Raw genomic sequence first — 57,671 nt, forward strand, 5'->3', positions numbered from 1 at the left:
TGCACCTGGTTTGGGACCAGGGGGTCGTAGGTTCGAATCCTACTGCTCCGACCATTTAAAATAATGTTGTAAAACATTAGTTTAAGATCGGCGAAGTATCGCTTGATATTATTATCATCGTTATGCGCCTGTAGCTCAGTTGGATAGAGCATCCGCCTTCTAAGCGGATGGTCACAGGTTCGAATCCTGTCAGGCGCGCCATTTGGTCGCTTGGTACATAGGACCAATATTGTGGTGGATGTAGCTCAGTTGGTAGAGCCCCGGATTGTGATTCCGGTTGTCGTGGGTTCGAGCCCCATCATTCACCCCACACTCGGAGCATAGCACAGCCTGGTAGTGCACCTGGTTTGGGACCAGGGGGTCGTAGGTTCGAATCCTACTGCTCCGACCATCATCTTAAAGATGAGATAAAATGCCGCTAATTTAGCGGTTTTTTTACGTCTATTTTTTTATTTCCACTCCAACTTCCTTTGCTTTAAAGTGAGGAGTGTGGTCTTAGTCATATTCAGAGCGAAAGCTATTTTTAAATAATCTTATCTATAATTAACAATTTGAATTGGGTTGTGTTTCCATATATTCCTCAATTATTTCAAATGCTCCATTTTCATTCGGTTCAATCGTCATATAGTAACCTGTATCGGTATAGCACTTTTTTGTTGAATAACGATCTGCCTTAATTTTATATTTTTTAGCTAGAGGTATGATTTCTATATTTGAAAACTTGCTATGATCATCGCCAGCTTTGGCAATTGGCATGAGTTTATTAATCAACATTTTCCACTGTAAACCGGTAAGCTCTATGCTTCTTTCTAGACCATGCGGATATTTCCGGTAGGTATATATTTTTGCAGAATCAGCATATAAGTCCCCAAGCGCAGGATCAAAATGTTCTCCTAATGCGATATAGTGATTAAAGAATTCTTTGGGGGCTGGGTTGGCGAATACAATCTGGGTTATAAGTATACAAGGGATAAGGTATATTAATTGATTGATTTTCATAAAGTATCAACTCGAATTCGTTTTATTATTAACATATTCTAGAATGTTTAATAATAAAGCTAAATCATTCTTGAGAAAAATAGATAAATTCTTTTAAGGTTTTTTTAAATAAATTATTGTGATTCTAGGCATATCCAGTTAACGTGCATTTTATGTATTAACTTGTTTATACAACGATAACAGTATTGAAATGCCGGATTTGGCATACTATTGCCGCTTTTTAAAAAGAAAAAACAGAGTATTGAGATGACACAAATAGCTTTTGATTTTGTAATTATAGGTGGTGGTTCAGCAGGTTCGGTGCTGGCTGGACGATTAACAGAGAACCCGAATATTTCGGTATGTTTATTAGAGGCGGGTGGAGAGGGGAATAGCTGGCTGGTGAATACACCTGCTGCTGCTGTCATCAGTATTCCCACTAAAATTAATAACTGGGCATTTGAAACCATTCCTCAAAAGGGCCTGAATGGTCGTCGAGGTTATCAACCGCGTGGTAAATGTTTGGGTGGAAGTTCTGCGGTCAATGCCATGGTGTATATCCGTGGACATCGTAGTGACTATGATCACTGGGCTGCATTAGGCAATACGGGTTGGTCATATGAAGACGTACTGCCATATTTCAAGAAATCAGAGCATAACGAGCGTATCCATAATGAATATCATGGTCAGCATGGCCCCTTAAATGTCAGTGAGTTATATTCAGATAACCCTTATCAGAAAACTTTTATTGAGGCGGCAAAGCAGGTCGGCTATCCGCTGAATGATGATTTCAATGGTGCGGAACAAGAAGGTTTAGGTGTTTATCAGGTCACCCAGAAAAAAGGCGAGCGCTGGAGTGCAGCACGTGGCTATTTATTCCCGTATATTGGAAAACGACCGAATCTGCATGTGATCACCCAAGCTAAAGTTTCACGCATTGTGATTGAAAATGGTCGAGCAGTGGGCGTTGAGTATAAGCATAAAGGTCAGAGTACAGTCATTAAAGCCAACAAGGAAGTGTTGTTATCTGCGGGAGCCTTCCAGTCACCGCATATCTTGATGCTTTCTGGTATTGGTCCACGTCAGGAGCTGGAAAAGCACGGCATTCCAGTGGTGAAAGAGCTTGCGGGAGTGGGTGAAAACCTACATGACCATCCTGATTTTATCTTTGCCTATAAAACCAAGCTGATGGATGGCACCTTTGGGGTTTCAATGGGGGGCAGCCTGGATCTGTTTAAGCAGATTGGACTGTACCGTAAAGAGCGTCGTGGTCTGCTCACCACCAACTATGCCGAGTGTGGTGGTTTCTTAAAAAGCCGTCCTGAGTTGGATAAACCGAACCTGCAATTACACTTTGTGATCGCCGTGGTGGATAACCATGCCCGAACCATGCATATGGGGCACGGGATTTCCTGTCACGTCTGTTTGTTAAATCCACGGGCGCGCGGTTCAGTCAAACTCAGCGGTAAGCATGTCGATGATCCATTGCTGATCGACTTTAAATTCCTTGAGGATGAACAGGATCTTCAGGATTTGGTCGATGGTTATAAAGTCACGCAAAAGTTGATGCAGGCGCCTGCTTTACAAGACAAAATCAAAGAAGATATGTTCACGGCCAATGTAAAAACCGATGACGAAATCCGCGAGGTTTTACGCCAGCGTGTCGATACGGTTTATCATCCGGTCGGCAGTTGTAAAATGGGTGTGGATGAGATGGCTGTAGTTGATCCAGAGCTTAAAGTGTATGGCGTTGAAGGACTACGTGTAATTGATGCCTCCATTATGCCAACTGTGGTCAATGGCAATACCAATGCGCCTACGATCATGATTGCAGAGAAAGCGGTAGACATGATCCGCCAGAGCTGGAAATAAGTGTTTAGAGCTAAGGTTTTGCCTTAGCTCTTTTCATGTTCAGTTGGGTTGCGTGGTGTTTCCAGCATCCGTGGAAACGTAAAGTGATAATGCTCGAGTGCATAGCGAAACAGTTGTGCAGGTCGCTTGCCGACAATTTTTTGCTGGCCCGTCTCTTCAACTGCACCAGCCTCTTGCATGCGCCGTCTAAAGGATTTTTTTTCTAAGCTATGCCCTAAAATAATTTCATAAATGTTCTGTAATTCGGTCAAGGTAAATACTTCTGGCATCAAGCTGACCGGCAACGTGGTATATCGGGTTTTATTGCAAAGACGCTCAAATGCCAGCTGCAGTAACTGTTTGTGATCAAAGGCCAAATCCAGCTGTAATGCCTGATCGATTGAAAGCCATTGACTGTGTTCTGCAGTGCCGGTGGCTTGAATTGCAAATTTTTCAAAATCAATCAGAGCGAAATATAAAGCAGTGATGGACCAGCCGCGTGGATCACGATGTTGATTGCCAATGGTTTCAACCTGTTCCAGATAAGGCGATTGAATGCCTGTTTTTTCTAGTAGTTTACGATGCGCTGTTGCCATTAAATCCGGATCGGTTTTTAAATCGACAAAGCCGCCGGGAAGGGCCCATTTGCCTTTTTCAGGGAAGTTGGAGCGCTGGATCATTAACACCTGTAACTGACCTTTTGCTACAGAAAAAATTGCCATATCGACCGTAAACAGCGGGGTGTCATAGTCTGTTTTTTGATAGTGGGCAAGGTATTCTTGTTCGGAAGCGTGGGTCACGGTTTAAACATCTCGGGCATTTGATCTGAGATTGAGTATAAATGATTTTAGATGGCGTGAGATGTTTGCTTCTGTGATGTAGGTATCAAGCTGTAAGTTAAGATGTAAAACTCGAAAGTGCCACTGGTAGGTTATCTCCCTGTTGGGCTGCGGTAACAGGCAGGTACCGTCAGCCCGTGAGTAGCGAGTTAAACTGCGCAAGATTTTTTATTGGCTTGGCACTCTATTCTCCTTTTTTCAAAAGCTAACAGATGCCTGTTTGACAGATAGATGTGTCATCAATCTTGATGTAGCAATATGGCTGCATTGAAAGAGATTTTTCACATTAATCTTTCCCGAATCTGATCAAGCGAGCATTCTCTTAACAATTGGCCATTTTCAAATACCGGTTGCAGTGCGCCCATATTCTCCTGTTCAACGCTTTGCTGATCAAATAACTCAAAACCATTCTCGGTCTGTTCAACCCGTAATAAACCCTTGGCTGATTTTTTAACCCCTGAGTCGGTTACCGGGTCTTTGAACAGTTCACGCCCAACACCGTTGACCTGCCCCCAAGTGGCCTTGACGGCAAAACCAAAGCTATCGCGGGTCAGATAGTTATAGGTATAGCTACCGATGCCAAACACCAGATTATTGGAAGCAAAGCCTTTGGCTTGCAAACCTTTTAGGATATTTTGGGCACGCTCCAGGGTAATCGAGTCACCATAGATCAAACCGACACGCTCGTTAAGGACTTTATAGCCTTGCGCTGTTTCGGTACCGCCAAAAATTTCCCATAGACATTGCACTGCACCTTTATAAGCAGGACTGTCTCGCTCTGCCTCAGGATCACCGCAGATAATTTTCACAGGATCACCTGAGTCTGGACGGAACACCACTTTGGCAAGTCCGAGCGCATTCGGTTGGCGTTTTAAAATCTCTGTTTTTAATGCCACGCTAAATTCAGTGATGACACGCCAGAAATCCCAGGTATCAGATACGATACTGACCACACCGGCAGGATAGAGCTCGCAGATCAGACGTCTAAAGGTCTCGATTTCACTTTCTTCACTGCCCATGCACATCACACTGTGTTCTGTGGCAGGCACAGAAACGCCTACGATACCTGTGGCATTGTAGTATTCTTCGGCATAGTCAATCGAAGCGACCGAGTCTGTACCGATAAAACTGGTCAAGTGACCGACGCCTGACTGGGCTGCATCATAGATCCCACTCATGCCACGGCTACTAAAATCATGGCCTTGAACCGGAACAAAGTCTAAAGGTGCGCCCGTCTTTTCTGCATATTGGGTCAACAAGCGTTTGTATTCATAGGAAATGCTGGCCGTGGTACAGCTTTTCCATAATTCAGCACTGAGCACGGTTTCAATATAATTGGTTAACCAGAAGAAATTCGGGTCGGTGTTGATAATGGTCAATAGCGGCACTTTGATATTGACCCGGCTACCTTCTGGCAAGGCTTTAATTTTTAATGGTAAATAACCGAGATCGTGCAAGGTTTCGATGTGCTCGACCGGCACTGCGCCTTCACCTAATGCATTGTCCATACGGCGTTGATAGGCTGCCACCACTTTGGCTTTAGGTTGATTGAAGAAGCCTTCGTTCCAGGTTTCAATCAGAAAGTGCTTGATAAAGCCCTGTAGACCAAAAAATACAATCTTGTCATCAAAATCAGGCAGCATTTTGGCTAGACGTGATGAACGCGGAGTAAAGTTGGCATAAACGTATTCAGTTCCCACTGGATACTGACGACGGTGATCTGCTTTATAGAAATCAATTGCATTGAGCGGGTTAATTTTAATACTCATTTTTATTGGCCTCGTGCTTTAAATCTTAATTTTGAAAATTGATGATGTTGAGTTTGCTTGCTTCTGCTTGTGGCAGGCTATTGCTGGTAAAGACTTGATCAACCAAGCCATCAAAGACCGCCAGACCTTTGCTAAAAATGCCATGGGTGACATACAAAATAATGTTTTGGCAGTTTAGGCTGCGGAGTTGCTTGGCAATCCCGATAAAAGTGGCACCACCGTCACAAATGTCATCGGTAATCACGGCTGTTTTCCCTGTCAAATCAGGGCTATCCACCGCAGTTGTGCTAATTTTCCCCGTACTTGGGTCGCGTTTCTTTTCACAGTGAATCACTTCAATGGCGTGTTGGCGTTGCGGGTTGATGCCGTTGGCAATGGCTTGGGTGCGTTGTGCTGCGCCTGCATCAGGGCAGATCAATACCGTATTGTCAGCGCTTAAAATCTGCATCAATGCTGGGCTTTGCTGGATGATCTCGATGGGCTCGATATTGATCACTTCTTGAAAACAGGTATTTTTGCGTAACAGCTCAAGGGTCACTGGGCTATGGCAATCCCACACCACAATTTTCTGACGCTGTCCTGCAAATTTTTCACTATTGCTATTCAATAACTTGGTCATTAAATCCAGTGAAAAGGCCTGACCTTGTGCACAGATACGATCTTGACGTGCATAGGGAAAATAAGGGATTTCTACGGAAAGGTGAGTGCCTTGTTCAAGTAACACATTTTCCAGTAATAGATAATCCATCACATCTGCACTGTTCTGTAGAGATGCTTTGATCTGAGTGTCAGCTGTTAATTGGTTTAATAACTCAGGTTGTAGTTGAATATGACGTTCACCACCTGAAAACTGCAAAAACTCGATGGGAACATTGGCTTGAGCTGTCATAAGTTGAATCGTCATGTTGAGCTTCTCTTTTATAGTGGCTTAAAGCCAGTAAATATATATTGGCATAATGACACTATTAAATGCAAGGCTTAAATTTGATCGTTTTAATCAAAACAGACACATTGTTTAAAAATATCGATGCATCTATTTGAAGTTAAATGAGAATAATTTTTAAACTTTTTTTAATGCATTCGCGATCACGAGGGGGCTGACTTTGTTGCTGCGATATATTGATATTTAGGTCATGGTTTTTGACAATTATCCTTGTCAGGATTGAGTTGTGTATTGTTTGCTTGGCATTGCAACAGGTCAAAGTGCTCAAGGTAAACAAGGTGAATAAAACAAAAAAGGAAAGCATCCGATGAAATCTCTGATTTGTCATAACGCTGAGTTAAAACTGGAAGACAGTCTTCAATTGGTTCCTGCAAAGGGACAAGTCTTACTTGAAGTGGTCCGTTGCGGGATTTGTGGTTCAGATTTACACATGCAGCATCACTGTGATCACATGCATGATCTGGCTGCGCGTGTCGGTTTTAATGGAGTAGCAAAGTCCTCGGATAAACTGGTGTTTGGTCATGAGTTCTGTGGCAAAGTTTTAGACTACGGCCCAAAAACACGACGTAAACTGAAAGCAGATACGCTGGTTTGTGCCATGCCTTTATTAAATGTCGATCCGCAAGGTTATATGCCGACTGGGCTGTCACCGAGTGCTTCAGGGGGATATGCCGAGCAGGTACTGGTGCAATCCAGCTTGATGTTTGCCGTACCAAATGGTCTGGACGCGGATCGTGCTGCCTTGACCGAGCCGATGGCTGTTGCCTTACATGCGGTACGTCGCAGCCGGATCAAGAAAAATGAGCCTGCCATTGTGATCGGTTGTGGCCCTGTTGGTCTGGGGGTAATTCTTATGCTCAAGGCGGCAGGTGTTAAAACCGTGGTTGCCAGTGACTTCTCGCCGAACCGCCGTCGTCTGGCTGAGCAATGTGGTGCGGATATCTTGATTGATCCTCAACAGCAATCGCCATTTAGTAACTGGAAAGAGCTTGGCTTATTAGGCAATGTTTCAGAAGCGATTAATATGGGCATGGGGATTTTTGACAAGGTTCAGACTTACTCACTACCTTGGGTCAATGCCATGCGCGTTGGCGATAAACTCGGCGTATTACCGAAACGTCCGGTGATATTTGAATGCGTGGGTGTGGCTGGGATCATGCAGCAGATTCTGGAGGGTGCACCGCTGTTCTCACGGATTATCGGCGTGGGGGTGTGCATGCAAAGCGACAAGATTGAACCTGCATTGGCGATTAATAAGGAACTGGAAATCCAGTATGTGCTGGGCTATACCCCGCTGGAATTCCGTGACACCCTGCATATGATTGCGGAAGGTAAGGTTGATTGTTCACCGTTGATCACTGGTGTCGTAGGACTGGAAGGGGTGAGTCACGCCTTTGAAGCCTTACGTGATCCAGAGCAACATGCCAAGATCCTGATCGATCCAAAACGGGCGGGTTCAGGCATTGAATTGATCAAGTCTTAACCGTAGAAATGAGAAAAGCCGCTGTCAATGGAGCGGCTTTTTGATTGAGCTTTGATTGATACTGCCTGATTAAAAGGTTTTGGTCAGTGAGAATGTTACGGTGGAATCAATCGGATTCGAGACCTTGGCATTGGGATTGCCATTGCTATATTGCTGATAAAAACCGTCTTTATCCCAGGCTTTGCTATAGATCAGGCTGCCGGAAAGGTTATAGGGTAATTCTTTGTTCACTGCAAAACTGGCATCCTGAAAGTTGGCTGCCGAAAAGTTTTTTATACGCTGATTGCCGTAATGGGCATTCACTGACCAGCCTTGAGTAATGGGCTGATACCAGTTTACATCCAGATAACCTGAGCCACGTGAGTGCTTATTATTGCCGATGCCTAAGGTATCTGAGTTATTGCCAAAATAGTCCTGTGTATAGGTAATCGCATATTTTACGCTGAGCGGCCCGTAACTGATTTCAGGAATGATTTCTCCATAGTCAAAGCGGGTGTTGCCTGTGTCAGCCGTGGTTTTTGCGCCTGGATAATAGTAATAGGCGACTTTAGTGCCGACGGTAAAATCCCCGATGGTACGGCTATACCCCGTGTACACATCCCACTCAACTGATGCATCTCGAATAAAATGATCGCTTACGGTCGATGCCCAGGTACCTGCATAAAAACCGCTGTCATGGTTGTAGTCCAGCCCCCCTTGCAAGGCAGCTTTGCCCCAGGTTTGCTGGAAACCACGTGAGACGTATTGGCTGGCAGCGGTGAGATTGGCAGAGTAAGGTGAGGTGGGTTCAGTGGCGTGGGTGCTTTGAAAATAAAAAGCCAAGGGTGCAATTACAAACAACGTTTTTTTCATCATTTCTCCCTGAATGAAGTGAAACCCGAAGCCGAAGCCCCGGGTATTCCCTAGAGGAATTTCCTTTTTATTGTATTGGACGTAACGGCGCTTGGCGTGCCGGGGTTGTACCCGCTTTGTAATAACCCGCTTCTGAACGCGGCAGTTTTTTGCCCCGGATCTGATCGGCAATTTTTTCTGCGATCATGATGGTGGTGGCATTCAGGTTACCGGTAATGATCAATGGCATGATGGATGCATCGACCACACGTAAGCCTTGTACGCCGTGAACGCGACCTTGACCATCGACCACTGCCATATCATCTTCACCCATTTTACAGCTACATGATGGATGGAACGCGGTTTCGGCATGGGTACGCACGAACTCATCCAGCTCGGCATCGGTCTGGATATGTTTGCCCGGGCTGATTTCTTCACCGCGATATGGATCAAGCGCAGGTTGCGCCATGATTTCACGGGTGATACGGATCGCATCACGGAACTCGCGCCAGTCCTGTTCGGTTGACATATAGTTGAACAGGATACTTGGATGCTCAAACGGATCTTTTGATTTCAATTTGACCCGACCACGCGAAGGTGAACGCATTGAACCAACATGCGCCTGGAAGCCGTGTTCTTTCACCGCATTACTACCATTGTAGTTAATCGCCACAGGCAAGAAGTGGTACTGGATATTCGGCCAGTCAAATTCTTCCGAACTACGGATAAAACCACCCGCTTCAAACTGGTTGCTCGCGCCAACGCCGGTACCGTTGAATAACCATTCGGCACCAATCATAGGCTGGTTATACCATTGCAGGGCTGGGTAGAGTGAAACCGGCTTCTTACATTGGTATTGTAAATACATTTCCAGATGGTCTTGCAGGTTTTCACCAACACCCGGTAAATCATGGACCACATCAATGTCCATTGATTTCAGGAAGGTGCTTTCACCCACGCCTGAACGTTGCAGGATTTGTGGTGAGGCAATTGCACCGGCACACAGCAACACTTCACGTTTGGCCTGTGCCTGTTTCATATTGGCTTGATCTGCACCAATAATATATTCCACGCCTACTGCCTGCTTTTGATTAAACAGAATGCGGTTGGTGGTGGCATGCGTGACGATGGTCAGGTTTGGACGACCTTTGGCCATATCCAGATAACCACGTGCAGTACTTGAACGACGGCCATTTGGGGTCACGGTACGGTCCATTGGGCCGAAACCTTCCTGTTGATAGCCATTTAAGTCATCGGTACGTGGGTAACCCGCCTGTACGCCAGCTTCAACCATGGCATGGAACAGCTCGTTATTGCCATTTTTAGGCGTTGCCACTGACACAGGGCCATCACCGCCGTGATAATCATTGGCACCAATGTCACGGGTTTCAGCTTTTCTGTAATAGGGTAAACAGTCTGCATAGGTCCAGTCTTCCAGACCTTTCATGGTTGCCCACTGGTCCAGATCCATGGCATTACCACGGATGTAGCACATTCCGTTAATCAGGGAGGAACCACCTAAACCTTTACCACGACCACATTCCATACGGCGATTGTTCATGTGTGGTTCAGGATCGGTTTCATAGGCCCAGTTATAGCGACGGCCTTGTAATGGGAAGGCCAACGCAGCTGGCATTTGAGTACGGAAATCTAAACGGTAGTCTGGGCCACCAGCTTCCAACAATAAAACAGACACATCTTTATCTTCAGTCAGACGTGTTGCGAGCACATTTCCGGCAGATCCTGCGCCAATGATAATGTAATCGTATGCTTGAGTATTCATCGTTATCCCTTTTGTATTCTGGAGAGTGCCAGTGCCATCAGCTGATGGCAGGGCACATAGGATTAATCTTGAGGGGGAAGGGTGAGCGCATTAGAAAATGCTTTGATACTCACCTAACTCAACTTGAATCGATTTGATACGGGTATAATGGCCCAATGTGGTTAAGCCATTTTCACGGCCTACGCCTGATTGCTTATAGCCACCGACCGGCATTTCCGCAGGAGATTCACCCCAGGTATTGATCCAGCAGATGCCGGCTTCAAGCTGGTGAATAATGCGATGTGCCTTGGTAATGTCCTGAGTCACCACACCTGCTGCCAGACCGAAATCTGTGGCATTGGCACGGCGAATCACTTCTTCCTCGGTGTCATAGCTAAGAATGCTCATCACTGGGCCAAAGATTTCTTCCTGCACAATCGCCATGTCATCTCGGCAATCACTGAAAACGGTTGGTAATACATAGGCGCCTTTGGCCAGATCGCCTTCAGTAGCACGGCCACCACCGATCAGCACTTTCGCACCTTGCTGTTTGCCAGACTCGATGAATGACAACACTTTTTCCATATGCGGGAAGCTGGTGAGTGGACCAAAATTGGTTTGTTCAGCCATTGGATCACCGATACGGATACGTTTGACTCGTTCCACAATCGCTGCTTCAAAATCAGCCAGCATGGCTTTTGGTACAAATACGCGCGTGCCGTTGGTACACACCTGACCCGAACTAAAGAAGTTCGCCATCACTGCAATATCCGCAGCGCGGTCAAGATTGGCATCCTCACAAATAACCAGCGGAGATTTACCGCCAAGCTCCATGGTCACTTCTTTCAACGTTGAACCCGCAGCACTTGCCATGACTTTCTTGCCGGTTTCGACGCCGCCCGTGAACGAGATTTTTTCAATCACCGGATGTTCAGTCAGCCATTGGCCGATGTCACGACCCGCACCTTGCACCACGTTAAATACGCCGTCCGGCACGCCCGCTTCAGTATAGATTTCAGCAAGTTTGAATGCAGTCAGTGGTGTGGTTTCGCTTGGTTTGAAAATCATGGCATTTCCTGCAGCCAGGGCAGGAGCAGATTTCCACATTGCGATTTGAATTGGATAGTTCCAGGCACCGATACCAGCCACGACACCGAGGGGTTCACGACGGGTATAGAAGAAGCTTGATTCACGCAGGGGAACCTGTTCGCCTTGAATGGCGGTTGCAAGGCCTGCATAGTATTCAAGTACATCGGCACCGGTTACGATATCGACAGTCGATGTTTCGCTGTAGGCTTTACCGGTATCGAGGGTTTCGAGCTGGGCAAGCTCATCATTACGTTCACGTAAGATATCAACTGCACGACGCAGGATACGGGAACGCTCCATTGCCGTCATGGCAGCCCAGATTTTCTGGCCTTGTTGTGCGCTTTGAACAGCCGCTTCAATGTCTTGTTGTGAGGCTTGTTGAAGTGTTGCGATCACTTCACCGTTGGCAGGGTTAATACTGGTAAATGTTTTACCACTAGTCGCTGCGACATAACGTCCGTGGATATACAATTGATGAACTTGTGCATCACTCATTCTGTTTCTCCTGCAAAGGCTTGTTCGCAAATTGCAATTGCGTTTTTACATAATCGTAAGCAATGGAACGGGCCAGCTGACTGTCAAACTCATCATGACTGCTTAAACTGCCACGTAACCATAATCCGTCAATCAAAGCCGCCAATCCGCGGGCGGCAATGCTTGCCTGCTGTTTATCATCGACCAACATGAGGAAATAATGTTTCAGGTTGGAATACAGGCGTTGATCATTAATTCGTTGTAAACGTCCAAGTTCGGGAAGGTGCATACTGGCAGACCAGAAATCTAACCAGACCCGCATGGCTTGTTTGTTGACCTGACTGATATCAAAGTTGGAATCAATAATCGCCTTGATCTGACTTTCTGGATGCGCATCTGCTTCCGCTTTATATTGGTCAGTTTTCTGACGCAAAACGTTGAGCATTTCCTGCATACAGGTATTAATTAATCCCTGTTTGTCACCAAAATAGTGACTCACAATACCGGTTGATAGCTCGGCCTTTTTTGCAATCTGTGCAATGGTGGTATTGGATAACCCCACTTCAGAAATTACATAAAATGCGGCGTTAATGATTTCTTCACGTCGCACATGTTCCGGTTTTACTCTACGCTTTGTCATGCTTATCCATTTAAAGCCCTGCCAAGGTGCTTTTTATTCAACATTTCTCAATGTAGAGCATCATAACATTTTTTTATCATACTTTTTATTGATTGAACGTTCAATCAATAAAAAGTATAATCTGTAAAAATCAATGAATTTTTGCTAGGCAAGAATAGAACTAAAGTAATAAATGAAGGCTTCTTATGGATAAGCAGATAAGGGCTCAACAGAACTTATCTTGTTATTTTTTAAGAAAGTACACCAATTGCAAGGAGCAAGAATATGGTGTCAAAAAGTAATGATGGATCCGCATCCGAACCGATACGTTTAAATTTGTTTGTTTTTTGGAGCTCTGCAATCAGTATTGGCATTTTTGGCCTGTTGTTTGTGTTGTTTCCTGAGCAAAGCCAGTTCTGGCTGACTTATGTCCAAGGACAGGCTAACCAGCTATTTGGCTGGTATTACATGCTGGTCATTATTCTATGTCTCGGTTTTGTGGCTTGGCTAGCATTTTCGCGCGTCGGACAGATTCCATTAGGGCGCGATGACGACAAACCCGAGTTCGGTTACTTGGCCTGGGTTTCGATGCTGTTTTCAGCCGGAATCGGGATTGCCTTACTCTATTACGGCGTGGCTGAACCGGTGGATCACTTCTTGCGCCCCCCTGAAGGGACCGGCGGTACAGTACAGGCGGCACGCGATGCCATGATGTATAGTTTCCTGCACTGGGGGATTCATGGCTGGGTGCTATATGCCTTGCTCGGTGTGACGCTGGGTTATTTTGCCTTCCGCTTAGATTTGCCGCTGGCATTACGTTCTGCGCTGTATCCGATTTTTGGTGAGCGTATTTATGGTCTGGTCGGTGATTTTGTCGATGGTTTCGGCATATTGGCGACCGTTATTTCCCTTGTCACCAATCTGGGTATTGGCGCCTTGGTGCTGGTATCAGGGCTGCATTATCTGCTCCCCGACATTCCTAATAATAATACAACGCTGATTGCGGTGGTGTTATTGATGATGTTTGTAGCAACCATTACTACCGTGGTCGGCATTGAAAAAGGTCTGGCGTGGCTGTCACGTATCAATTTGCGTTTACTGTATGCCTTACTTTTATTTGTATTCCTGACAGGCCCAACCAATCATTTACTCAATGGTCTGGTGCAGAACACCGGTGATTACCTCGATCATTTCATTGTCAAAAGTTTTGATATGTATCTCTACAACAGCAAGGCAAGTGAATGGCAAGGTGCGTGGACAGTGTTTTACTGGGCATGGTGGATTGCTTGGGCGCCATTTGTCGGCATGTTTATCGCGCGTATTTCTAAAGGCCGTACCATTCGTGAAGTGGTGCTGGGCGTGTGTCTGGTACCGCTAGGTTTTACGCTGGCCTGGATCTCGATTTTCGGCAATACCGCGATTGACCTGATTTTAAACCAGAAGCAGCAAGCACTCGGCGATATGGTGTTGACCGATGCCGCTTTATCGCTATTCAAGCTTCTCGAATATTTACCGTTCAACCCCTATATTGCTGGCATTGTTGTGGTGATTTGTTTCGTCTTGTTTTTGACCCCGGTGGGTTCTGGTACACTCATGATCGCAAATCTGTCCTCGAAAGGGGGTAGCAATGAAAGTGATTCACCAGTTTGGTTAAGAGTTTTCTGGTCTGTGGTGATTACCATCGTCAGTATTGGCTTGCTTTTGGCAGGGAGTTTTCACTCCATGCAAAGCGCAGTGGTACTCTGTGGTTTGCCATTTTCCGTTATTATTTTGCTGTACATGTTTGGGTTAGCCAAAGCCCTGAAGCAGGATGCTTTTCGCCCTCAACCACCGCAAGCAATAGCGCCAGTAAAGCCACCATCACATTTTGCAACTGAAAAATCAGAAACATTGTAATTTGGGTAATGACTTTTATTTTTCATTTTTTATTCAGTCCCGTCTTTGCATTGAAGATGCAGTGGAAAGACGAGGATGAATATTTTCTTTTTGTTCTCTAACTCCCTGAGGATTGTATGGCAACAGATAATCCAAGAGCGGTTGATGATTCTACATTAGCGAATAAAGATCATTTGAATCGTGTGGTCTTTTATGTTTCAGCTCTACTTATTTTAACATTTGCACTTGTTACGATTTTTTTTAATGACTTTGCCAACCACATGCTGAATGTGGTGCTGGCCTGGGTTAGTGATAAATTTAGCTGGTACTACCTGTTAGCAGCGACACTTTATCTGGTCTTTGTGGTGTTTATTGCCTGTTCCCGTTATGGGGATATCAAGCTTGGCCCAAAGCATTCCAAACCTGAGTTCAGTCTACTGAGCTGGTCTGCCATGCTGTTTGCGGCAGGGATCGGGACAGACTTGATGTTCTTCTCGGTTGCAGAGCCGCTCTCCCATTATATGAATCCGCCTGTGGGCGAAGGCCAGACCTTTGAGGCGGCGCGTCAGGGCATGGTATGGACGCTATTCCACTATGGTTTAACCGGTTGGGGCATGTATGCGCTGGTCGGGATGGCGTTAGGTTACTTTAGTTACCGCTACAACCTGCCATTGACCATCCGTTCAGCCTTGTATCCGATTTTCGGCAATAAAATTGATGGTCCGATTGGTCATACCGTCGATACCGCTGCCGTGATTGGGACCATCTTCGGTATTGCGACCACCTGTGGTATTGCGGTGGTACAGATCAATTATGGTCTACATGTACTGTTTGGCTTACCAGAGAACCTGTGGATTCAGATTGCCCTGATTGCGGTCGCCGTGATTGTGACCATTATTTCAGTGACAGCTGGGGTCAATAAAGGCATCAAGATTTTATCTGAAATCAATATTTATGCTGCCATTGGCCTGATGCTGTTTGTACTGTTTCTTGGCAATACCGAGTTCCTGCTCAATGCGCTGGTACAAAACTTTGGCGATTATATTAGCCGATTCCCGAGTCTGGCACTGGAAAGCTTTGCCTTTGACCGTCCAAAAGACTGGATGAATAGCTGGACTCTATTCTTCTGGGCATGGTGGGTGGCGTGGTCTCCATTTGTGGGGCTGTTCCTTGCGCGAATTTCGCGTGGTCGTACCATCCGTGAATTTGTCTGCGGCACCTTGATTATTCCACTATTGTTCACCATTACCTGGTTATCTATTTTTGGGAATAGTGCCTTACATAGCGTGATCTTTGATGGCAATACCGCACTGGCACAAACGGTATTGACCGATCCGGCACATGGCTTCTATGACTTGCTGGCGCAATATCCAGGCTTTGCCTTTATTGCGGGCATTGCCACCATTACAGGTTTGCTATTCTATGTGACTTCAGCGGATTCTGGCGCTTTGGTGCTTGGTAATTTCACCACCAAATTCTCCAATGTCGATAATGACGCGCCGCGCTGGTTACGGATATTCTGGGCCACTGCGATTGGCTTGTTGACGGTTGCCATGCTGATGGCAAACGGCATTACCGCCTTGCAAAGTGCCACGGTCATCATGGGCTTGCCGTTTAGTTTTGTCATGTTGCTGGTGATGGCGGGTCTGTATAAGTCTTTGCGCTTAGAGGATTATCGTAAAGCCAGTCGCAGCCTGAATGCCGCACCTGTAGTGGGTAACGTGGATATTCTGAACTGGAAACAGCGTTTGTCGCGTGTGATGCACCATCCCGGCAGTAGCGAGACCCAGCGCATGCTCGACAGTGTGTGTAAACCTGCGGTGCAGACTGTGGCAGATGAACTGGTCAAGCGTGGCATGAGTGTTGAAGTGACTCAGGGTGAGGTGGAAGAGAGCGATAGCTTGTATCATCTTGATCTCACCATTTACATCGAAGAAGAGCATAACTTCGTGTATCAGATCTGGCCTGTGCGTTATATCGCGCCGACCTTCAGTGAGCGGGGCAAACGTGGCAAGCAACATTACTACCGTTTAGAGACCTTCCTGTATGAAGGTTCACAGGACAATGATCTGGTGGGTTACACCAAAGAACAGGTGATTAATGACATTCTGGATAAGTATGAACGTCATATGACTTTCCTGCATATCAACCGCATTAGTCCCGGCAACCGTCCGTTGTATCCTGATTCGCAAGATTAGTGTCAGCAATAAAAAAACCTCACGTCATGTGAGGTTTTTTTATGGAATGGCGATTATAAAGCGCCGTGTTGTTGCCAGGTTTCACCGGTTTCATAAGGCGCATATTTTTGTTTTAACTCATGCAGCGACTGGCTTTGATAGAGCGCAAAAATAATCATGATCAGGAATAAACCTGCCAGTTTGATCAGGCGTTTATTCTTATACTCATCGGAATATAAGTGGAAAATACAATAGAAAGCGACAATCAGATAAGTACAAAACAGGGAGTTTAGCACTAGATAAATCAATAGGATTGCGGTCAGCGCCGTGGCCATCCGGTTTTTTAAAGTGGTTGGATGAAGGCTGAGTACATTTAAGATCAGTAAGCCAAAAGAGGTCCAGAACAGATAAGCGCTACCGCCAATAATCACGATATAGACGGATTGCAGGCACAACAGTACCAGCCATACAAAAATGGAAACAATAATGAACCTGGATGCGCCAGAGGACGCGGGCAACGTGTGTTTCATATGACTTACATTGATTTTTCTAAAACAGCAATATAAAAGAATCTAAAAACGAAAATTAAATAACTCTCTGCTTCTGCTTCGGGTTAAAGCCACGCAGAGCAAAGAAAGTGTACCGCCGATCAACATTGCTGGCACCACGCTGAAAAAGCGTGTCATCACACTGGACTGCAGGGCGCCTAGCTCATTACTAGACGTGACAAAGATGCCATTAATGGCCGCAATACGTCCAAGCATGTCCTTGGGGGGAATAAGTTGCAGTATGGTTTGACGGATGACAATGTTGATACTGTCACAAGCCCCCATAATAATGAGAACTGCGACAGAAAAATAGAGGTGTCTGGTAACAGCGAATAACAATGTGCAACAACCGAATCCCGCAACCGCCAGCAGCATGATCTGCCAAGGCCTGTGTTTCGGGGGATAACGTACCAGAACGACCATCATGATCAGTCCACCAAACGCTGGTGCAGCGCGCAATAGACCGAAACCATCGGCGCCGATATGCAATACATCCTGTGCAAAAATGGGAAGCAGAGCAATGATGCCACCAAAAAACACCGAGCCAAGATCGAGGAACATGGCCCAGAAAATAATTTTAGTTTTAAAAATAAATTGCAGCGCCTGTCGCAGGCTTTGGGAAATCGATTCGCTCTGTAGTTGTGGAAATTGTCGTTTTTGTAAGCGCCATAGCACGAGACTACCAGTCGTAAATAATCCGGCGATGACCGCAAAGGTAATGTCCAGATTGAAATGGGCCAGTAAAAAGCCGCCGGTTACAGGGGCGAGGATACCGCTGGCCTGCCAGCACATGCTGGTCCATGTCGCGGCATTGGTATAAAGATGTTCAGGCACGACAAAAGGTCGTAACGAGTTAAAGCACGGGCTATAAATACCGCGAATGCAGCCAAATAAAAATAAAATGCTAAAGCTTGAAATCAGTAAGGCAGGCGTAGTGATTTGTCCAGCCTGAAACAGGTCGAAACACAGCCACAGGGTTAGGGAAAGGGGAATGGCGAGACTAAAGCTAATTTGCAAAATACGCTGGCGATTAAAACGGTCAGCGATATAACCGCCCCATAAGGACAGCACCAGAAAAGGTAAAAAATCCATGATTCCGACCAGCCCCAGCAGCAGTGGATTCTTGGTGATCTGATACAGATGAAAGGCGATCAGCACTTCCTGAATCAGCACCGCAAAGGTTAGGCAGCATTGATTCATCGTCAATAACTTGAAGTCACGACAGGCAAATGCAGCAAAAGCAGATGGGCTTACAGCAGAAGACATAGATTGAAGAAACAAAGAGAAAATAAAACAAAAAAGGGAAGAGCCGAAACTCCTCCCTTTTAATATGTTCCTACACGGAATTACTGAGCAACAGCTTCAGCTTTTACCGCTTTTTTCGCAGGAACCATATTGGCTGGTGTCGTATAGTTCAAGCCAAGTGTTGAGCTTGAATAATGACGGATTTGATCAAGCAAGGCAGGATCATTGGCAAGGTCTTGACCATAAGAACGGACAATCTCGTGCAACTTGTCATTCCATACACCTTTGGTTTGCTCAGGGAAGGCTTTTTCAAGCAGGTTGAGCATGATGTAAGGTGATGTAGATGCACCCGGTGAAGCACCAAGTAATGCAGTTACAGATTTATCTTTAGAAGCAAAGATTTCTGTACCGAATTGCAACTTAGCTGGTTTACCCGGCTCTTTCTTGATGATCTGAACGCGTTGGCCACCTTGCTGTAAGTGCCAGTCTTTCGGATCTGCTTCAGGATAGTATTTTTTCAACTCGTTGAAACGATCTTCATCCGACATCATTACCTGACTAATCAGGTACTGTACCAGGTCAGCATTTTGCAAGCCAATCGCAGCCATCGGCATCACGTTGTTTTTGTTGGTCGATGCAAGCAAATCAAGCTGTGAACCATTTTTCAGGAACTTGTTTGAATAGGTTGCGAATGGGCCAAACAGGACATATTTTTTACCGTCGATATAACGGGTATCAATATGAGGAACAGACATTGGAGGCGCACCCAGATCAGCACGGCCATAGACTTTGGCAGTGTGTTTTGCAGTAATCGCTGGGTTGTCTGTGACAAGGAATTCACCGCCCACAGGGAAGCCTGCATATTGTTGCGCTTCCGGAAGACCGGTCATTTGCAAGAGTTTAATTGCAGCACCGCCCGCACCAATGAAGACAAAGCGTGTTTTCACATGGCTTGCCTTACCAGATTTCAGGTCTTTGAAAGCAACTGACCAGGTGTTGTCGTCATTCTTGCTAATACCCGTCACTTCAGTTGAAGTGCTGAGCTTAAAGTTTGGACTTTTTTCGAGGTTGTTAATCAACTGTTTGGTGATTGCACCGTAGTTCACGTCAGAACCCACGTCCATACGTGTTGCAGCCACTTTTTGTTGAGGATCACGACCGTCCATCACCAATGGAGCCCATTGTTGAATTTCAGCCTTGTCTTCACTTAATTTCATGCCAGCGAATAATGGATGCTGAACCATGGCAGCATAACGCTTTTCCATGAAGTTCACATTGTCGCCCCAGACAAACGCAATATGCGGTACTGGGTTGATGAATGTATTTGGCGCTTCAAGCACACCTTGTTTTACTTGGTAAGCCCAGAACTGTTTTGCAATTTCGAACTGGCTTGCCACGTTGATGGCTTTAGAAATGTCCATTTTACCGTCTTTTTCTTCGGTATAGTTCATTTCCATAAAGCCAGAGTGACCTGTACCCGCATTGTTGAAACCGTTTGAACTTTCTTGTGCAACAGCATCAAGACGTTCATACATGCGGATGTTCCAGTCTGGTTGTAATTCGTTGAGGTAAGTACCTAAAGTGGCACTCATGATCCCGCCGCCGATGAGTACAACATCGACAGTCGGCTCGTCATTTGCAGTTTTAATTGCCTTAGACGCAACTGGTCTAAAAAGAAAGGCAATTGCAATAATAATTAGTACCACGAGCAGTACTAATAAATATTTCCAAAATTTTTTCATTCAATTTACCTTAAAAATTAAATGACGCTCTATATGACAAGCCATATAGAGAGAAAGAATTTAAATGATGATACAGACGCAATAAAGGTACATCAGTAAAGGGGTGACCTTGAGACTGACGTTAGAGGAGTTAGTTCATGAATTTTACTTTAAATTAGACAGTGTTTTGGTTAGCAAATGTTTCAAAGTGTACTGATCAAGTGGCTTTTAATTATTTTATGTATTTGTTTTGTGTAAATCGGTGGAAAAACTCTCATTTATAGTTTAGAGAATTGTGTCACATTTTGATCAAAAATAAGGTCAATGAATTGGTTCTGGTGAAAAAAAGCCGATTGGCCCTGTCTTCTGGTCAGGATCGTTTTACTCTTTGAAAGAATAGAATAACCAATAGAAAGTATTAAATGCAAATCAGACAACTCTGCCAGCACGATCAACAAAACTGGATGTCATTATGGCAAGCGTATCAGGCTTTTTATAAAATTGAGATCGATTCACGAATTACAGAACAAACATTTTCTCGTTTACTTGATCCAGATGAAACGATGTATTGTCTTGTTATTGAAAAGCAAGAGAAGTTGATTGGTTTTGTGCATTTTATATTTCACCGGAGTACATGGACGATAGGGGACTATTGCTATTTGCAGGACTTATTTGTTGAGCAAGAGGCACGAACAAAAGGTCTGGGCCGTAAATTAATTGAAGCTGTGTATGAAACAGCCGCTGAAAGACAATGTTCACGTGTCTATTGGTTAACACATGAAAGTAATGAACAAGCGAAAAGGCTTTATGACAATATTGCTGTAAACGCCGGTTTTATCCAATACCAGAAAAATCTGTAATAATTCTTTTTATTCTAAATGTACCTGAACATATTTTTTATATTAATCAATTACTAAAAACAAAGGAATCGCTATGTCGGTTTCTATTCAACCCCGATCTAATTAAAGGTGATCATCTTCTAGAATGTTCAATAAACTTATTTGGGCGAATAAATATTAATGCTTGTTTTTGATTGGTGGTTAATAGATTTTATAATATCAAATCTAAATTGAAAGTGTTTTAATTTTTTATTGGAAAATAAACTTTTTGTCATCTCATATAATAGAAGTTTTTATATTGCTAAAAGCTGTTTAGGTATGGGTGAAAATCAAATTCTGTTTATCTTTATCATCATGTTGCTTTCGGGGTGTTCATCCTTCTTAAATTCAAGTAGTCCTAAACCCAGTCAAAGATTTGAGAAAGTGTTTACTGAAACGCATCTGATCAAGAGCAAAACCACGAAAACGGATGTCATTGCGCTGTATGGAACTACACGAGATAAAACCTTTTACCCTGATAACACTGAGATCTGGAGCTATTATGCGGACCAGCCTAGTCCTGAAACAGTGACCCTGACCCAGGCTCGCCAGAATAGCCCGGCAAAGCTTGGTCGGCAGAACGCGAATGTTTCTAGCGAACAACGGGCTTCAATTGCGATCTATTTTAATGCTCAGGGGGTAATGAGTGGATATGCAATTTCAGATTGACGACCAATATCCGATTAATATAACCCGAGCTTGATAGGGTTTAAGATTTTCAATCACACCTTGTAAATGTTTTAATATGAATGTGAAAATCAGGCCCTAAAAAATAATTATTATATTTATTCGCTCTAGCGCTTAGTAAAAGTAAATCAAAGATCAAGTTTTTTAGAGGTGAGTGATGAAAAATAATACCAATATTGGTGTGGTGAATGGCAATAATAATAATTTTAACCAAACGATCAATCAGGGGGGCGGGCAAGGTCAGTCATCAGACGATTCAACTTCGCATACTTTTGTGCTCCTGATTGGGCTTTTTGCACTGATGTTAGTGATCGTGATGTTTTACTTGGTCTATTTTGATCAGATTATGTTTTTTCTCAAGTTTTTTGTGGGGCTGAGCGTTGTTCTATTCGTATTTAAAATTATTTATCCTCTTATTAATAGGCAGCAGGATTTTCAGGATCTGACAGACTCGATTATCGGACTGTTTCTTGCCGGTCTATTGGCTGTCATGGTTCACATGACGGATAAAGCCATGCCGCAGCAAATACTGATCCTTGCGGAAGAGCTTAGTTTGGAGTCAGGCAGTGTCTGGAATCAGGCCTGGCTATTGTGGACGCAGTTTAAACCCTTAGGGCATAAAATCATTCTTTGTAATATGGGCGCTACATTGAGTTTAATGATCGGGATTTTTTCCAATTTACTTTATAGCTTCAATCTATTTAAGCCACTTAGTCCCCTCATAGTCGTGGTGATGAGTCTGGCTGCGTATAGTGTTCTAGCCCTCACTTAATAAAAAAATATCAATCTGCTTGAGCTTGGGTCTCTCTGGTTATTTTTAAATTCTGGCTGATAAGTGTTTATACCAAAAATTTAAAATCAGGCTGAAAAAATTACCTACTATAGTGATCCGGAGTTGTGATTCTGCTGCAAGTTTTCCATTGTGACTGCCTAGAGAGGTTGTTGAGACACTGGTTCCATTAATTTTCTGTGGCTTTTGAGATGGTTAAATTTTTATTCAATAAAGAAAAGGAGGGCATTTTGAAAGATAAAAGAAAGGAAAGTACTGCAACAAATCATGATGATGCTGTTCAGTATTTACATCTGCACTATATCAATAGCATGAGTGGTTATGTAAATACTCAATTTTCGAATACGATGTCTATCTGTTTGGGCTGTTCCATGATGATGTTCATGGTGGCTATGAACTATCTTGTTTATTTTGATCAATTGCATTTTTTTCTTTTGATGATTGCGATCATCGGTGCGCTATTGCACTTTTTAAAACTGATTTATCAAATATTTGATATTGTAGACAATACCTATCGCTATCAGGATTCTATTGATCCGCTGCTGGGATTGGTGCTTTCTGCCGTGCTGGGATGGTTGGTGAGCAGTATTGTGAATGCCATGCCTTTATCAATTCTGGTATTTGCAGAGCAATTTGATATAGGGTCAAGGCATTATCAGACCTTAAAGTTGTGGCAACATTATAGCGGCATGGAGCATCGAATCATTTTGCAAAGTATGTGCGCCACACTATTTGTACTGATCGGGTTGGTATCTAATTTGCTCTATGGCTTAATGAAGGTTAAGCGCTTGAGTTCATTGATCGGTGCTATTGCGATTCTCTCAGCTTATCTGTTGATCTGTTTATATACATAGGCTGGATAAAGGCAATCATTGATAAGGATAAAAAGGCAATCCGTAGTGTTCTAAACTGCTCGTCCATTCAATTAAGGTAATTATTGAGAGAACGGCTAAACCTTAAGGTCTGAGGATTATTAATAAAATATTCTTACATCATAGATTAAAAATATTAAATAATAGAAAATTATTTAAACTGTTGAAAATTAATAATAAACCTGTTTTTCACGATCAATTCGCACATTGACACCCATCAATACTCCGATTATTCTTTAAACGCTGGCCTACATCGCCAGCCGGTTTTAGCAGACCGTATCCTAAGTACATTGAAAAAACTTGTTTTTTTGATGTAGACTCGTTCGTCCCCCTTTTGTAGCGGTAGGGCGAAAGGGGGACGCCTCCGGGCGTGCTGATTCTTAGGTTCAGTCTGCTAACCCTCTTTCACCCTGCCACCATAATCTTTATGTCCTGGCAGCGTTCCGAATTTTGTAGGAGTTGGCCATGTATCGTATTCTTATTTATCTCAACTAGGGCTTGATCGCGTTTAAATGCTTTTAGGCATTAGGTCGTCATGACTTAAAAATCCAAATCAACAATAAAATCAGAGATGTGCTTGAGCCGTCTTTTCGGGCTTTTGTATGCCTTTTTTGCCGCTAACATGTTGGCGGGTACAGTGAGAACAAAAAAATTATAGGGACACTATATGTCGCATTTAGAAATTTCATTTCGCGCTTTAAAGGTGCTGGAGACTTCCCGAAAATTGTTTAATGCTCATGGTTTTCATGGCGTCGGGGTTGATCTGATTATTGAGTCATCTCAAATTGCCAAAGCAACCTTTTATAAATATTTTCAATCGAAAGAACAGCTGATTGAAATGAGTCTGGGGTTTCAAACCGAAGCGCTTAAAGAAGACGTGTTTGCGCTGATTTATCGGCAAAAACAGCTTACGCTGCATGAAAAACTGAAGCGGATATTCTTTTTACATGCGCATCTGGACGGACCTTATCATTTGCCGTTTAAAGCGATTTTTGAGATTGAAAAGCGTTATCCTGCGGCTTATCAGATTGTAGCGAATTATCGGAAATGGTTGATTAATGAAATTTTTAAGCTGCTTTCAGCCAATTCGGTACATGCCTCTAAAAAGGATGCGCATATGTTTTTATTTGTGGTCGATGGGGCAATGATTTTGCTTTTGGGCAGCAGGAATGGGGTGGATGATCCAGAGCGGTTGATTGAAGGGTTTTTGGTAGGGTTGGGGAGGTGAATTTATCAATTCTGAATATGAGAGAGTTCTCAAGCCGGGATATCTCTAAAAATATTATTTCATAAATATTAGATAGGCAGTACGATGACTGCCTTAAATCCAGCAAATCCTGTTTATTTTAGTTGATGACTATAAATATGGTTGTCTTTTTTATTTTCATACACTGAACCTTCTACCCAAAAAACTTGGTCAGAGTTTGCTTCAACGCCCAATACTTTGAGATAACCCTGAATTGCTAATTTTTGCCAAGATGTTCCCCAGTCTTTTGAGTAAAAGACTGCAGTTGCAGAAACTGTTCCGCCAGAGCCTGCTGGTTTACGCCAGGTACTTGGCTGCAAAATACGCGCTGCAATGTGTTCACTCATTGTAGTAATCAAAAGTGCATCATGGGTTATCCAGATATCATAAACATATGAAGAACCGTTAAAAGGTGAAAAAGGGTGGGGTAAAGTTCCATGTATTTTCCAACTTAAATTTTCTGGGACTAACTCTGCAATTACATCCTGATCTTGATCCTTTTGGTTCTGAATGGTAATAATTTTACCCTGAGTATTCTGTGCTAACTTCTTGATTGCTAAACCCTGAATGCGTTTAACTTCCCCCATGATCCACTTGCCATTGACCCGATCAAGCTTGGCTCGGGTAGTCACTTGAAATGGGCCTGTGGTCAGAGCCTGACTGAAAATCTGTGTAACCCATAAGATTGCATGATCATCATGTGTCTGAGTAATAAAGGCTTTTATTTCTCCAAGATCATCGGCCTTCCAGTCAGGGTTTAAATGGGCTTTATCTGGAAGAGAAGTGATATCTAATAAAAGAGGGGCGGAAGCCATAATAGTTTCCATACTTTTACCTTGGTCTTTAGAAAAATAAAGCCCACTTGGCTGATTGGCTGCCAGTCCCTCTGTTGGTTGTTCAAAAGGAAAGTCTTTCCATGCCCAAAGAGCATTGTCTTTATATGCTGTGGGGCGGATTGTCCATGCCTGTTGTTGAACTGGGGCAAAAAAGCCCTCATTTTGAATTTTCCAATGACGACCTTGATCATCGCTACGGAATACGGCAGTTTGTTTTGAATAACCCTGTTGACCTTGATTTAGATCTGTTAAGAGTAGGACGCTATTTAATATCGGTACCAAGCATCCAATACCTTGAAGGCGTGCAACTTCTTCAAAATGTCCTTGATTATTGAGTCTTGAGACGTAAGTAATGGGTTCTTCCCGATTCATTCCCATAAAATTACTATACTCATCAGCTTCTTTGGCAGGGAGTAATGAATTTAGATTAAAAGATTTACTCGTTTCATCATCACTTAAATTTGGAGAATCATCTCGGGCAACTAACCATGTACCGCTAGGCGTTACTTTTATGCCAGTACAAAACTGTTGCATTTCTCTTTGAAAAGGAGTGTCTACGCTGGCGAATATTTGTTTTTGGGGTTTTTCACCAAACCACTCGTATTTTGCTGCGGTTATTATCGTAAGATAAAACCCTAGTATTATAAGAATTAAGAGGATAACAAACCATTTAAGGCGAAAGTAAGACATTGGATTCAAAAGCTCGTTATTTGTTATTGATAATCTAAGCGTCAGGTAAATGGATATTAAAATTTAAAAATATTTTTGCTATGGCAATGATGATATGCAAGATAAAAGATTTACAAACCCGCTTTTTATAGTGTTATGCCACGCTATTATTTTATAACAACGTGGCATAATTCAACTTACCAGCTTAACGCACCACCAGTTTGGTAATCCGTTACACGCGTTTCAAAGAAGTTCTTCTCTTTACGCAAGTCCATCATCTCAGACATCCAGCCAAATGGGTTGGTAACACCGGCAAACTGCTCTGGTAAACCAAGCTGCGCTAAACGACGGTTACAGATGAACTTCAAGTACTCTTCCATCATGCTTGCATTCATACCCAATACACCACGTGGCATAGTGTCACGTGCATATTCGATCTCAAGCATGGTGCCTTCAAGAATCATTTGAATCACTTCTTCCTGGAACTCGGCCGTCCATAAGTGCGGGTTCTCGATCTTGATCTGGTTGATCATGTCGATACCGAAGTTCAAGTGCATAGATTCATCACGCAAGATGTACTGGAATTGCTCGGCAACACCGTTCATCTTGTTACGGCGACCCATACTCAAGATCTGAGTAAAGCCACAGTAGAAGAAGATCCCTTCAAGTACGCAGTAGAATGCGATCAGGTTACGAAGTAAACGCTGGTCGTTTTCAGGCGTACCGGTATGGAACGTCGGGTCACTTAAAGATTGCGTATACTTCAAGCCCCAAGATGCTTTACGCGCAACAGATGGAATCTCGCGGTACATGTTGAAGACTTCGCCTTCGTCCATGCCCAAAGATTCGATACAGTATTGATAAGCATGGGTGTGAATCGCTTCTTCAAATGCCTGACGCAAAATGTACTGACGGCATTCAGGGTTGGTAATGTGACGGTAGATCGCCAATACCAGGTTGTTTGCAACCAATGAGTCTGCCGTCGAGAAGAAACCTAAAGAACGCATGATGATGGTACGCTCATCTTCGGTTAAGCCATTTTCAGACTTCCAAAGCGCGATGTCATGGTTCATGTTGACTTCTTGTGGCATCCAGTGGTTTGCACACCCGTCAAGGTACTTCTGCCAAGCCCACTCGTATTTGAATGGCACCAGCTGATTCAAGTCTGCACGACAGTTGATCATGGCTTTATCATCAACCTGAACGCGCTGAGCGCCCATTTCAAGTTCTTCCAGGCCAGGGGCAACGTCTAGGTGTTCTAGGGCTGCAGATGCTCGAGCCAGCGAATCGGCTGAATCTGTTGATCGCACGGTACTGGTTCCAGCGGATTGTGCAGCTGCCACGCGCGGCGATGATTGCTCTGAATCAGATACCACTTGCGTATTAACCGTTTTTTGCGTGTCGATGGGCGCAGACTTGTGTTCAGGTGCAGTCGGTTTTTGCGAATCATCTTCAAAATCGTCCCAACTAAGGATAGACATATCAATTCTCTCTTCGTTGCTTTATATCTTTTATGAAGACATCTCAATCAAGAAGATGTCCTTACTATACGCTCAATTTGTGTAAGCAAAATTAAGTTTTATTGATTGATTTTTTAAAAGTGACCAGTCGGCACTCGCAATCCCTAAGACTTATTTTGATTACGCTGTTGTCTACGTATTTTAAAAAACGCGTAAACGAGGGGGATATAAAACACTAGAAAGGCACAAATCAGAACAATCACACCAAATTGATAATTATGACTGAGATGGAACATGATCTATGCCTCTATAGATTTAAATCTTGCAAGGCCCTTCCAGTGTGAGAAGGGCGTATGCGGATTTAATTACTGACAAGCTTCACAGTCTGGATTGTCGATTGAACAAGCCATTGGTACTGGTGCTGCTGTCGTAAAACCATCTTCTTCAACTGGAGTTTCTGGTTTTTTCTCTGCAACCGCCGCAGGTGCTGCTGCAACCACAGGCGCTTCAACCGATGCTGGTTTTACTGCATTGAGTGCACCAGTATTAATCGTTGATTTCTCAGCAGAGGTCGCACCTAAAGCTCGGAGGTAATAAGTGGTTTTAAGACCACGTAACCATGCCATCTTGTAGGTGATGTCAAGTTTCTTACCGTTCGCGCCAGCGATGTAAAGGTTCAATGACTGCGCTTGGTCGATCCATTTTTGACGACGAGAAGCAGCATCAACGATCCAGCGGGTATCCACTTCGAATGCAGTTGCGAAGATGGCTTTTAATTCCTCAGGAATACGCGCAATCTTCTGAACCGAACCTTCAAAGTGTTTCAGGTCGTTCACCATCACGCTATCCCAAAGACCGCGTTCTTTTAATGCACGAACCAGGTAAGGGTTGATCACGGTGAATTCACCAGACAGGTTCGACTTCACATACAAGTTCTGGAAAGTCGGCTCAATCGATTGAGACACGCCACAAATGTTTGAAATGGTTGCAGTTGGTGCAATTGCCATCACATTTGAGTTACGCATACCGTCTTTTTGAACTTTGGCACGTAATGTGTCCCAGTCTAAACGTTGGGTACGATCCACTTCGAACATGCGTTCCGGACGTGATTTAGCAACGATTTCCAAAGAGTCGATTGGCAGGATACCCTGATCCCACAATGAACCTTTGAATGTTGAGTAAGCACCACGTTCGATTGCAAGGTCGCTTGAGGTTTGAATTGCGTAGTAGCTGATCACTTCCATTGATTCGTCAGCAAAATCAACTGCTGCATCTGAACCGTAAGCAATGCCCATTTCATACAGTGCATCTTGGAAGCCCATGATCCCCATACCCACTGGGCGGTGTTTCATGTTTGAGTTTTTCGCTTGTGGTACCGCGTAGTAGTTAATGTCGATCACGTTATCGAGCATACGTACTGCTGTTTTAATGGTACGTGCAAGCTTCTCACGATCTAACACACCACCTTGAACGTGTTGTACAAGGTTGATCGAACCGAGGTTACATACCGCGATTTCGTCTTGGTTGGTATTTAACGTGATTTCTGTACACAAGTTCGAAGAGTGAACCACGCCCACGTGTTGTTGTGGTGAACGCAAGTTACATACATCTTTGAATGTGATCCACGGATGACCTGTTTCGAACAACATCGAAAGCATTTTGCGCCATAAGTCTTTGGCACGTACTTTCTTGTGTAGCATGTTTTGTTCTTTTGCAACTGCTTCGTAGTGTGCATAACGCTCAGCAAATTCAGCACCGGTCAAGTCATGCAGGTCTGGTGTTTCAGAAGGGGTGAACAGGGTCCACTCAGCATCTTCAAATACACGTTGCATGAACAGGTCAGGAACCCAGTTTGCCGTATTCATGTCATGGGTACGACGACGGTCATCACCAGTGTTTTTACGTAGCTCCAGGAATTCTTCAACATCCAAGTGCCAGGTTTCGAGGTATGCACAGACTGCACCTTTACGCTTACCACCTTGGTTAACCGCAACCGCTGTATCATTCGCAACTTTCAGGAATGGTACAACACCTTGTGATTTACCGTTGGTGCCTTTGATATAAGAGTTCAAGGCACGTACAGGGGTCCAGTCATTACCTAAACCGCCCGCCCATTTTGATAGCATTGCGTTGTCACGCATTGCACCATAAATGTCATACAGGTCATCGCCGATGGTGGTTAAGTAACAGCTTGATAACTGCGGACGTAATGTCCCTGAGTTAAACAGGGTCGGTGTAGACGCCATGTAATCGAAGCTCGACAATAAGTCATAGAATTCGATTGCGCGGTCTTCTTTATGTTCTTCGTTGAGTGCAAGACCCATTGATACACGCATAAAGAATAATTGTGGTAATTCGAAACGTACGCCATTCGAGTGAATGAAGTAACGGTCAAATAAAGTTTGTAGACCTAAATAGGTAAACTGGTTTGAGCGCTCTGGCTTGATCGCTGCGGCCAATTTTTCAAGGTCAAAGTCAAGCAGGTCAGCAGAAAGCAGATCAAGCTCAATACCTTTCTTGAGGAAGGTTTCTAAAGCATTGCCTTCTGGTGTATCTGAAGGTAGACCTAAGAATTCAAGACCTGTGCTTACCAATTCATTTGATAATAAACGTGCAGTCACATAAGTATAGTTCGGCTCTTGTTCGATGCGCGTACGGGTCGCCATCATCATCGTGGTCGCGATGTCGCTTTCTTTTACGCCGTTGTAGAGGTTCTTTACGGTCTCATCCACGATCGCCTGAACATCGATCCCTTCCAGGCCTTCACTTGCCGTCTGGATGGTTGCAGTCAACGCATCAAGATCCAATGGCTGGAGCTGGCCATTGTTGTCGGTAATCTGAAGGGTAGGGTGATGGTTCGCACCAGTTTGCTGACGGGCACTTGCGCGTTGGTCACGATAGATCACATAGGCACGGGCAACTTTTTGCTCGCCAGTACGCATCAGGGCCAGTTCAACCTGATCCTGAATTTCTTCGATATGAATCGTGCCACCCGAAGGTAAACGACGGTTAAATGTGTTCATAACCATTTCTGTCAATTGGGTGATGCGGTCATGGATACGACTAGAGTCGGTACCTTGTTGACCTTCAACAGCCAGAAATGCTTTCCCAATCGCAACAGAAATTTTCTCGGCATTAAATGGCGCAATCTCACCGGTGCGCTTAATGACCTGAAGTTGGCCAGGAGTAGAAGTGATGATGCTCATGTCAGCATAGCTCCATTATCATCTATTTTTATGTTCATGGACCGTTTGAATCGAGCAAAAAGTATGCCACGATGTTTGAGGGATAAACACAATACTTAGTGGTTAAAGTTTATTTTCAACACAAGATACGGGATTTTTAGCAGTAGATCAATCCTTGACATTTTAGTAAATTTTTTTTCATGTCTTAACTGCTGAATTCACAGGGACATAGCATAACAAAGCCGTTAAAAAAGGCTTATAGATAACTCTGTGGATAAGTCAAAAAACAGACACTTAAATTGTTATAGGCGAAGAAAGAAACAAATTGTTTAACATTGGCACAAAATCTATACTAAATATCCATCCTGAAGAAAAAACGCTTACAATTCTGAAAAATATATTAAAATTCATAATTTTAATAAAAAGATAACAAAACAGGGTAAGCGTGTATCAGTTTGGTGAACGGCTACTTGTTTACAATGTAAACGTGTGTATATTGCAATTCATAAACCAATGTATCTGTCAGATTTATATGGATAGAGTTACTTATTTATATAGACGGATTCACTCAGATTTTAGGGGCAACAAATGAGCCAAGAAGAAAAGTTACCAAAGATTCTAATTGTTGAAGATGACGAACGCTTAGCACGTTTGACACAAGAGTATTTGATTCGTAACGGTTTGGAAGTTGGTGTGGAAACGGATGGTAACCGTGCCATTCGTCGTATTATCAGCGAACAGCCGGATCTGGTGGTACTCGATGTGATGTTACCAGGTGCAGATGGCTTAACCGTTTGTCGTGAAGTACGTCCGCATTACCATCAGCCGATCTTGATGTTAACTGCACGTACCGAAGATATGGATCAGGTACTTGGTCTGGAAATGGGTGCAGATGACTATGTTGCCAAGCCTGTTCAGCCACGCGTCCTGTTAGCGCGTATCCGTGCCTTATTACGCCGTACCGACAAGACAGTAGAAGACGAAGTTGCACAACGTATCGAGTTTGATGATCTGGTGATTGATAACGGCGGACGTTCAGTGACCTTAAATGGTGATCTGGTTGATTTCACCAGTGCTGAATATGACCTGTTATGGTTACTTGCTTCAAATGCGGGTCGCATCCTGTCTCGTGAAGATATCTTTGAGCGTTTACGCGGCATTGAATACGACGGTCAGGACCGTTCGATTGATGTCCGTATCTCTCGTATTCGTCCAAAAATCGGTGATGATCCGGAAAACCCGAAACGTATTAAAACCGTACGTAGTAAAGGTTATTTATTCGTTAAAGAAACCAACGGGATCTAAATCCCTAGAATCCTCCTTTTTTAAGGGGGATTCTTTCCTTTCTGCTAAGGACTTGCGTAGCAGGCTGCTCAAGTGGGGTTTTAATGAGCTTGGAATTATTTAGCGTATGGTGAGTCGCGTACTGAAAAACAGCATATTCTTGCGTATTTATGCTGGGTTGGTGGTTTTGGTTGTTGTGGTTGCCGCATTCTGTTATTTGCTGGTCCAGATTATCAACTACCAAAGGGCGCAGGAATATCGTGAATCTCTGACCGATGGCATCTCCTATGTCATTAGTGAGGGGGTATCTCGCCAGCCAGAAAAACAGCAAAAACTCGACTGGATTTCCGACGCATCCGATTTGCTGGAATTGCCCATCTACTATGTGGATGCGGAACGGGTGGAATTATCCCGTACCGAGAAAAAACGGATTGCCGAGCAAAAGTCGGTGGTTCGTTATGATGCCAATAATGGTATTGGCTATATCATTATCGGTCTGAAAGACGATCCTAAGCACTTCCTTTATATCAAAGTCGATAAAATTGGCGAACGCCAGATGAAAGCGCTGCCGATCTTTGTGCTGGATTATCTGATTTTCTATCCAGGGCAGGAGCGTGAGTACTTAGAGAAAATCAAGAAGCATTTCTATTATCCGATTGAAATTGCAGATATTAAAGATATTAATCTGGATTCGGAGCAAATTGGTCGTTTACGTCAGGATCAAAGCATCTTGCTGTATAAAGACAGTGCAACAGTTCGTGGCACCACCATTTCGATTGTGTCTCCAATGCCTAACCATCCTGCACAAGTGCTGATCCTAGGCCCAGTGCCGATGTTTAACTGGATGCCGTTCCAGCTTTCTGCGGGGATTACCTTATTCAGTCTGTTCTTGCTGAGTTTGGGTGTTTACGGTTTGATTCTGCCGCTTGAGCGTAAAATCCGTCAGGTGCGTTATGCCTTGAACAAGATGAAGTCTGGTGATTTGTCGTTACGTGTCCCGATTGAGGGAAGCGATGAGATGGCCAATCTGGCTTCCAGTTATAACAACATGTCGGATCATATTCAGCGTCTGATTGAAGCGCAACGTGAGTTGATGCGTGCAGTATCACATGAGCTCAGAACCCCTGTGGCGCGGATCCGTTTTGGTATGGAAATGCTGGCAGAGGAAGATGACTATAATTACCGTATCCAGCAAGTCGACATGATCGATAAGGATATTGAAGCACTCAATACCCTGATCGATGAAATCATGACTTATGCCAAACTGGAGCAGGGCACTCCTTCTCTGGATTTCGAAGAAATTGTACTGGTCGAAGTGTTAGATCAGGTGGCAATGGAAACGGAAGCATTGAAGACGCAAAAAGAAATCGAGCTGATTGCACCGCCATTGGCCTTGCAGGTTGATGCAGAGCGTCGTTACCTGCATCGGGTGGTGCAGAATCTGGTCGGAAATGCAGTGCGCTACTGTGATCATAAGGTGCGCATTAGTGGCGGTATCCGTGCAGATGGCAATGCCTATGTCTGCGTTGAGGATGATGGACCGGGGATTCCTGAACAAGAGCGTGCACGAATTTTTGAAGCCTTTGCGCGACTGGATGATAGCCGTACCCGTGCTTCGGGTGGCTATGGTCTAGGCTTGTCGATTGTCAGCCGTATTGCCTACTGGTTTGGCGGCACGATTCAGGTGGATCAGAGTCCAAATCTGGGTGGCGCACGTTTTATCATGACCTGGCCTGCAAAACGTTATAAGCAAAGTCTGAAGAAATAGTGAAAGAGAAGGAATGGCAAGCACCATTCCTTTTTTATTTTAGTGCCAATAAAAAGCCAAGGCGCCGAAGGCCTTGGCTAAACTGATCTGAACAGTGTTAGTGAATTGATCCGTATTTACTCGTGAACCGAAGGATCAGGTTCGATCAAGGGTTTGCCTGAGCGAAGCGCCTGTAACGCATCGGCATTGAAATCAATCAGTAGGGAGTTGTTCTTGATGTCGATTTTATAGCCCTGAATCAGTGCCTGATCTCCATTTAGGGTTTCAACTTTATAACTGTCTGCAATATTGAGAATACTCTCTAAGTTGGTTGTGGTTGCGGCAAAATCCTCTCTGAATACTTCATAGATATCTCTTAAATCGAAGATTGCATTATCAGCATCTGGATGTTTTCGAACATAACTTTCTATGTGGCGCATCAGTAGTTGTGAAAAAAAGAAATAATCCGAGTCGTGTGTGTATTCTAGATGCATGTTTTTCTCCTTCTTTGCTTCTATTAGAATAACGATCTATTGCTTGAGCTGTGTATAAAGATAATTAAAGTATTTAGCTGAATTGCAACATATTATGTCGAAATGACAAGCAGGTTTTAGCTTTGTCCCTAGAGTGGATAAAAGAGCTGGGCAGCCCATTGTAAAGGGTACTTCATCGCATGCGGCTTCTCGACGGGATTAATCCCTGGATGGGCATCCAGATGAATTGGTTTTGTTTAAATTTTCAGCATAAATTTATCACAATGCAAGGATTTAGTGAGGGCTGCGATGTTTTTGTCGCATGCACAGAAATGGTGAAAGTTTTTGATGCACTGATAAAGAAAAAAATGATCAATATAGAGTCTTTGATTAGATAATTCGATTTTTAGGGGTGAATTAAGCATGATCTAGGATATATCCGTAACTTTATGGACAAAATCATCCGAAAGACTAAAGCGCTTCAACTAGCATGAGAAATTAGAAATCAGGTACAATTGGCGGGATTAATTTTGTGTTTGGTGTATTTGAAGGCCAATACATACATTCTTTGTTAAAAATAGGCCTGCCAGGAGTTATCCCCGCATGAGTGCCATTACTCCATACGATTGGGCAATTATTGCCTTCGTGATCGGCGTTACATTTCTTTGCGTTTTTATGCTCACTGTTCCCTTACTCCTAGGGGGTAAAGCATGGGGACGTGCGAAGCAAGAGCAGTTTGAGTCAGGTGTAGTTGGTGCGGGCGGTGCTCGTATCCGCTTGTCTGCCAAGTTCTATTTAGTTGCAATTTTCTTTGTGGTTTTCGATCTGGAAGCCCTCTATCTCTACGCTTGGTCAACTTCAGTCCGTGAAGTGGGTTGGGTTGGTTTTGCAACGGCTGCCGTCTTTATTCTGGTTTTATTAATTGGTTTGATTTACGAACTTTCAACAGGCGCGCTGAACTGGGCACCTTCTGATCGCCGTAAAGCTGCTGGTATCAAAACCAACATCGGTTCGCCAAATATGAACATTGCTGATATTACCCGATTCAATAACATTGAAGAGTTGGTTGTCGATCCTACTGGTCATATTCCAGCACAGTCTTCTGGTCGTGTTAAATCTAAAACACCGACTACCTCAACATCTGAACAGGAGTAAGTCGGGATGAAATATACTTTAACCCGTGCGAATCCGGATGCCGATCAATATCCATTACAAGATCGTCAAATCGTCACTGATCCACTTGAGGAAGAAGTGAATAAAAGTGTGATGATGACACGTCTTGAAGATGTGTTGCATACCGCAGTGAACTGGGGGCGTAAAAACTCTTTGTGGCCATTTAACTTTGGTACTTCATGCTGCTACGTTGAATATGCAACCACATTAACAGGCGTTCACGACTTGTCACGTTTTGGTGCCGAGGTTATTCGTGCTTCACCACGTCAGGCAGACTTGATGATTGTTGCAGGGACCTGCTTTGTCAAAATGGCACCTGTTATTCAACGTTTGTATGAACAGATGCTTGAACCTAAATGGGTCATCTCAATGGGTGCTTGTGCTAACTCTGGTGGTATGTACGACATCTATTCCGTGGTTCAGGGTGTAGACAAAATTATTCCTGTTGATGTGTACATCCCAGGTTGTCCGCCTCGTCCAGAAGCATTGATCCAAGCATTGATGTTACTTCAAGACCAAATTCAACTAGAGCGCCGTCCACTTTCAGCGGTTATTGGTGATGATCTTCAGCCTGTGTATAAGCCAAAGATGATGCCAGAACGTGACCGTAAAAATGCTGAACGTATTGCGGTGAAAAACTTACGCTCTATGGATGAAATTAAATAATTTTAACGATGAGTTTTTGACGTATCCGTGATGGATATGGTCATCGGGAAAATTGCCAGAATTTGTATTAAATAGGAAGCCAAGCCAATGGCTGAAACTGACATTGCTATGCCAGAATCAACGCCAGTTGATTCACGCCCAGCATTTGCAATCGTAGAAGAGCTCAAAACCAAGTTTGGTGAGAACTTTTACGTGCAGGCGACTTTTGAAGAGTTTCCAACAGTCTGGGTTGAGCGCGCACGCGTGCAAGAAGTCCTCATGTTCCTCCGTAAAGTGGAACGTCCTTATGTCATGCTGTTTGACTTGTCTGCGGTAGATGAGCGTTTACGTGTTCACCGTGACGGTTTACCAGCATCTGACTTCACTGTGTTCTATCATTTATTATCGCTTGAGCGTAACAGTGACATCCGTATCAAAGTTGCGTTGAATGAAAATGATTTAAGCATTCCAACCGCAACCAATATCTGGCCAAATGCCAACTGGTACGAGCGTGAAGCTTACGATATGTTTGGTATCGATTTCGCCGGGCATCCAATGCTCCGTCGTATCCTGTTGCCAACCTATTGGGAAGGTCATCCGTTACGTAAAGAATATTCTGCCCGTGCGACAGAATATACCCCGTATATGCAAGATCAGGCAAAGCAGGACTTCGAACAAGAACACTTACGCTTTGTCCCTGAAGACTGGGGTCTAAAACGCGGTAATGATGACGAAGACTTCATGTTCCTGAACTTGGGTCCTAACCATCCATCTGCACACGGTGCATTCCGTGTGGTGTTACAGCTGGACGGTGAAGAAGTCAAAGACTGTGTACCTGATATCGGTTATCACCACCGTGGTGTGGAAAAGATGGCTGAACGTCAAACCTGGCATTCATTCATTCCGTATACCGATCGTGTTGACTACTTGGGTGGTTGTGCGCAAAACATGCCATACGTGATGGCTGTTGAGCAAATGGCGGGGATTAAAGTCCCTGAGCGTGCACAAGTCATTCGTGTGATGTTGAACGAATTATTCCGTATCAATAACCACTTATTGTTCTGTGGTACCGCGATTCAGGATGCGGGTGGTATGACACCGGTATTCTATATGTTCGCAGACCGTCAAAAAGTCTATGACATCGTTGAAGCGATTACCGGTTACCGTATGCACCCAGCATGGTTCCGTATTGGTGGTACAGCACACGACCTTCCAAACAACTGGCAAAAACTGGTTAAAGAATTGCTAGAGTGGATGCCGAAGCGTTTGAACGAGTACTACACTGCTGCACTTAAAAACTCAGTATTTATTGGTCGTACGCGTAACGTTGCGCAATACGATGCTAAATCTGCGTTGGCTTGGGGTGTGACGGGTACAGGTTTACGTGCGACAGGTATCGATTTTGACGTTCGTAAATATCGCCCATACAGCGGTTATGAAAACTTCGACTTTGATATTCCAGTGGAATATGAAGGTGATGCATACGCACGTGTCTTGGTTCACTTCCGTGAAATCACTGAATCATTGAAAATTATTCAACAGTGCTTGGATAACATGCCATCTGGTCCATATAAAGCGGATCATCCATTGGCTGTTCCACCACCAAAAGACAAGACATTACAAGATATTGAAACCTTGATTACGCACTTCCTAAGCGTATCTTGGGGTCCTGTAATGCCGGCAGGCGAGTCTTCATTCATGACTGAAGTGGTGAAGGGTGCGAGTACCTATTACCTCACTTCTGATAAGTCAACCATGAGCTACCGTACCCGTATTCGTACGCCAACGTTCACGCATTTACAGCAAATGCCATCTGTGATTAACGGCAGTCTGGTGTCTGACTTGATCATTTATTTGGCGACCATTGACGTGGTTATGGCTGACGTGGATCGCTAGGGGTAAACGATTATGATGATTTTGACTGATAAAAAACCACGTGTGAATGTTGAAGGGATTTTGACTGCGGACGAAATCCATGAAATTGAACATCACATTGGTCACTACCCATACCCACGCGCAGCCTCTCTGGATGCCTTGAAATGTGTACAACGCCGTAATGGCTGGGTAGATGACGCACAAATGAATGCGATTGCACAATTGCTCAGCATGAGTGTGGCGGATCTGGAAGGCGTAGCAACGTTCTATAACCGTATCTACCGTCAACCTGTGGGTCGTCACGTGATTTTATTGTGTGACTCGATTGCATGCTTCTTGATGGGTGCAGAAACTTTGGCAGAAGCGTTCCAGCGCGAGTTGGGAATCCAGTATGGACAGACCACAGCAGATGGTCGTTTTACCTTGCTCCCGATTTGCTGTCTAGGCAACTGCGACAAAGGGCCAACCTTAATGATTGATGAAGATACTCACGGTTTAGTGGATGTGTCATCAGTTAAACAGTTATTGGAGAAGTATGTATGAATACTGAACCAAAACCAATTTATGGCGACGGTAATCCAGAAACTCATCCGCTGACTTGGCGTTTGAGCAAACAGGATGCAGTACGTAATGCTGACGAGTACGAAACACTAGAAGGCTATGCCGGCTTTAAAAAAGCACTTGGCATGCCACCAAAAGATGTACTTGAAGTCATTAAAGCTGCGACCGTAAAAGGTCGTGGTGGTGCAGGTTTCCCGGCAGGGATCAAATGGTCATTGATGGCACCAAACGATGGTGGCCCTCGCTATTTGATCTGTAATGCCGATGAAATGGAACCGGGTACCTTTAAAGATCGTTTGTTGATGGAAAAACTTCCACATCAATTGATTGAAGGCATGCTGATTGCAGGTTATACCCTAGAGGCAACTCAAGGTTATATCTTCATCCGTGGCGAATATATCGAAGCTGCTCAATACTTAAATGAAGCATTAGAGCAAATCCGTGCCAAAGGTTACCTAGGTGAAAATATCCTTGGAACGGGCTGGAACTTTGATCTACACGTTCATACCGGTGCAGGTCGTTATATTTGCGGTGAAGAAACTGCATTGATTAACTCGCTTGAAGGCCGTCGTGCCAATCCGCGTACCAAGCCGCCATTCCCGCAAGTTGCAGGTGCATGGGGCCGTCCAACGATTGTCAACAACGTTGAGACCTACAATAACTTGCCAGCCATCATGTTGCGTGGTCCTGAGTGGTATATCAACCTTTCAGCAGGTAAGTCGAAAGATCCAGGCACCAAGATTTATGGTGCATCAGGTAAAGTCAAATTCCCGGGACTCTGGGAACTGCCATTCGGTACCACTGCGCGTGAAGTGATTGAAGAACATGCGGGCGGTATGCGTGACGGTTTGACCTTGAAAGCCTGGTTACCGGGTGGTGCATCAACGGACTTCCTGGCTGCTGAACACATCGACCTACCAATGGATTCTGAAAGCATCATGAAAGCAGGTTCACGTTTAGGTACCTGTCTATTGATGGTGGTGGATGAAACTCAATGTATGGTCTCTGCGACACGTAATTTAGAAGAATTCTTTGCGCGTGAATCATGTGGTTTCTGTACACCATGCCGTGATGGTTTACCTTGGGCAGTGAAAGCGCTTAAAGCACTGGAAACAGGCGAAGGTAAGAAAGAAGATATCGACCATTTACAAGAACTGACGCGTAAATTGTGGATCGGTAAAACTTTCTGTGCTCACGCACCAGGTGCGATGGAGCCGCTTATGGGCGCACTTAAATATTTCCGTAGCGAGTTTGAAGCAAAGGTTAAGACCCATGCTCCAGCTCTAGACGTAGAACAAGCTTAAGGAATTCGACTATGGCTACAATTCATGTCGATGGAAAATCGTATGAAGTCAACGGCTCAGAAAACTTGCTACAAGCATGTCTCAGCCTTGGCATCGACATCCCGTATTTTTGTTGGCACCCATCCTTAGGTTCTGTTGGTTCTTGTCGTCAATGTGCGGTGACTCAGTATGCAAATCCTGAGGACACACGTGGACGCTTGGTGATGTCATGTATGACACCTGCTGCCGACAATACCTATATCTCGATTGAAGACAAAGAAGCAACGGATTTCCGTGCGTCGATCGTTGAATTCTTGATGACCAATCACCCGCACGACTGTCCAGTCTGTGAAGAGGGTGGTCACTGTCATTTACAAGATATGACGGTGATGACCCAGCACGATCGTCGTCGCTACCGCTTTACCAAACGTACCCACTATAACCAAGAGTTAGGTTCGTTTATTGCGCATGAGATGAACCGTTGTATCGCGTGCTACCGTTGTGTGCGTTACTACAAAGACTATGCTGGCGGTACTGACTTTGGTGTTTATGCCAACGCATCGCGTGTCTACTTCGGTCGTCCAGAATCAGGCACTTTAGAATCTGAATTCTCGGGTAACCTGACTGAAGTCTGTCCGACAGGTGTATTCACGGATAAGACGCATTCAGCACGCTACAACCGTAAATGGGACATGCAGTATGCGCCAAGCGTATGTCATGGCTGTTCTTCAGGTTGTAACATCTCTCCGGGTGAGCGTTATGGCGAAATCCGTCGTGTTGAAAACCGTTTCAACGGCTCAGTAAACCAATACTTCCTTTGCGATAAAGGCCGTTTCGGTGTGGGCTATGTGAATCGTGCAGACCGTCCACGTCAACCGCAATTCCGCAATGGTGAAACTGTTGCAACTGTGAGTGTGGATCAGGCACTGGATCAGGTGATTGCCCAACTGCAAGGCAAGAAAGTGTTAGGTATTGGTTCACCGCGCGCAAGCCTCGAATCAAACTACGCACTTCGCGAACTGGTTGGACAAGACAATTATTCAACCGGGATGTCGCAAAAAGACCAGAATCTGGTTGAGTTGGCTGCATCAATCATGCAAACACAGGGAATCTATAACCCGAACATGCGTGAAATTGAAAGCTATGATGCCGTGTTGATCCTGGGTGAAGACTTGACCCAAACTGCACCACGTATGGCTTTATCTGTTCGCCAAGCTGCGAAAAATAAAGCCAAAGAAATGGCTGCTGCAACACGTACCCCAGACTGGCTGGCAGAACCTGTACAACGTATCGGTCAAGAAGCAAAATCACCAATCTATATCCTCGCTGCAACGCAAACGCGTTTAGCGGATGTGGCAACAGGTGAAGTGGTTGCATCTCCAAATGACATCGCACGTTTAGGTTTCGCGGTTGCTGCGGCGGTTAAAGGTGAAGCGCTTTCTGGTTTGGCGGATGATGCAAAAGCATTTGCGCAAACCATTGCGGATACCTTGAAAGCTGCGAAAAAGCCATTGATTATCTCGGGTACCAGCTTACAAGATCCTGCCATCATGGAAGCTGCGGCTCAAGTTGCACAAAACCTCGGTGAACATGCCGGCTTGTCATTGACTGTTCCAGAAGTGAACTCAATGGGCTTGGCGCTGTTTGGCGGATTAAGCTTGGAGCAAGCATTTGCACAAGATTATGATGCAGTGGTTGTGATTGAAAATGACTTGACTCGTCGTTTACCAGTGGCTCAGGTTAAAGCTGCTTTTGATAAGGCTGAAACTGTGATCGTACTCGATCATAGCGAAACTGAAACCTTGAAACTTGCAGATATCGTACTTTCAGCAGCAAGCTTTGCTGAGGGGGATGGTACTGTCGTGAGCCAAGAAGGCCGTGCACAACGTTTCTATCAAGTGTATGACCCAAGCTACTACAAGCCTGAATATGCGATCAAAGAATCTTGGCGCTGGTTACATGCCGTTGAGACGGGTCTTAAAGGCAAAGCGGTAGACTGGACACTTCTTGATGATGTGATTGATGACATCGTGAAGAATGTTCCTGTGCTTGAAGCGATTCAAGATGTTGCACCGGATGCGGGTTATCGTATTCACGGTTTGAAGATTGCGCGTGAACCACGTCGTTACTCTGGCCGTACTGCAATGCGTGCGCCGTTATCGGTTCACGAACCGAAACAACCGACTGATCCTGATTCGGCATTAACCTTCTCGATGGAAGGTTATGTCGGTAATCAGACCGCATCGTCACTGGTCCCATTCGCATGGTCTGCGGGCTGGAACTCACCACAAGCTTGGAACAAATACCAGGATGAAGTGGGCGGTCACTTAAAAGGTGGTGATTCAGGTGTTCGTTTATTCGATCGTTTGGCAAAACGTCCTGCACGTAGCTATGTGGCGCCGTCAGCAGTTGTTGTGAATCCGGAAAGCTTCCGTCTTGTACCAATGCACCATATTTTTGGTTCTGGCGAATTCACCATTAAAACACCTGCGATGGAATCTCGTATTCCTGAAGCGATGTTTGCGGTGGGCGAGCAAGATGCGACCCGTTTAAATGTTCAGGATGGTCAACGTATTACCGTGCAAGCGGGCGAGACCAGCATCAGCTTACCTGTACAAGTGATCGAATATTTACCAACAGGTTATATCGGTTATCCAATTGGTCTGGCACCAACAGTTTCATTGGCAGAGCCAGTGTCTGTGGCGGTAGGAGTGTAATTCATGAATCAAGAAATTATACGTCAAACGCCAATTTGGGCTGAGAACTGGCCAATCGCTTATTCAGTGATTCAAGCCATTGTGATCTTGCTGGTGGTGGTTCTGGTTGCTGCATTAATGTCATTTATTGAGCGTCGTCTCTTGGCATTATGGCAAGACCGTTATGGTCCAAACCGTGTTGGTCCGGGTGGTATGTTCCAGATCGTGGCCGACATGCTCAAGATCATGTTCAAAGAAGACTGGACACCAAAGTTTGCTGATAAGTTGACTTTCCGTTTAGCACCAGCAGTTGCAATGGCAACTGCGGTACTTTCATTCATGGTCATTCCGGTAAGCCCTACACTGGGCGTTGCGGATATGAGTATCGGCCTATTGTTCTTTATGGCAATGGCAGGTATCGCAGTTTATGCAGTGCTATTTGGTGGTTGGGCATCTAACAACAAATACTCATTACTCGGTGGTCTGCGTTCTGCTGCTCAAACCATTTCTTATGAAGTGTTCTTGGGTATCTCGTTGATGGGTGTGGTGGCGATCGCAGGTTCATTCAACATGCGTGAGATTGTTGAAGCACAACGTGATATGTGGTTCATCATTCCTCAGTTCTTGGGCTTCCTGATCTTTGTGGTTGCGGGTGTCGCGGTTACGCATCGTCATCCATTTGACCAACCGGAAGCTGAGCAAGAGTTGGCCGAAGGTTACCACGTAGAATATGGTGGTATGAAGTGGGGGATGTTCTTCGTTGCGGAATATGTCAACGTGGTATTGATCTCTGCCTTGATCGTAACTTTATTCTTCGGCGGATGGCTTGCACCATTTAACCTGGAAATTCCATTTGTTCCACCATTATTCTGGTTCATCATTAAAACAGCATTCTTTGTAATGATGTTTGTCTTGGCTCGTGGTTCGTTAATGCGTCCTCGTTATGACCAAGTCATGAACTTTGGTTGGAAAGTTTGTTTGCCATTGGCGTTGGTCAACTTGTTAGTGACTGGTGCTGTGATTCTGATGAATCAGGCCTAGGACAGCAAGGAGTACAAAATGTATAAAATTCTAGCTGGATTCGGATCGATTGTACGTTCGTTGTGGATGGTGTTCAGCCATGTCACGCGTAAACGTGACACAATCATGTATCCAGAAGTACCAGGTGAACAAATTGCACCTCCACGCTATCGTGGCCGTATCGTGTTAACACGTGATCCGGATGGTGAAGAGCGTTGTGTGGCATGTAACCTTTGTGCGGTTGCTTGTCCGGTTGGCTGTATTTCATTGCAGAAAGCGGAAAAAGAAGATGGACGTTGGTATCCGGAATTTTTCCGTATTAACTTCTCACGCTGCATTTTCTGCGGTATGTGTGAAGAAGCTTGTCCGACCACTGCGATTCAAATGACACCAGATTTCGAACTGGGTGAATATGTCCGTCAGGACCTGGTTTATGAGAAAGAAAACTTACTCATTTCTGGACCGGGTAAATATCCTGACTACAACTTCTACCGTGTTACCGGTATGGCAGTGAGTGGTAAAGACAAAGGTCAGGCACAAAAAGAAAGTGCACCAGTTGATGTACGGAGCTTATTACCATGATGTGGCCATTTTATTTGATGGCACTTGTGGCCATTGTTTCGACAGTACGTGTTGTGACCAACACCAACCCTGTGCATGCATTACTTAGTTTGATCGTTTCTCTTCTTGCTGTTGCAGGCATTTTCATGATCGTAGGCGCTCCATTTGCTGGTGCGCTTGAGATCATCGTGTATGCCGGTGCAATCATGGTCTTGTTCGTTTTCGTTGTCATGATGCTGAATCTTGGACAGGATACGATTGAACAGGAAAGTAAATGGTTGACCTCGGATGCCTGGGCATATCCTGCACTGATGAGCTTCTTGTTAGGCTTGATTCTGGTATGGATGTTAGGCGGTGAATACACCACAATTTCTGCGCCAATGGGCACAGAAGTTGTTGGCCCTAAAGCCGTCGGTCAAGCCCTATTTACTCACTATCTATTATTGGTAGAAGTTGCCGCGATGTTATTGCTTGCAGCACTGGTTGCAGCATTCCACTTAGGCAAACGTGAACCAGGTGCAGAAGAGGATAAAGAATAATGGGACACATCCCTTTAGAACATGGTTTGATCGTTGCAACCATCCTTTTTGCACTGGGTTTTTACGGTGTGATGGTGCGACGCAACCTTTTATTTATGCTAATGAGCCTTGAAATCATGATGAATGCTGCTGCTTTGGCCTTCGTCTTGGCAGGTAGTGTTTGGGCACAACCAGATGGACAAATCATGTTCATCCTGATTCTGACCCTTGCTGCAGCAGAGGCATGTATCGGTCTTGCGATCGTCCTTCAGTTTTATCATCGCTTCCATCACCTGGATGTGGATGCTGCTAGTGAGATGCGCGGATGAGTACATTATATTTAACCGTTTTATTCCCGCTCATTGGTTTTATCCTTTTAGCGGCAGGGCGTGACAAACTGTCTGAAAATGTCGCTGCCATTATTGGTGTCGGTTCAGTTGGTTTATCTGCATTATTTGCTTTAATTGCTGGTCTTGCATTTACCAGCAGCGGTCAAACCGTTTTTGTGCAGCACTTATGGACCTGGTTCAGTGTTGGCGGTTTTGAGCCAGGCATCAGCTTGCATCTAGATGGTTTGTCATTGTTGATGACAGGCATGATCACAGGTGTCGGTTTCCTGATTCACATCTTCGCATCATGGTATATGCGTGGTGAAGAAGGTTATGCGCGTTTCTTCTCTTATTTCAACCTGTTCGTAGCCAGCATGTTGTTGTTGGTTCTCGGCGATAACTTGGCGTTATTGTTCTTGGGTTGGGAAGGCGTAGGTCTGTGTTCATATCTCTTGATTGGTTTCTACTACTCAAATCCTGCAAATGGCTGGGCAGCGATCAAGGCCTTCACCGTAACACGTGTGGGTGACGTTTTCTTGCTCATCGCATTGTTCTTGCTTTATCAACAATTTGGTACGTTGAATACACAGTACATTGTTGAAAATGCAGCGACCGTGATGACGCAAAGCTCATCATTGTCGATCTGGACGGCATTGATGTTGTTCTTGGGTGCAGCAGGTAAATCGGCACAGATTCCATTACAAACCTGGTTAGCCGATGCGATGGCGGGTCCAACCCCAGTCTCTGCATTGATCCACGCTGCGACCATGGTAACAGCGGGTGTGTACTTATGCTGCCGTATGTTCTCTGTGATGGAAATGGCGCCAGAAGTGATGCAGTTCATCTCGATTGCGGGTGCAGTGACCTTACTTGTCGCTGGTTTTGCCGCATTGGTGCAAACCGACATCAAACGTATTCTGGCTTACTCGACCATGAGTCAGCTCGGTTATATGTTTATGGCGGTGGGTGCTGAAGCGTACCAGGCGGGTTTATTCCACATGTTGGCTCACGCATTCTTTAAAGCATTATTGTTCCTTTCTTCAGGTGCAGTAATTCTTGCGTGTCATCATGAACAGAACATTTTCAAAATGGGCGGATTACGTCACAAGATTCCATTCGTATTCTGGTGTTTCGTGATCGGTGGCGGCGCATTGGCAGCACTTCCAATCGTGACCGTGGGCTTCTTCTCTAAAGATGCGATTCTGGGTGCGGTATATGCTCAATCGACTATTGCTAACCTTCCGCTTTACAATACCTTGTATTGGGTTGGTGTAGCGGGCGCATTCTTAACGTCGATCTATACCTTCCGTTTAATCTGGGTGGTATTCTTCGGCGAAGAAAAAACCCATGCCCATGCCATTCATGGCGTGACCTATTGGGGCCCACTGGCGATTTTGGCTGCATTGTCAACAGGGATTGGTTACTTCCTGCAAGCACCGGTTGCCAAGTTATTGACGACTGCAAATATTCCTAGTTTTGTCATTCCTGAAACATTAGAAGCTGCTGTTTCTCATGCTGAACATTTAGCAAGTGGTGTTGCCCTTGTTGGTCTGGCTGTGGGTATCTTCTTGTTTGCCTTTGCATATGGTGCAGTTAAATCGTTTGCCCAGACTTCTTTGGGTTCTGGTTTGGCGCATATCTGCCGTACTGCATTCGGTTTCGATGCCTTGTATGACATCGTATTTGTAAAACCTTATTTATTGATTGCGAAAATTTTAGGTCGTGATCCAGTTGACGGTTTATGGTTAGTGCTTCCTGCCATTGTGAAGGGAGGTAATAGCTTTACAAGTTCGCGTCAAACCGGTTCATTACGTGAATACGCATCAAGCATGTCACTCGGTGTAGTGGTGTTATTGATGATCTTGATCGTGATTCAGGTTGTGGGGAAATAAAATGGAAAACAATTTAATTTTACCCGCACTGATTTTAGTTCCATTCATTGCTGGTTTTATTTGCTGGCTGGTCGATAAATTCGACCAGCACTTACCACGCTGGATTGCCCTGATTGGTATGCTCATTACGTTTGGTTTGGGCATCGCACTATGGCAAAGTGGTTCTTATACCTATGAATTAGGCGGACGCTTTCCAGAATGGGCCGCTGTATTTGATGTGCCATGGATCCAGACTTTAGGAATTCATATCACCTTAGCAATTGACGGCTTATCTCTGCTCATGGTCTTGCTGACCGCGCTATTGGGTATCTTGGCTGTTGGCTGTTCATGGGGTGAGATCCAAAAGAATGTTGGTTTCTTCCACTTAAACTTGCTTTGGAGTTTAGGCGGGGTTATCGGTGTATTCCTGGCGATTGACTTGTTCCTGTTCTTCTTCTTCTGGGAGATGATGCTGGTACCAATCTACTTCCTGATTGCGTTATGGGGACATAAAGGTTCAAATGGCCGTTCACGTGTGTATGCTGCAACCAAATTCTTCCTTTATACACAAATTGCCGGTCTGATCATGTTGATTGGTATTCTGGGTCTGGTGATCTATGGATACTCTCAATCAGGTGAGATCAGTTTTAACTATTATTACTTGATTACTGTTGCCAACCATTTGGAACAACACATTCCTGCATTGGCTTATGCATTTATGGTGTGTTTCTTTATTGGTTTTGCGGTGAAATTGCCTGTGTTCCCATTACATGGCTGGTTGCCTGATGCGCATGCGCAAGCACCAACCGCAGGTTCTGTGGACTTGGCTGGTATCTTGATTAAAACAGCTGCGTACGGTTTGCTTCGTTTCGTCATTCCATTCTTCCCAGCTGCATCAGCACAGTTCGCTGACATTGCAATTATTCTGGGCTTGATTGGTATTTTCTACGGTGCATTCCTTGCGTACCAGCAAACAGATATGAAGCGCTTACTTGCGTATACGTCTATTTCGCATATGGGCTTTATCCTGCTTGCAATCTATGCAGGTAATATCCTGACATTCCAGGGCCTCATGATCATGATGCTGGCACATGGCTTGTCATCTGCTGCATTATTCATTATGTCGGGACAAGTTTATGAGCGTTTACACACGCGTGATTTACGCTTAATGGGTGGCCTTCGTGGTCAGCTTCAATACTTGCCGTTCTTCCTGATGTTCTTTGTTGCAGCACTTGTGGGTGTACCAGGTCTGGGTAACTTTATTGGTGAATTCCTGATCCTGATGGGTTCATTTAAAACCTATCCAACCTTCACGATCATTGCTGCTGTGAGTCTGGTCTTTGCTGGTCTTTACGGTTTGATCCTGATTCACAAAGCACTCTTTGGTGAGCCAAATCCAGAGCAAAAACAGCACTATACCACTCCGCTTAAAGACTTGTCTGCACGTGAAGTCAGCATTCTGATGATCTGTGTAATCGGCTTGGTTTGGTTAGGTATTTACCCGCAAACATTCCTGGATATGTCACATTCAAGCATGCAGTGGTTGGTAAATAGTTATATGCCAGTACAAGAAGTTGTCGAAACTGTTCAACAGGCTGCAACTCAACTTGAACATGTGGAGATGCAATAAACCATGAACTTCACAATTTCTTTTTCCGAGCTGATGCCTTTAGCTCCCGTGATGATTGTGGCGCTGACTGCAATTGTGGTGATGTTGCTGACTGCGATTAAACGTAATCACAACCTTATCGCAACAACTTCGGTTGTCGGTTTAAACCTCGCTGCAATCTTTATTGCATACACCATGTTTACTGGGCACTTTGCCCCAGTCAACGTGATGGGCATGTTTATGGTTGATCCATTTACCATGCTTTATCAATTCCTGATCCTGATTGCTGCCTTGGCGTGCTGTACCTTGTCTCATGCGTATATCGAGACGTATAAGGAAAACCGGGAAGAACTTTACATCTTGCTGCTGTCTTCAGTTGCAGGTGCAATGTTACTGGTGGCAAGCTCGCACTATGCAGCATTCTTCATCAGCTTAGAGTTAATGTCGATTCCTGTGTACGGCATGTTGGCGTATACCTATCAACGTAGCCAGTCTTTGGAAGCAGGGATTAAATACCTGGTGCTTTCAGCGACTGCATCTGCAATGTTGTTGATGGGTATGGCCTATATCTATGCATATACCGGTTCATTGTCATTCTATGACTCTGTTCAGGCATTGTTTACTGCCATCAAGCAGCCAATGGTATTACTGGGTTTAGGCTTAATTATCTTTGCTGTGGCATTCAAACTTTCACTTGCGCCATTCCATAAATGGACGCCGGATGTGTATGCAGGTGCACCAGCGCCAATGGCAACTTTCTTGGCTACAGCTGCGAAAGTGGCAACGATTGGTCTATTTGTCCGTTACTTACTTACTTCGGGTGCGATCCTGATTGAGTCAATCGTGACAATCATTACCATCATTGCAGTATTGTCGATTGTCGTGGGTAACTTACTTGCAGTACGTCAAGTCAACTTGAAGCGTATCCTCGGTTATTCATCGATTGCACACTTTGGTTATTTGCTGATTGCTTTAATCAGCATGACTTATGCAAGCTTAGGTAGCGTGACTGTTTACGTGATTACTTATGTACTCACCACAATCGGTGCTTTCGGTGCAGTAGCATTGATGTCGAGCCCGTACAACAACGTTGATGAAGCACAAAGTCTTGCCGACTACCGTGGTTTGTTCTGGCGCCGTCCGATCTTGACTGCAACATTAACTGTGATGATGCTGTCTTTAGCGGGTATTCCATTAACGGCAGGCTTTATTGGTAAGTTCCTTGTTGTGATGGCTGCAGTAACCACACAACACTGGTTCCTCGCTGCGATGATCATTGTGGGTAGTGGTATCGGTTTGTATTACTACTTGCGTGTGATGGTGGTGATGTACATGACACCGCCAGATGTACCTCGTATTGATGCTGATGCACACTGGGGTACTAAAGTGGGTGGTCTGATGGTACTTGCTGCTGCATTACTGGTATTCGTATTGGGTGTCTACCCAGATCCGATGATTAACCTGGCATTGAAGGCTGAGATCTTGTCTCCATTGCACTTTATGTTGTCTCAACAACAGTAATCGTCTGATTTGTACAAAAAAGCCTCCAAAATTGGGGGCTTTTTTATTGATGAGTAAAAAAACGCTTTATAATAGACAAAGATTAATATTACCTAGGTACTCACTCGTGTCGATTCAAGAAATTCGTCATCCGCTTATTCGCCATAAACTTGGTTTACTACGTCGTTCAGACATCAGTACCAAGAACTTTCGTGAATTAGCGCAAGAAGTCACGATGTTACTGACTTATGAAGCAACAAAGGATCTTCCTGTTGTTGAGCATGAAATTGATGGGTGGGCAGGGAAAGTCTCAACTCAGCGTATCGCAGGGAAGAAAATCACTATTGTACCGATCTTGCGTGCTGGTATTGGGATGTTAGAGGGCGTACTGAGCCTGATCCCAAGTGCGAAAGTGAGTGTTTTAGGTTTAGAGCGTGATGAAGCAACTTTAGAAGTACGCACGTACTATAAAAAGTTAGTACCAGATGTAGCAAACCGCTTGGCCATGATCATTGATCCAATGCTGGCAACCGGTAATTCACTTATCGCTGCGATTGATGTATTGAAAGCCAGTGGCTGTAAAGATATTCGTGTTATGGTACTGGTTGCGGCACCAGAGGGCGTAGCTAAAGTTGAAGCGGCACATCCTGATGTTCGCATTTATACTGCATCGATTGACCAAGGATTAAATGAAGAAGGTTATATCGTTCCTGGTCTGGGTGATGCAGGCGATAAAATCTTTGGTAGTGTTCAAAAAGACTAATTTTTGACACATTCATAAAAAGAGACTTGATCTCATCCTGAAGCTGTTTTAGGGATCGATTGAAAGTCTCTTTTTTATTTTTATATACTGTCATCATCGCATTGAGAAAATAGGATAAATGTCATGAAGCAAGAGTTCTATCAAGGCAAAATTAAACAATATAATCCAGACAAAGGCTTTGGTTTTATTGGCACTTCTGAAGGGGATGTGTTTTTTCATATTTCCGAATATCCAGCGGATGCTGAGCCAAAAAGAAATGAAAAAGTGAAATTTATCGTCGTTGAAAATGACGGGAAGTACAAAGCGACCAAGATTGAGCGTCTTGATCCGAATCCTGCCAAAACCAAGAAGACCAAAATTGCAGAGCATAATAATTCGATTACATCGGCATTATTGTCAAACTTCCGTCGCTAAATACACGGCATTTATCCTTTGTTTATTTAGGTATCCACTTAAATATGATGAGAAAAGAGGCTTTAGCGCCTCTTTTTTATTTGGCCTGTAATGGCGTAATATGAAATAGTTACTACCTGTTAATGATTTTTATTATCATTTGTTAATTTGTCTTATATAATGTGATCAAATTTTTATCGGGGTCTGATTACATGAAAAAGAATCTATTATTTTTATCTCTCATTGCATTACCGATGTTTGCCGTTGCTGATGAAAATACGGTTTTACCAACGATTAAGGTGAAAGCCGGTCAGCAAGACAGTTATGCGAATGGCAAGCTTAAGAAAAATTCAAACCTAGGCAGTTTAGGCAATAAATCCATTATTGATACTCCATTTTCTGTCACAACTTATTCGGATAAGCTGATTCAGGACCAACAAGCTGAGACTGTTTCAGAAGTATTAAGAAATGATCCAAGTATTCGTGAAACCACCAATGCGGGGCATTTAAATGAAAATGTTCAGATTCGTGGTTTTAGTGTAGGGTTTGAAGACTACAATCTAAATGGATTGTTCGGAATGGCACCGACTGGCCGTATTCCAACAGATATTCTTGAGTCTGTGACTGTATTAAAAGGTCCAAATGCTTTAGTGGCAGGTATGGCGCCAGCAGGGAGTGTCGGTGGTGTGGTCATGGCACAGACTAAACGTGCCAATCGAGATCTGACTCAAGTATCTGCCAGTTACGAAGATGGAGGATATTATAAATCTGGTGTTGATATCTCTCGCCGTTTAGGGACAAATCAAGAATTTGGTATCCGAGCAAGCGGATCTTATGGTAGCGGAGAACATCTGATTGAGGGAATGGATGATCGCAATGCAACAGGTGTGCTTGCACTGGATTATACGACAGAGCAATTAAAACTAAATTTTGATGCCTATGCGATGCGGGATCATCGGGAAGGTGGTTCTCCAGCCATGGTCTCAATGGGCACGATCAAACAGGTCATTGCAGCTCCAGATGGCAACAATAACTATTTTCCAAAAATTGAAGGAAAGCAAAATAGCCAATATGCTGGATTGTCTGGAGAATATAAATTTAATCCAGATTTAAAAATGTTCGCAGCGGTGGGATATACGGAAAAAGAATATTCGGGTCATCTTTTTGGTACGCGAATGATTGTGCAAAATGCTGAAACAGGAGCAGCAAAGTCCCAATATTATCGAGTGGGGACACAGGAGCATAATGTTGCTGCAAATACGGGGCTGGAAGCAAAATTCGATACGGGAAGCATCAAGCATACAGTTGGGTTAAGGGCTGATTATTTAACACGTAAATATTGGCAGCATGCGGCTGCAACGGTATCGGCTTTTGATACCAACCTGTATCACCCAGCAGACAATGGCGCAATGCCGATCAATTATCCTGACATCGTTCCTTATGCAGATAACCGCTATGTGAGTTATACTCTGACTGACCAGCTTTCTATGCTAGATGACAAGTTGCAGTTGATTCTCGGAGCACGTTATCAGGATATTGATACCAAAAATTTGTTTAAAAAAATTGATTACTCCGCAGATAAGGTTTCTCCAAGCCTGGGTATTGTGATTAAACCTTTCGGTGACAACCTTTCATTGTATGCAAGTTATGTTGAGGGCTTATCTGAAGGCGTTGAAGTATCCAGCATCACTTATCCAGAAGCAAAAAACAAAGGTGAAACTTTTGCTCCCTATCAAACCAAGCAATATGAAATGGGGGCAAAATACCAGGCAGGTTCATGGTTCAATACATTCGCCCTATACCAAATTGAAAAACCAGATGTATATCAGGACAATGCTTCTTCCACTGTAAAAGATGATGCGAAAACCCGTTCACGGGGGATTGAATGGTCATTCTCAGGCAATGTGATAGAGGATTTAAGTCTATTGGGCCATCTGGCTTATATAGATGCGGAATATGTAAAGTCTGGTAAGCCTGCGCTGGAGGGAAAAACCGTTTATGGCATACCTGATTTCACTGCGGGACTGAGCTTAGACTATAAGATCCCACATATTGATGGCTTGAGTGTAAATACACGGGCAACCTACGTGAGCAAACAGTATTTAAATAATTCAAATACTTTAGAGCTGCCTGATTATACGATTGTTGATTTAGGCGCTAAGTACGCGACTAAACTTGGTGGCGTAAATACAACTTTTAGAGCCAATGTTGATAACGTTGCTGATAAAAAGCATTGGGCAGGCGTATTTAATAATGATTATGCCATTATTGGTGCGGGTCGTACTTATAAACTCGGTGTGAGCTTCGATTTTTAAATTGAACTGCATAAAAAATGCTTCCAAATGGAAGCATTTTTTATTTTAAAAGTTATATCTGAGCTTCACAAAATTGTAAAAAAGCTTTTAAGCCAGGCCCTTGATATTTTTGACGATGTACCAGCATATAAAGTGGACGGGTTAATTCCCAATAAGGGGTATCAAGAATCACCAACTGACCTTTTTCCTGAAGCGGTTCAATTGCCAGCTTGGAGATACAGGACATGCCTAAACCACCGGCGACGATTTTTAAAATGGCTTCGTTATGGCCCAGGGTTAAACGGATATTGGCATCGGGTAAATCTTGTAAAATGGCATTATCAAAGACTTCACGTGTGCCCGAACCTTCTTCACGCAAGATCCATTCCACTTCATGAAAATCTGCCGGTGTAATCGGGCGGTTGAGTTGTGCCAGCGGATGCTCCGGCGCACAGCACACGGCCAGTTCGTCATTGCGCCAATGAATACATTGCAGTTGCGGTAAATGACAGGAACCTTCAATTAAGGCCAGATCAAGCTGGAACTGATTCACTGCTTCGATCATTTGGCGGGTATTACCCACTTGCAGTTGCAGATGTGCTTGTGGATGACATTGTAAGAAATCAGCCATCAGATCAGGCATTAAATAATCACTGATAGTGAGTGTTGCCCCAAGACGTAAATCAATGCTCTGTAACTCACCTTTGGCAGCTTGTTCAAAAGCGTCGCAACGCCCTAAAATTTCAAGTGCTTGAGGAAGTAAAAAACGTCCTAAATCATTGAGTTGTAATCGTTTACCTAGGCGATCGAAGAGCGGTGCACCCAGACCATCCTCTAAATCTGCTAAGGCCATACTTGCTGCACTTTGTGTGAGACGAACAGCATCACTCGCTTTGGTTACAGTTCCCTCTTGAGCGACCGCCACGAAAACAGCCAATTGGCGTAAAGTCATGCGCATGTTAAATAGCCTTAATGTTTTGAGTATCCATCATTTATTCGATCATGCTAACATGAGCCTACTGTTTCGTGCCACGTTCAAATCATGTCAATTGAAAAATTTAGCGTAGAAAAGGTTTTATCTGTACAGCGTTGGACTGACAATCTGTTTAGTTTTACCATGACCCGTCCAGCTCATTTTAAGTTCACCGCAGGGCAGTTTGCCCGGATTGGCTTAATGGTGAATGGCGAACTGGTGGTTCGTGCTTATTCTGTGGTGTCTTCACCCTTTGATGAAACGCTAGAATTCTTTTCAATCGTGGTACCCGATGGCGCATTTACCTCAAATCTGCAACACCTGAAAGTGGGTGACGAGCTGTATCTGGAAAAGATTTCCTATGGTTATTTAACTTTAGCGCGTTATCAGCAACCTTTGCCACAAGATTTGTGGCTGTTGGGGACCGGGACTGGCCTGGCGCCGTTCTTATCGATGTTACAAGACTTTGAAACATGGAATAAATATCAGCAGATCAATCTGGTTTACAGCGTTCGTACCGAATCCGAGTTGGCTTATGTGGAGCGTATTCAGGAGATTGCAGCCTTATTTGGCGAAGGGCATACGGGCTTTAAGTTTATTCCGATTATTACCCGTGATCCGAATGCCGTCTTGCATGATCGCTTGCCTGTGCTGATTGGCAATGGTGAGTTAGAAAAAGCAGCAGGACTCTCTTTTAACCGAGACAGTAGTCATGTGATGTTATGTGGTAATCCGCAGATGGTGGAAGATACCAAGGAAGCCTTGAAGCAACGGGGTCTGATTATGAACCGCCGTGGTGAAGGCAATATTGCCGTGGAGAATTATTGGTAAGGTCAGGATTTCGTCGTTTCAGCTTATTCAATAATACGGAAAAACAATAATATGAAAGAACAAGTTGGAAAAAAGAGAATAGGCAAAGTACCTTATATGGCTTTTTTTGTCGGTCTGCTGCTAATGCTTGTGTTGCTCATTTATAGCTACACGACGGTTTATGCTGGAGGCTGGGGCGATTTAAGCCGAAATATCATGGTTGGGCTGTGCTTATTGGTTTTTGCAGTCTATTGCCTGTTCTTTTTTATTTGTTCGTTGTACCTTTGGGTGATTTATCACAAACAGCCCAACTTGGATTTATCTCCGACAAATTGGGCTATGGGATTACATGGCTTGGCAGTTGGGTTGATATTATTGTTTTTTGCAGGAAGCTAAAGCCATAAGACCATAAATTAAATACAAAATTAATGGACAAACATATCCATAAATTCACGAATTTCCTGAATCGCGGTGTCTACATCGGTGGTTAGCCAAGTCGGTTCAAATAAGCCGATATAGTGCTCCAGGCGTTCTTGAGGAACGACCAGACGGACAGGACAATCTTCTTCAAGCAGGCGCCACGGCAAGATCGGAACTTCATTATCCAAAAATGGTTGTACATTACGAATATCAACAATCATGGCGTTGATACAGTCCGGTAAAGGCATCACCGAAAACTCTTCTGTACGGCGACGGAAATATTCCAGATCACCCCATTTCAGGATATAGCTTGGCTTATTAAACTCAATAATACCAATCAAATGTTCATCGCGTGTGTGATGTAAAAAACATTGATGTGTGACATCAGTGTCCAAATCAAGAGAAACACTTTGTTGGCTATAGGACATAAAGCAAAACATTTAAAAAACGGGACTGAGCATTATAGCTTATTTTTGTTGCCCGCTAAAGCCGCCTATATTTTAAACAAAAAAATAAATAAAAAAAGTAGAGTTCTGCAACCAGTGCAACGATAGTCCGAAGCTTCTTCACACAATGCTACATAGGGGGTTGCTAATATAAGTATTGAAAAGTAATAAGGAAGAGGGCTGCTATCATGCATGATTTTAGTAAGCCACAACCCCATGTGGCGAGCAAAGAAGAAATTACCAAAAAGAGAAGATTACCCGTTTATATTCTGATTCTGGTGGGAATCTTTCTGATTGCATTACTTGTTTATATGGTTGCTGATCATTCGGCTAATCCAACTGCGCAAGTGATCATGTCACCTATGCAGTCGGCAGTTCTGAATGCTTAGACAAGCATATTTTAAGACCGAGAATTAATTCTTCAAAAAGCTCATTGGTGTGAATCAATGGGCTTTTTTGCAATATTTTGCGCACTTTTTGTTGTATTAGTGCTGCCATTTATTGATTGGAAAATAGACAAAAATTATGGTGGAAGCATCCATAAATCATGTTCTTAGTTCATAGAGCAAGCATGGGTGGTTTAGACCAAAACTGAAAAACACAACATAAGGATAACAACATGAATGATTTTTTTAATGACCCCTCCAACCGCGGAGGATTTGATGCAATGTATTATTGGGATCAATTTCATCCTATTTTAGCTGCGATTGTCATTCTGCTGGTCGGCTGGATTATTGCTCTGGTTGTGGCAGCTGGTGTGAAAAAATTACTGCAAAAACTTGATACCAATCATAAATTGTCGTCTGCAACTGGTCGTACCCCAAATATTGAGAATCTGATTTCCAAGCTGGTGTTCTGGTTCATCATGATTCTGGCTGTTGTGGGTGCATTGAATGTTTTAAATATCAGTGGTGTGAGTGATCCGTTTAGCAATATGGTAGGGCGTATTCTGGCCTTCATCCCTAATCTGTTTGCTGCTGTTGCCGTGGGCTTCATTGGCTGGATTGTTGCCCGTCTGGTCCGTGCAGGATTAACCAATGTCCTTGCAAGAACCGAGCTGGATGAGAAGCTGAGTGGTGAAGTTGGTGTCAGTTCACTCAGTAGCAATATCGGTGAGATTTTCTACTGGCTGGTTTTATTGCTGTTCTTGCCAATCGTGTTGTCGATTTTAGGCTTAACAGGATTACTGATTCCTGTACAGAACATGGTGAATGAAGCGGTGGCTTATTTGCCGAACCTGTTTATTACAGGTGTGATTATCTTTGTGGGGTATATTCTTGCGAAGATTGTCCGTGGCATTGTAGAAGGTCTAAGTAATAGTCTGGGTTTACAGACGCAGGCCGAGAAAGTCGGGTTATTTAAAAACTCAAATGTCTCTAAGTTTTTAGGCTCTTTTGTCTTCGCCGTTATTATTATTACGACTTTAATTGTGGCATTTGAAGCACTTGGTATCGAAGCGATTTCCCAACCGGCGACTTCAATGCTGAATCAAATCATGCTGGCGATTCCACAGATTATTGCCGCAGGCCTGATTTTAATCGTGGCTTATATTGTTTCGCGTTTCGTCGGACGTCTCGTGGCTGAACTGATTTCAGGTGCA

The 57,671-nt window shown here is 44.1% G+C and carries 49 protein-coding genes and 4 tRNA genes (2 of these 53 running past the window's edge); 35 read left to right on the top strand and 18 right to left on the bottom strand.

The window, feature by feature from the left end:
• The 4 genes from ACNQO6_RS13660 to ACNQO6_RS13675 form a co-directional block, all read left to right on the top strand.
• Positions 1–54: transfer RNA gene (locus tag ACNQO6_RS13660), tRNA-Pro, on the top strand (it extends 123 nt beyond the left edge of the window).
• 70 nt (positions 55–124) lie between these two features.
• A tRNA-Arg gene (locus ACNQO6_RS13665) sits at positions 125–201 on the top strand.
• 33 nt (positions 202–234) lie between these two features.
• Positions 235–310 (top strand) — tRNA-His (locus tag ACNQO6_RS13670).
• 4 nt (positions 311–314) lie between these two features.
• Positions 315–391: transfer RNA gene (locus ACNQO6_RS13675), tRNA-Pro, on the top strand.
• A gap of 152 nt (positions 392–543) precedes the next feature.
• Here the strand turns inward: ACNQO6_RS13675 and ACNQO6_RS13680 are convergent.
• Positions 544–999, bottom strand: coding sequence for a hypothetical protein (locus tag ACNQO6_RS13680; protein WP_440209319.1), 456 nt, complete (start codon positions 997–999; stop codon positions 544–546).
• Positions 1,000–1,245: 246 nt separating this feature from the next.
• On the opposite strand from ACNQO6_RS13680, the gene ACNQO6_RS13685 reads away from it, so the two are divergent.
• Positions 1,246–2,850, top strand: a complete 1,605-nt coding sequence (locus ACNQO6_RS13685; RefSeq protein WP_440209320.1) for a GMC family oxidoreductase — start codon at positions 1,246–1,248, stop codon at positions 2,848–2,850.
• Between the two features lie 23 nt (positions 2,851–2,873).
• On the opposite strand, the gene ntrR is transcribed toward ACNQO6_RS13685, so the two are convergent.
• The 3 genes from ntrR to ACNQO6_RS13700 form a co-directional block, all read right to left on the bottom strand.
• A complete protein-coding gene (gene ntrR / locus ACNQO6_RS13690; RefSeq protein WP_440209321.1) occupies positions 2,874–3,629 on the bottom strand; it encodes an ADPR responsive transcriptional repressor NtrR in 756 nt (251 codons plus the stop codon).
• A gap of 320 nt (positions 3,630–3,949) precedes the next feature.
• Positions 3,950–5,437 carry a nicotinate phosphoribosyltransferase gene (locus ACNQO6_RS13695; protein WP_440209322.1) on the bottom strand — a complete coding sequence of 496 codons (1,488 nt, stop codon included), beginning with the start codon at positions 5,435–5,437 and terminating at the stop codon, positions 3,950–3,952.
• A 25-nt stretch (positions 5,438–5,462) separates the two neighbouring features.
• Entirely contained in the window at positions 5,463–6,341 is an 879-nt protein-coding gene (locus tag ACNQO6_RS13700; RefSeq protein ID WP_440209323.1) for a phosphoribosyltransferase family protein, read from the bottom strand.
• 346 nt (positions 6,342–6,687) lie between these two features.
• Here ACNQO6_RS13700 and ACNQO6_RS13705 point away from each other — a divergent pair, with 346 nt between their 5' ends.
• Positions 6,688–7,863, top strand: coding sequence for a zinc-binding dehydrogenase (locus tag ACNQO6_RS13705; RefSeq protein ID WP_396514458.1), 1,176 nt, complete (start codon positions 6,688–6,690; stop codon positions 7,861–7,863).
• 69 nt (positions 7,864–7,932) lie between these two features.
• Here the strand turns inward: ACNQO6_RS13705 and ACNQO6_RS13710 are convergent, their stop codons facing one another.
• From ACNQO6_RS13710 to betI, 4 genes are all read right to left on the bottom strand, one after another.
• Positions 7,933–8,715, bottom strand: a complete 783-nt coding sequence (locus ACNQO6_RS13710; RefSeq protein ID WP_009512450.1) for a TorF family putative porin — start codon at positions 8,713–8,715, stop codon at positions 7,933–7,935.
• A 67-nt stretch (positions 8,716–8,782) separates the two neighbouring features.
• Positions 8,783–10,477, bottom strand: a complete 1,695-nt coding sequence (betA, locus tag ACNQO6_RS13715; RefSeq protein ID WP_440209324.1) for a choline dehydrogenase — start codon at positions 10,475–10,477, stop codon at positions 8,783–8,785.
• 90 nt (positions 10,478–10,567) lie between these two features.
• Positions 10,568–12,040, bottom strand: a complete 1,473-nt coding sequence (gene betB / locus ACNQO6_RS13720; protein ID WP_032868102.1) for a betaine-aldehyde dehydrogenase — start codon at positions 12,038–12,040, stop codon at positions 10,568–10,570.
• The gene (gene betI / locus ACNQO6_RS13725) at positions 12,033–12,659 is read right to left on the bottom strand and encodes a transcriptional regulator BetI (protein ID WP_199949642.1); all 627 of its coding nucleotides are present in this window, start codon (positions 12,657–12,659) and stop codon (positions 12,033–12,035) included. Before betI ends, betB begins: the two co-directional genes overlap by 8 nt.
• Positions 12,660–12,923: 264 nt before the next feature.
• On the opposite strand from betI, the gene ACNQO6_RS13730 reads away from it, so the two are divergent.
• Together ACNQO6_RS13730 and ACNQO6_RS13735 are read left to right on the top strand one after the other, a co-directional pair.
• Positions 12,924–14,534, top strand: a complete 1,611-nt coding sequence (locus ACNQO6_RS13730) for a BCCT family transporter (protein ID WP_440209325.1) — start codon at positions 12,924–12,926, stop codon at positions 14,532–14,534.
• 116 nt (positions 14,535–14,650) lie between these two features.
• A complete protein-coding gene (locus ACNQO6_RS13735; protein WP_343579735.1) occupies positions 14,651–16,711 on the top strand; it encodes a choline transporter in 2,061 nt (686 codons plus the stop codon).
• Positions 16,712–16,764: 53 nt separating this feature from the next.
• Here ACNQO6_RS13735 and ACNQO6_RS13740 read toward each other — a convergent pair whose 3' ends face one another.
• The 3 genes from ACNQO6_RS13740 to mqo all read right to left on the bottom strand — a co-directional run bounded on the left by ACNQO6_RS13740 (position 16,765) and on the right by mqo (position 20,225).
• Positions 16,765–17,220: a hypothetical protein gene (locus ACNQO6_RS13740; protein ID WP_343579734.1), complete on the bottom strand. Its 456-nt coding sequence runs from the start codon at positions 17,218–17,220 to the stop codon at positions 16,765–16,767.
• Positions 17,221–17,262: 42 nt separating this feature from the next.
• Positions 17,263–18,504, bottom strand: a complete 1,242-nt coding sequence (locus tag ACNQO6_RS13745; protein WP_440209326.1) for an MFS transporter — start codon at positions 18,502–18,504, stop codon at positions 17,263–17,265.
• Positions 18,505–18,584: 80 nt separating this feature from the next.
• The gene (gene mqo, locus ACNQO6_RS13750; protein WP_343579732.1) at positions 18,585–20,225 is read right to left on the bottom strand and encodes a malate dehydrogenase (quinone); all 1,641 of its coding nucleotides are present in this window, start codon (positions 20,223–20,225) and stop codon (positions 18,585–18,587) included.
• 401 nt (positions 20,226–20,626) lie between these two features.
• Between mqo and ACNQO6_RS13755 the strand changes: the two genes are divergently transcribed.
• The 5 genes from ACNQO6_RS13755 to ACNQO6_RS13775 all read left to right on the top strand — a co-directional run bounded on the left by ACNQO6_RS13755 (position 20,627) and on the right by ACNQO6_RS13775 (position 24,659).
• Positions 20,627–21,064, top strand: coding sequence for an N-acetyltransferase family protein (locus ACNQO6_RS13755; RefSeq protein WP_440209327.1), 438 nt, complete (start codon positions 20,627–20,629; stop codon positions 21,062–21,064).
• Positions 21,065–21,361: 297 nt separating this feature from the next.
• Entirely contained in the window at positions 21,362–21,751 is a 390-nt protein-coding gene (locus ACNQO6_RS13760) for a hypothetical protein (protein WP_440209328.1), read from the top strand.
• 175 nt (positions 21,752–21,926) lie between these two features.
• Positions 21,927–22,541 carry a hypothetical protein gene (locus ACNQO6_RS13765; RefSeq protein WP_440209329.1) on the top strand — a complete coding sequence of 205 codons (615 nt, stop codon included), beginning with the start codon at positions 21,927–21,929 and terminating at the stop codon, positions 22,539–22,541.
• Positions 22,542–22,789: 248 nt separating this feature from the next.
• A complete protein-coding gene (locus ACNQO6_RS13770; RefSeq protein ID WP_440209330.1) occupies positions 22,790–23,413 on the top strand; it encodes a hypothetical protein in 624 nt (207 codons plus the stop codon).
• A gap of 685 nt (positions 23,414–24,098) precedes the next feature.
• Positions 24,099–24,659 carry a TetR/AcrR family transcriptional regulator gene (locus ACNQO6_RS13775; protein ID WP_440209331.1) on the top strand — a complete coding sequence of 187 codons (561 nt, stop codon included), beginning with the start codon at positions 24,099–24,101 and terminating at the stop codon, positions 24,657–24,659.
• A gap of 113 nt (positions 24,660–24,772) precedes the next feature.
• Here ACNQO6_RS13775 and ACNQO6_RS13780 read toward each other — a convergent pair whose 3' ends face one another.
• From ACNQO6_RS13780 to ACNQO6_RS13795, 4 genes are all read right to left on the bottom strand, one after another.
• Positions 24,773–26,203, bottom strand: coding sequence for a hypothetical protein (locus ACNQO6_RS13780; protein WP_440209332.1), 1,431 nt, complete (start codon positions 26,201–26,203; stop codon positions 24,773–24,775).
• 176 nt (positions 26,204–26,379) lie between these two features.
• Positions 26,380–27,663, bottom strand: coding sequence for a ribonucleotide-diphosphate reductase subunit beta (locus ACNQO6_RS13785; protein WP_005228906.1), 1,284 nt, complete (start codon positions 27,661–27,663; stop codon positions 26,380–26,382).
• Between the two features lie 143 nt (positions 27,664–27,806).
• A complete protein-coding gene (locus ACNQO6_RS13790) occupies positions 27,807–27,938 on the bottom strand; it encodes a hypothetical protein (RefSeq protein WP_004655460.1) in 132 nt (43 codons plus the stop codon).
• A 69-nt stretch (positions 27,939–28,007) separates the two neighbouring features.
• Complete coding sequence (locus tag ACNQO6_RS13795) at positions 28,008–30,848, bottom strand: ribonucleoside-diphosphate reductase subunit alpha (protein WP_199949657.1); 2,841 nt, start codon at positions 30,846–30,848, stop codon at positions 28,008–28,010.
• A gap of 567 nt (positions 30,849–31,415) precedes the next feature.
• On the opposite strand from ACNQO6_RS13795, the gene bfmR reads away from it, so the two are divergent.
• Positions 31,416–32,132 carry a response regulator transcription factor BfmR gene (gene bfmR / locus ACNQO6_RS13800; protein ID WP_004770762.1) on the top strand — a complete coding sequence of 239 codons (717 nt, stop codon included), beginning with the start codon at positions 31,416–31,418 and terminating at the stop codon, positions 32,130–32,132.
• Positions 32,133–32,238: 106 nt separating this feature from the next.
• Complete coding sequence (gene bfmS, locus ACNQO6_RS13805; protein WP_343579723.1) at positions 32,239–33,879, top strand: sensor histidine kinase BfmS; 1,641 nt, start codon at positions 32,239–32,241, stop codon at positions 33,877–33,879.
• A gap of 116 nt (positions 33,880–33,995) precedes the next feature.
• Here bfmS and ACNQO6_RS13810 read toward each other — a convergent pair whose 3' ends face one another.
• Positions 33,996–34,352 (bottom strand): hypothetical protein, encoded by a 357-nt coding sequence (locus ACNQO6_RS13810; protein ID WP_343579722.1) that lies wholly within the window; start codon positions 34,350–34,352, stop codon positions 33,996–33,998.
• Between the two features lie 582 nt (positions 34,353–34,934).
• Between ACNQO6_RS13810 and ACNQO6_RS13815 the strand changes: the two genes are divergently transcribed.
• From ACNQO6_RS13815 to ACNQO6_RS13890, 16 genes are all read left to right on the top strand, one after another.
• A complete protein-coding gene (locus tag ACNQO6_RS13815; protein WP_032868078.1) occupies positions 34,935–35,486 on the top strand; it encodes an NADH-quinone oxidoreductase subunit A in 552 nt (183 codons plus the stop codon).
• 6 nt (positions 35,487–35,492) lie between these two features.
• Complete coding sequence (locus ACNQO6_RS13820; RefSeq protein ID WP_004638049.1) at positions 35,493–36,170, top strand: NuoB/complex I 20 kDa subunit family protein; 678 nt, start codon at positions 35,493–35,495, stop codon at positions 36,168–36,170.
• A gap of 87 nt (positions 36,171–36,257) precedes the next feature.
• Positions 36,258–38,045, top strand: a complete 1,788-nt coding sequence (nuoC, locus tag ACNQO6_RS13825; protein ID WP_004770766.1) for an NADH-quinone oxidoreductase subunit C/D — start codon at positions 36,258–36,260, stop codon at positions 38,043–38,045.
• Positions 38,046–38,057: 12 nt separating this feature from the next.
• The gene (gene nuoE / locus ACNQO6_RS13830) at positions 38,058–38,567 is read left to right on the top strand and encodes an NADH-quinone oxidoreductase subunit NuoE (protein ID WP_004770767.1); all 510 of its coding nucleotides are present in this window, start codon (positions 38,058–38,060) and stop codon (positions 38,565–38,567) included.
• Positions 38,564–39,889, top strand: a complete 1,326-nt coding sequence (nuoF, locus tag ACNQO6_RS13835) for an NADH-quinone oxidoreductase subunit NuoF (protein ID WP_005283655.1) — start codon at positions 38,564–38,566, stop codon at positions 39,887–39,889. The genes nuoE and nuoF overlap by 4 nt, the downstream gene beginning before the upstream one ends.
• Before the next feature lie 11 nt (positions 39,890–39,900).
• A complete protein-coding gene (gene nuoG, locus ACNQO6_RS13840; protein ID WP_440209333.1) occupies positions 39,901–42,585 on the top strand; it encodes an NADH-quinone oxidoreductase subunit NuoG in 2,685 nt (894 codons plus the stop codon).
• Positions 42,586–42,588: 3 nt separating this feature from the next.
• A complete protein-coding gene (gene nuoH, locus ACNQO6_RS13845; RefSeq protein WP_440209334.1) occupies positions 42,589–43,605 on the top strand; it encodes an NADH-quinone oxidoreductase subunit NuoH in 1,017 nt (338 codons plus the stop codon).
• Positions 43,606–43,623: 18 nt separating this feature from the next.
• Positions 43,624–44,166 carry an NADH-quinone oxidoreductase subunit NuoI gene (nuoI, locus tag ACNQO6_RS13850; RefSeq protein ID WP_440209335.1) on the top strand — a complete coding sequence of 181 codons (543 nt, stop codon included), beginning with the start codon at positions 43,624–43,626 and terminating at the stop codon, positions 44,164–44,166.
• Complete coding sequence (nuoJ, locus tag ACNQO6_RS13855) at positions 44,166–44,684, top strand: NADH-quinone oxidoreductase subunit J (protein WP_171062196.1); 519 nt, start codon at positions 44,166–44,168, stop codon at positions 44,682–44,684. Before nuoI ends, nuoJ begins: the two co-directional genes overlap by 1 nt.
• A complete protein-coding gene (gene nuoK, locus ACNQO6_RS13860) occupies positions 44,684–44,992 on the top strand; it encodes an NADH-quinone oxidoreductase subunit NuoK (protein ID WP_343581051.1) in 309 nt (102 codons plus the stop codon). The genes nuoJ and nuoK overlap by 1 nt, the downstream gene beginning before the upstream one ends.
• Positions 44,989–46,884, top strand: coding sequence for an NADH-quinone oxidoreductase subunit L (nuoL, locus tag ACNQO6_RS13865; RefSeq protein WP_440209336.1), 1,896 nt, complete (start codon positions 44,989–44,991; stop codon positions 46,882–46,884). Before nuoK ends, nuoL begins: the two co-directional genes overlap by 4 nt.
• 1 nt (position 46,885) lies before the next feature.
• On the top strand, positions 46,886–48,493 hold the full coding sequence (gene nuoM / locus ACNQO6_RS13870) for an NADH-quinone oxidoreductase subunit M (RefSeq protein ID WP_343581054.1): 1,608 nt from the start codon (positions 46,886–46,888) through the stop codon (positions 48,491–48,493).
• Between the two features lie 3 nt (positions 48,494–48,496).
• Positions 48,497–49,993, top strand: coding sequence for an NADH-quinone oxidoreductase subunit NuoN (gene nuoN, locus ACNQO6_RS13875; protein ID WP_343581056.1), 1,497 nt, complete (start codon positions 48,497–48,499; stop codon positions 49,991–49,993).
• Between the two features lie 106 nt (positions 49,994–50,099).
• Positions 50,100–50,735, top strand: a complete 636-nt coding sequence (gene upp, locus ACNQO6_RS13880) for a uracil phosphoribosyltransferase (RefSeq protein WP_004770784.1) — start codon at positions 50,100–50,102, stop codon at positions 50,733–50,735.
• 123 nt (positions 50,736–50,858) lie between these two features.
• A complete protein-coding gene (locus ACNQO6_RS13885) occupies positions 50,859–51,149 on the top strand; it encodes a cold shock domain-containing protein (protein WP_005283667.1) in 291 nt (96 codons plus the stop codon).
• A 191-nt stretch (positions 51,150–51,340) separates the two neighbouring features.
• The gene (locus tag ACNQO6_RS13890) at positions 51,341–53,443 is read left to right on the top strand and encodes a TonB-dependent receptor (protein WP_343581060.1); all 2,103 of its coding nucleotides are present in this window, start codon (positions 51,341–51,343) and stop codon (positions 53,441–53,443) included.
• A 52-nt stretch (positions 53,444–53,495) separates the two neighbouring features.
• On the opposite strand, the gene gigC is transcribed toward ACNQO6_RS13890, so the two are convergent.
• Positions 53,496–54,380: a LysR family transcriptional regulator GigC gene (gene gigC, locus ACNQO6_RS13895; protein WP_440209337.1), complete on the bottom strand. Its 885-nt coding sequence runs from the start codon at positions 54,378–54,380 to the stop codon at positions 53,496–53,498.
• Between the two features lie 84 nt (positions 54,381–54,464).
• Here gigC and ACNQO6_RS13900 point away from each other — a divergent pair, with 84 nt between their 5' ends.
• Positions 54,465–55,226, top strand: a complete 762-nt coding sequence (locus ACNQO6_RS13900; RefSeq protein ID WP_440209338.1) for a ferredoxin--NADP reductase — start codon at positions 54,465–54,467, stop codon at positions 55,224–55,226.
• 51 nt (positions 55,227–55,277) lie between these two features.
• On the top strand, positions 55,278–55,601 hold the full coding sequence (locus ACNQO6_RS13905) for a hypothetical protein (protein ID WP_440209339.1): 324 nt from the start codon (positions 55,278–55,280) through the stop codon (positions 55,599–55,601).
• Between the two features lie 29 nt (positions 55,602–55,630).
• Here the strand turns inward: ACNQO6_RS13905 and ACNQO6_RS13910 are convergent, their stop codons facing one another.
• Complete coding sequence (locus ACNQO6_RS13910; RefSeq protein ID WP_343581066.1) at positions 55,631–56,053, bottom strand: hypothetical protein; 423 nt, start codon at positions 56,051–56,053, stop codon at positions 55,631–55,633.
• 206 nt (positions 56,054–56,259) lie between these two features.
• Between ACNQO6_RS13910 and ACNQO6_RS13915 the strand changes: the two genes are divergently transcribed.
• Entirely contained in the window at positions 56,260–56,460 is a 201-nt protein-coding gene (locus ACNQO6_RS13915; protein WP_343581067.1) for a hypothetical protein, read from the top strand.
• Positions 56,461–56,690: 230 nt separating this feature from the next.
• Positions 56,691–57,671, top strand: the 5' portion of a protein-coding gene (locus ACNQO6_RS13920) for a mechanosensitive ion channel (protein ID WP_440209340.1). The gene runs 657 nt beyond the window's last position; 981 of the gene's 1,638 nt are visible here — the first part of the coding sequence; its start codon is at positions 56,691–56,693; the stop codon falls past the right edge of the window.

It is taken from the genome of Acinetobacter calcoaceticus, from assembly GCF_051947995.1.
GTDB lineage: Bacteria > Pseudomonadota > Gammaproteobacteria > Pseudomonadales > Moraxellaceae > Acinetobacter.

Coding starts and splice junctions, on each gene's coding strand:
- ACNQO6_RS13700 (WP_440209323.1), bottom strand. CDS start 6,341: ATGACGATTCAACTTATGACAGCTCAAGCCAATGTTCCCATCGAGTTT.
- nuoK (WP_343581051.1), top strand. CDS start 44,684: ATGGGACACATCCCTTTAGAACATGGTTTGATCGTTGCAACCATCCTT.
- ACNQO6_RS13915 (WP_343581067.1), top strand. CDS start 56,260: ATGCATGATTTTAGTAAGCCACAACCCCATGTGGCGAGCAAAGAAGAA.
- nuoM (WP_343581054.1), top strand. CDS start 46,886: ATGGAAAACAATTTAATTTTACCCGCACTGATTTTAGTTCCATTCATT.
- ACNQO6_RS13745 (WP_440209326.1), bottom strand. CDS start 18,504: ATGTCTTCTGCTGTAAGCCCATCTGCTTTTGCTGCATTTGCCTGTCGT.
- ACNQO6_RS13815 (WP_032868078.1), top strand. CDS start 34,935: ATGAGTGCCATTACTCCATACGATTGGGCAATTATTGCCTTCGTGATC.
- betB (WP_032868102.1), bottom strand. CDS start 12,040: ATGAGTGATGCACAAGTTCATCAATTGTATATCCACGGACGTTATGTC.
- ACNQO6_RS13680 (WP_440209319.1), bottom strand. CDS start 999: ATGAAAATCAATCAATTAATATACCTTATCCCTTGTATACTTATAACC.
- nuoC (WP_004770766.1), top strand. CDS start 36,258: ATGGCTGAAACTGACATTGCTATGCCAGAATCAACGCCAGTTGATTCA.
- nuoG (WP_440209333.1), top strand. CDS start 39,901: ATGGCTACAATTCATGTCGATGGAAAATCGTATGAAGTCAACGGCTCA.
- gigC (WP_440209337.1), bottom strand. CDS start 54,380: ATGCGCATGACTTTACGCCAATTGGCTGTTTTCGTGGCGGTCGCTCAA.
- bfmS (WP_343579723.1), top strand. CDS start 32,239: ATGGTGAGTCGCGTACTGAAAAACAGCATATTCTTGCGTATTTATGCT.
- ACNQO6_RS13885 (WP_005283667.1), top strand. CDS start 50,859: ATGAAGCAAGAGTTCTATCAAGGCAAAATTAAACAATATAATCCAGAC.
- ACNQO6_RS13780 (WP_440209332.1), bottom strand. CDS start 26,203: ATGTCTTACTTTCGCCTTAAATGGTTTGTTATCCTCTTAATTCTTATA.
- ACNQO6_RS13710 (WP_009512450.1), bottom strand. CDS start 8,715: ATGAAAAAAACGTTGTTTGTAATTGCACCCTTGGCTTTTTATTTTCAA.
- ACNQO6_RS13740 (WP_343579734.1), bottom strand. CDS start 17,220: ATGAAACACACGTTGCCCGCGTCCTCTGGCGCATCCAGGTTCATTATT.
- nuoN (WP_343581056.1), top strand. CDS start 48,497: ATGAACTTCACAATTTCTTTTTCCGAGCTGATGCCTTTAGCTCCCGTG.
- nuoJ (WP_171062196.1), top strand. CDS start 44,166: ATGTGGCCATTTTATTTGATGGCACTTGTGGCCATTGTTTCGACAGTA.
- ACNQO6_RS13735 (WP_343579735.1), top strand. CDS start 14,651: ATGGCAACAGATAATCCAAGAGCGGTTGATGATTCTACATTAGCGAAT.
- ACNQO6_RS13785 (WP_005228906.1), bottom strand. CDS start 27,663: ATGTCTATCCTTAGTTGGGACGATTTTGAAGATGATTCGCAAAAACCG.
- betA (WP_440209324.1), bottom strand. CDS start 10,477: ATGAATACTCAAGCATACGATTACATTATCATTGGCGCAGGATCTGCC.
- ACNQO6_RS13900 (WP_440209338.1), top strand. CDS start 54,465: ATGTCAATTGAAAAATTTAGCGTAGAAAAGGTTTTATCTGTACAGCGT.
- ACNQO6_RS13765 (WP_440209329.1), top strand. CDS start 21,927: ATGAAAAATAATACCAATATTGGTGTGGTGAATGGCAATAATAATAAT.
- ACNQO6_RS13695 (WP_440209322.1), bottom strand. CDS start 5,437: ATGAGTATTAAAATTAACCCGCTCAATGCAATTGATTTCTATAAAGCA.
- nuoF (WP_005283655.1), top strand. CDS start 38,564: ATGAATACTGAACCAAAACCAATTTATGGCGACGGTAATCCAGAAACT.
- ACNQO6_RS13820 (WP_004638049.1), top strand. CDS start 35,493: ATGAAATATACTTTAACCCGTGCGAATCCGGATGCCGATCAATATCCA.
- mqo (WP_343579732.1), bottom strand. CDS start 20,225: ATGAAAAAATTTTGGAAATATTTATTAGTACTGCTCGTGGTACTAATT.
- ACNQO6_RS13890 (WP_343581060.1), top strand. CDS start 51,341: ATGAAAAAGAATCTATTATTTTTATCTCTCATTGCATTACCGATGTTT.
- ACNQO6_RS13775 (WP_440209331.1), top strand. CDS start 24,099: ATGTCGCATTTAGAAATTTCATTTCGCGCTTTAAAGGTGCTGGAGACT.
- ACNQO6_RS13910 (WP_343581066.1), bottom strand. CDS start 56,053: ATGTCCTATAGCCAACAAAGTGTTTCTCTTGATTTGGACACTGATGTC.
- ACNQO6_RS13810 (WP_343579722.1), bottom strand. CDS start 34,352: ATGCATCTAGAATACACACACGACTCGGATTATTTCTTTTTTTCACAA.
- bfmR (WP_004770762.1), top strand. CDS start 31,416: ATGAGCCAAGAAGAAAAGTTACCAAAGATTCTAATTGTTGAAGATGAC.
- ACNQO6_RS13685 (WP_440209320.1), top strand. CDS start 1,246: ATGACACAAATAGCTTTTGATTTTGTAATTATAGGTGGTGGTTCAGCA.
- ACNQO6_RS13705 (WP_396514458.1), top strand. CDS start 6,688: ATGAAATCTCTGATTTGTCATAACGCTGAGTTAAAACTGGAAGACAGT.
- nuoL (WP_440209336.1), top strand. CDS start 44,989: ATGAGTACATTATATTTAACCGTTTTATTCCCGCTCATTGGTTTTATC.
- ACNQO6_RS13730 (WP_440209325.1), top strand. CDS start 12,924: ATGGTGTCAAAAAGTAATGATGGATCCGCATCCGAACCGATACGTTTA.
- nuoE (WP_004770767.1), top strand. CDS start 38,058: ATGATGATTTTGACTGATAAAAAACCACGTGTGAATGTTGAAGGGATT.
- ACNQO6_RS13905 (WP_440209339.1), top strand. CDS start 55,278: ATGAAAGAACAAGTTGGAAAAAAGAGAATAGGCAAAGTACCTTATATG.
- ACNQO6_RS13790 (WP_004655460.1), bottom strand. CDS start 27,938: ATGTTCCATCTCAGTCATAATTATCAATTTGGTGTGATTGTTCTGATT.
- betI (WP_199949642.1), bottom strand. CDS start 12,659: ATGACAAAGCGTAGAGTAAAACCGGAACATGTGCGACGTGAAGAAATC.
- ACNQO6_RS13760 (WP_440209328.1), top strand. CDS start 21,362: ATGGGTGAAAATCAAATTCTGTTTATCTTTATCATCATGTTGCTTTCG.
- nuoH (WP_440209334.1), top strand. CDS start 42,589: ATGAATCAAGAAATTATACGTCAAACGCCAATTTGGGCTGAGAACTGG.
- nuoI (WP_440209335.1), top strand. CDS start 43,624: ATGTATAAAATTCTAGCTGGATTCGGATCGATTGTACGTTCGTTGTGG.
- ACNQO6_RS13755 (WP_440209327.1), top strand. CDS start 20,627: ATGCAAATCAGACAACTCTGCCAGCACGATCAACAAAACTGGATGTCA.
- ACNQO6_RS13795 (WP_199949657.1), bottom strand. CDS start 30,848: ATGAGCATCATCACTTCTACTCCTGGCCAACTTCAGGTCATTAAGCGC.